Annotated in this window: 54 protein-coding genes and 1 tRNA gene (1 of these 55 cut by a window edge); 23 read left to right on the top strand and 32 right to left on the bottom strand. The window is 66.1% G+C overall.

The annotated features are described in order from the left end of the window. Positions 1-106 precede the first annotated feature (106 nt). The 3 genes from MFF26_RS21105 to MFF26_RS21095 form a co-directional block, all read right to left on the bottom strand. Positions 107-1,780, bottom strand: coding sequence for a formate--tetrahydrofolate ligase (locus MFF26_RS21105; protein ID WP_238308496.1), 1,674 nt, complete (start codon positions 1,778-1,780; stop codon positions 107-109). A 172-nt stretch (positions 1,781-1,952) separates the two neighbouring features. Next, the gene (gene aptA / locus MFF26_RS21100) at positions 1,953-3,275 is read right to left on the bottom strand and encodes an omega-aminotransferase AptA (RefSeq protein WP_505744341.1); all 1,323 of its coding nucleotides are present in this window, start codon (positions 3,273-3,275) and stop codon (positions 1,953-1,955) included. A gap of 4 nt (positions 3,276-3,279) precedes the next feature. Further along, on the bottom strand, positions 3,280-3,501 hold the full coding sequence (locus MFF26_RS21095) for a heavy-metal-associated domain-containing protein (RefSeq protein WP_238308495.1): 222 nt from the start codon (positions 3,499-3,501) through the stop codon (positions 3,280-3,282). Positions 3,502-3,727: 226 nt separating this feature from the next. On the opposite strand from MFF26_RS21095, the gene MFF26_RS21090 reads away from it, so the two are divergent. Then, positions 3,728-5,200, top strand: a complete 1,473-nt coding sequence (locus MFF26_RS21090; RefSeq protein WP_238308494.1) for an EAL domain-containing protein — start codon at positions 3,728-3,730, stop codon at positions 5,198-5,200. Positions 5,201-5,202: 2 nt separating this feature from the next. Here the strand turns inward: MFF26_RS21090 and MFF26_RS21085 are convergent, their stop codons facing one another. The 3 genes from MFF26_RS21085 to MFF26_RS21075 form a co-directional block, all read right to left on the bottom strand. Next, positions 5,203-5,466, bottom strand: a complete 264-nt coding sequence (locus tag MFF26_RS21085) for a hypothetical protein (protein WP_137828108.1) — start codon at positions 5,464-5,466, stop codon at positions 5,203-5,205. A gap of 215 nt (positions 5,467-5,681) precedes the next feature. After that, entirely contained in the window at positions 5,682-6,209 is a 528-nt protein-coding gene (locus MFF26_RS21080; protein ID WP_238308493.1) for a chemotaxis protein, read from the bottom strand. Between the two features lie 118 nt (positions 6,210-6,327). Then, positions 6,328-6,711 (bottom strand): response regulator, encoded by a 384-nt coding sequence (locus tag MFF26_RS21075; RefSeq protein ID WP_137828109.1) that lies wholly within the window; start codon positions 6,709-6,711, stop codon positions 6,328-6,330. 294 nt (positions 6,712-7,005) lie between these two features. Here MFF26_RS21075 and MFF26_RS21070 point away from each other — a divergent pair, with 294 nt between their 5' ends. Further along, entirely contained in the window at positions 7,006-8,007 is a 1,002-nt protein-coding gene (locus MFF26_RS21070; RefSeq protein ID WP_137828110.1) for a bifunctional riboflavin kinase/FAD synthetase, read from the top strand. A gap of 177 nt (positions 8,008-8,184) precedes the next feature. Here the strand turns inward: MFF26_RS21070 and MFF26_RS21065 are convergent, their stop codons facing one another. After that, positions 8,185-9,189, bottom strand: a complete 1,005-nt coding sequence (locus MFF26_RS21065) for a 2-hydroxyacid dehydrogenase (RefSeq protein ID WP_137828111.1) — start codon at positions 9,187-9,189, stop codon at positions 8,185-8,187. A 225-nt stretch (positions 9,190-9,414) separates the two neighbouring features. Here MFF26_RS21065 and MFF26_RS21060 point away from each other — a divergent pair, with 225 nt between their 5' ends. Continuing rightward, positions 9,415-10,017, top strand: coding sequence for an SH3 domain-containing protein (locus MFF26_RS21060; protein WP_137828112.1), 603 nt, complete (start codon positions 9,415-9,417; stop codon positions 10,015-10,017). 57 nt (positions 10,018-10,074) lie between these two features. Here MFF26_RS21060 and irr read toward each other — a convergent pair whose 3' ends face one another. Beyond that, positions 10,075-10,578, bottom strand: a complete 504-nt coding sequence (irr, locus tag MFF26_RS21055; RefSeq protein ID WP_137828113.1) for a Fur family transcriptional regulator Irr — start codon at positions 10,576-10,578, stop codon at positions 10,075-10,077. A 377-nt stretch (positions 10,579-10,955) separates the two neighbouring features. On the opposite strand from irr, the gene fabA reads away from it, so the two are divergent. The 5 genes from fabA to MFF26_RS21030 all read left to right on the top strand — a co-directional run bounded on the left by fabA (position 10,956) and on the right by MFF26_RS21030 (position 15,431). Next, on the top strand, positions 10,956-11,495 hold the full coding sequence (gene fabA, locus MFF26_RS21050; RefSeq protein ID WP_137828114.1) for a 3-hydroxyacyl-[acyl-carrier-protein] dehydratase FabA: 540 nt from the start codon (positions 10,956-10,958) through the stop codon (positions 11,493-11,495). Positions 11,496-11,668: 173 nt separating this feature from the next. Next, positions 11,669-12,895, top strand: a complete 1,227-nt coding sequence (gene fabB / locus MFF26_RS21045) for a beta-ketoacyl-ACP synthase I (protein WP_137828115.1) — start codon at positions 11,669-11,671, stop codon at positions 12,893-12,895. A gap of 408 nt (positions 12,896-13,303) precedes the next feature. Continuing rightward, on the top strand, positions 13,304-14,140 hold the full coding sequence (gene fabI / locus MFF26_RS21040; protein ID WP_137828116.1) for an enoyl-ACP reductase FabI: 837 nt from the start codon (positions 13,304-13,306) through the stop codon (positions 14,138-14,140). A gap of 119 nt (positions 14,141-14,259) precedes the next feature. After that, entirely contained in the window at positions 14,260-15,000 is a 741-nt protein-coding gene (gene fliP / locus MFF26_RS21035; protein WP_137828117.1) for a flagellar type III secretion system pore protein FliP, read from the top strand. A gap of 29 nt (positions 15,001-15,029) precedes the next feature. After that, positions 15,030-15,431, top strand: a complete 402-nt coding sequence (locus MFF26_RS21030; protein WP_137828118.1) for a DoxX family protein — start codon at positions 15,030-15,032, stop codon at positions 15,429-15,431. An 87-nt stretch (positions 15,432-15,518) separates the two neighbouring features. Here MFF26_RS21030 and MFF26_RS21025 read toward each other — a convergent pair whose 3' ends face one another. Together MFF26_RS21025 and MFF26_RS21020 are read right to left on the bottom strand one after the other, a co-directional pair. Further along, entirely contained in the window at positions 15,519-17,150 is a 1,632-nt protein-coding gene (locus tag MFF26_RS21025; protein WP_137828119.1) for an alpha-D-glucose phosphate-specific phosphoglucomutase, read from the bottom strand. A 109-nt stretch (positions 17,151-17,259) separates the two neighbouring features. Then, a complete protein-coding gene (locus tag MFF26_RS21020) occupies positions 17,260-17,940 on the bottom strand; it encodes an MgtC/SapB family protein (RefSeq protein ID WP_137828120.1) in 681 nt (226 codons plus the stop codon). A gap of 136 nt (positions 17,941-18,076) precedes the next feature. On the opposite strand from MFF26_RS21020, the gene lgt reads away from it, so the two are divergent. From lgt to MFF26_RS20995, 5 genes are all read left to right on the top strand, one after another. After that, positions 18,077-18,967 carry a prolipoprotein diacylglyceryl transferase gene (lgt, locus tag MFF26_RS21015; RefSeq protein ID WP_137828121.1) on the top strand — a complete coding sequence of 297 codons (891 nt, stop codon included), beginning with the start codon at positions 18,077-18,079 and terminating at the stop codon, positions 18,965-18,967. 35 nt (positions 18,968-19,002) lie between these two features. Then, entirely contained in the window at positions 19,003-20,040 is a 1,038-nt protein-coding gene (locus MFF26_RS21010; RefSeq protein ID WP_373324510.1) for a class I SAM-dependent methyltransferase, read from the top strand. Between the two features lie 14 nt (positions 20,041-20,054). Beyond that, complete coding sequence (gene pgeF / locus MFF26_RS21005) at positions 20,055-20,816, top strand: peptidoglycan editing factor PgeF (protein ID WP_137828123.1); 762 nt, start codon at positions 20,055-20,057, stop codon at positions 20,814-20,816. 357 nt (positions 20,817-21,173) lie between these two features. Beyond that, positions 21,174-22,067 carry an outer membrane protein gene (locus tag MFF26_RS21000; protein ID WP_137828124.1) on the top strand — a complete coding sequence of 298 codons (894 nt, stop codon included), beginning with the start codon at positions 21,174-21,176 and terminating at the stop codon, positions 22,065-22,067. A gap of 295 nt (positions 22,068-22,362) precedes the next feature. Next, positions 22,363-23,130 carry a DUF2076 domain-containing protein gene (locus MFF26_RS20995; protein ID WP_137828125.1) on the top strand — a complete coding sequence of 256 codons (768 nt, stop codon included), beginning with the start codon at positions 22,363-22,365 and terminating at the stop codon, positions 23,128-23,130. A gap of 128 nt (positions 23,131-23,258) precedes the next feature. Here the strand turns inward: MFF26_RS20995 and MFF26_RS20990 are convergent, their stop codons facing one another. Beyond that, positions 23,259-23,996 (bottom strand): L,D-transpeptidase, encoded by a 738-nt coding sequence (locus tag MFF26_RS20990; RefSeq protein WP_137828126.1) that lies wholly within the window; start codon positions 23,994-23,996, stop codon positions 23,259-23,261. A gap of 216 nt (positions 23,997-24,212) precedes the next feature. Between MFF26_RS20990 and MFF26_RS20985 the strand changes: the two genes are divergently transcribed. The 4 genes from MFF26_RS20985 (at position 24,213) to moaD (ending at position 28,098) form a co-directional block, all read left to right on the top strand. Further along, positions 24,213-24,932 carry a protein phosphatase CheZ gene (locus MFF26_RS20985; protein WP_137828127.1) on the top strand — a complete coding sequence of 240 codons (720 nt, stop codon included), beginning with the start codon at positions 24,213-24,215 and terminating at the stop codon, positions 24,930-24,932. An 81-nt stretch (positions 24,933-25,013) separates the two neighbouring features. After that, on the top strand, positions 25,014-27,095 hold the full coding sequence (gene uvrC, locus MFF26_RS20980; protein ID WP_137828128.1) for an excinuclease ABC subunit UvrC: 2,082 nt from the start codon (positions 25,014-25,016) through the stop codon (positions 27,093-27,095). Positions 27,096-27,189: 94 nt separating this feature from the next. Then, positions 27,190-27,789: a CDP-diacylglycerol--glycerol-3-phosphate 3-phosphatidyltransferase gene (gene pgsA / locus MFF26_RS20975; RefSeq protein WP_238308500.1), complete on the top strand. Its 600-nt coding sequence runs from the start codon at positions 27,190-27,192 to the stop codon at positions 27,787-27,789. Positions 27,790-27,846: 57 nt separating this feature from the next. Further along, positions 27,847-28,098 carry a molybdopterin converting factor subunit 1 gene (gene moaD, locus MFF26_RS20970; RefSeq protein WP_137828130.1) on the top strand — a complete coding sequence of 84 codons (252 nt, stop codon included), beginning with the start codon at positions 27,847-27,849 and terminating at the stop codon, positions 28,096-28,098. 7 nt (positions 28,099-28,105) lie between these two features. Here moaD and MFF26_RS20965 read toward each other — a convergent pair whose 3' ends face one another. From MFF26_RS20965 to MFF26_RS20955, 3 genes are all read right to left on the bottom strand, one after another. Next, entirely contained in the window at positions 28,106-28,867 is a 762-nt protein-coding gene (locus tag MFF26_RS20965; protein ID WP_137828131.1) for an ABC transporter permease, read from the bottom strand. A gap of 11 nt (positions 28,868-28,878) precedes the next feature. Next, positions 28,879-29,805 (bottom strand): ABC transporter ATP-binding protein, encoded by a 927-nt coding sequence (locus MFF26_RS20960; RefSeq protein ID WP_137828132.1) that lies wholly within the window; start codon positions 29,803-29,805, stop codon positions 28,879-28,881. Between the two features lie 215 nt (positions 29,806-30,020). After that, complete coding sequence (locus MFF26_RS20955; RefSeq protein WP_137828133.1) at positions 30,021-31,793, bottom strand: glucan ABC transporter ATP-binding protein/ permease; 1,773 nt, start codon at positions 31,791-31,793, stop codon at positions 30,021-30,023. A 257-nt stretch (positions 31,794-32,050) separates the two neighbouring features. Between MFF26_RS20955 and MFF26_RS20950 the strand changes: the two genes are divergently transcribed. Together MFF26_RS20950 and MFF26_RS20945 are read left to right on the top strand one after the other, a co-directional pair. Next, on the top strand, positions 32,051-32,824 hold the full coding sequence (locus MFF26_RS20950) for a motility protein A (RefSeq protein ID WP_137828134.1): 774 nt from the start codon (positions 32,051-32,053) through the stop codon (positions 32,822-32,824). 56 nt (positions 32,825-32,880) lie between these two features. After that, the gene (locus tag MFF26_RS20945) at positions 32,881-33,714 is read left to right on the top strand and encodes an OmpA/MotB family protein (RefSeq protein ID WP_137828135.1); all 834 of its coding nucleotides are present in this window, start codon (positions 32,881-32,883) and stop codon (positions 33,712-33,714) included. A gap of 16 nt (positions 33,715-33,730) precedes the next feature. Here the strand turns inward: MFF26_RS20945 and MFF26_RS20940 are convergent, their stop codons facing one another. The 3 genes from MFF26_RS20940 to MFF26_RS20930 all read right to left on the bottom strand — a co-directional run bounded on the left by MFF26_RS20940 (position 33,731) and on the right by MFF26_RS20930 (position 37,504). Beyond that, a complete protein-coding gene (locus MFF26_RS20940; protein WP_238308492.1) occupies positions 33,731-34,234 on the bottom strand; it encodes a CAP domain-containing protein in 504 nt (167 codons plus the stop codon). Positions 34,235-34,286: 52 nt separating this feature from the next. Further along, a complete protein-coding gene (locus tag MFF26_RS20935) occupies positions 34,287-37,013 on the bottom strand; it encodes a DUF3772 domain-containing protein (RefSeq protein WP_308447764.1) in 2,727 nt (908 codons plus the stop codon). 320 nt (positions 37,014-37,333) lie between these two features. After that, positions 37,334-37,504, bottom strand: coding sequence for a hypothetical protein (locus tag MFF26_RS20930; RefSeq protein ID WP_171015409.1), 171 nt, complete (start codon positions 37,502-37,504; stop codon positions 37,334-37,336). A 71-nt stretch (positions 37,505-37,575) separates the two neighbouring features. Here MFF26_RS20930 and MFF26_RS20925 point away from each other — a divergent pair, with 71 nt between their 5' ends. Next, entirely contained in the window at positions 37,576-38,124 is a 549-nt protein-coding gene (locus MFF26_RS20925) for an HNH endonuclease (protein WP_137828138.1), read from the top strand. Positions 38,125-38,182: 58 nt separating this feature from the next. Here MFF26_RS20925 and MFF26_RS20920 read toward each other — a convergent pair whose 3' ends face one another. The 10 genes from MFF26_RS20920 to MFF26_RS20875 all read right to left on the bottom strand — a co-directional run bounded on the left by MFF26_RS20920 (position 38,183) and on the right by MFF26_RS20875 (position 48,814). Beyond that, entirely contained in the window at positions 38,183-38,470 is a 288-nt protein-coding gene (locus tag MFF26_RS20920; RefSeq protein ID WP_137828139.1) for a hypothetical protein, read from the bottom strand. A gap of 26 nt (positions 38,471-38,496) precedes the next feature. Beyond that, a complete protein-coding gene (locus MFF26_RS20915) occupies positions 38,497-39,486 on the bottom strand; it encodes an outer membrane protein (RefSeq protein WP_308447763.1) in 990 nt (329 codons plus the stop codon). A gap of 308 nt (positions 39,487-39,794) precedes the next feature. Beyond that, positions 39,795-40,628, bottom strand: a complete 834-nt coding sequence (locus MFF26_RS20910) for an outer membrane protein (protein WP_137828140.1) — start codon at positions 40,626-40,628, stop codon at positions 39,795-39,797. A gap of 169 nt (positions 40,629-40,797) precedes the next feature. After that, a complete protein-coding gene (locus MFF26_RS20905; protein WP_137828141.1) occupies positions 40,798-41,661 on the bottom strand; it encodes an outer membrane protein in 864 nt (287 codons plus the stop codon). A 339-nt stretch (positions 41,662-42,000) separates the two neighbouring features. Further along, positions 42,001-43,341: a phosphoglucosamine mutase gene (gene glmM, locus MFF26_RS20900; protein ID WP_137828142.1), complete on the bottom strand. Its 1,341-nt coding sequence runs from the start codon at positions 43,339-43,341 to the stop codon at positions 42,001-42,003. Positions 43,342-43,518: 177 nt separating this feature from the next. After that, positions 43,519-45,447 (bottom strand): ATP-dependent zinc metalloprotease FtsH, encoded by a 1,929-nt coding sequence (gene ftsH, locus MFF26_RS20895; RefSeq protein WP_137828143.1) that lies wholly within the window; start codon positions 45,445-45,447, stop codon positions 43,519-43,521. Between the two features lie 150 nt (positions 45,448-45,597). Continuing rightward, positions 45,598-46,629, bottom strand: a complete 1,032-nt coding sequence (gene tilS, locus MFF26_RS20890; protein ID WP_505744340.1) for a tRNA lysidine(34) synthetase TilS — start codon at positions 46,627-46,629, stop codon at positions 45,598-45,600. Next, positions 46,626-47,633, bottom strand: a complete 1,008-nt coding sequence (gene ybgF, locus MFF26_RS20885) for a tol-pal system protein YbgF (protein ID WP_137828145.1) — start codon at positions 47,631-47,633, stop codon at positions 46,626-46,628. Before ybgF ends, tilS begins: the two co-directional genes overlap by 4 nt. 96 nt (positions 47,634-47,729) lie before the next feature. Further along, entirely contained in the window at positions 47,730-48,257 is a 528-nt protein-coding gene (gene pal / locus MFF26_RS20880) for a peptidoglycan-associated lipoprotein Pal (RefSeq protein ID WP_137828146.1), read from the bottom strand. A gap of 230 nt (positions 48,258-48,487) precedes the next feature. Beyond that, on the bottom strand, positions 48,488-48,814 hold the full coding sequence (locus MFF26_RS20875) for an Hpt domain-containing protein (RefSeq protein WP_137828147.1): 327 nt from the start codon (positions 48,812-48,814) through the stop codon (positions 48,488-48,490). 103 nt (positions 48,815-48,917) lie between these two features. Between MFF26_RS20875 and MFF26_RS20870 the strand changes: the two genes are divergently transcribed. Beyond that, a complete protein-coding gene (locus MFF26_RS20870) occupies positions 48,918-49,316 on the top strand; it encodes a response regulator (protein ID WP_137828250.1) in 399 nt (132 codons plus the stop codon). Positions 49,317-49,568: 252 nt separating this feature from the next. Here the strand turns inward: MFF26_RS20870 and hemC are convergent, their stop codons facing one another. Next, positions 49,569-50,495 (bottom strand): hydroxymethylbilane synthase, encoded by a 927-nt coding sequence (hemC, locus tag MFF26_RS20865; protein WP_137828148.1) that lies wholly within the window; start codon positions 50,493-50,495, stop codon positions 49,569-49,571. A gap of 185 nt (positions 50,496-50,680) precedes the next feature. Between hemC and MFF26_RS20860 the strand changes: the two genes are divergently transcribed. Then, positions 50,681-50,756: transfer RNA gene (locus MFF26_RS20860), tRNA-Lys, on the top strand. A 321-nt stretch (positions 50,757-51,077) separates the two neighbouring features. Here the strand turns inward: MFF26_RS20860 and MFF26_RS20855 are convergent. Both MFF26_RS20855 and MFF26_RS20850 read right to left on the bottom strand, forming a co-directional pair. Further along, positions 51,078-51,320, bottom strand: coding sequence for a hypothetical protein (locus MFF26_RS20855; protein ID WP_137828149.1), 243 nt, complete (start codon positions 51,318-51,320; stop codon positions 51,078-51,080). A 471-nt stretch (positions 51,321-51,791) separates the two neighbouring features. Next, positions 51,792-52,055: a hypothetical protein gene (locus MFF26_RS20850; RefSeq protein WP_137828150.1), complete on the bottom strand. Its 264-nt coding sequence runs from the start codon at positions 52,053-52,055 to the stop codon at positions 51,792-51,794. A 203-nt stretch (positions 52,056-52,258) separates the two neighbouring features. Between MFF26_RS20850 and MFF26_RS20845 the strand changes: the two genes are divergently transcribed. After that, the gene (locus MFF26_RS20845) at positions 52,259-52,450 is read left to right on the top strand and encodes a hypothetical protein (protein WP_137828151.1); all 192 of its coding nucleotides are present in this window, start codon (positions 52,259-52,261) and stop codon (positions 52,448-52,450) included. A gap of 228 nt (positions 52,451-52,678) precedes the next feature. Here the strand turns inward: MFF26_RS20845 and MFF26_RS20840 are convergent, their stop codons facing one another. Continuing rightward, the gene (locus MFF26_RS20840) at positions 52,679-53,536 is read right to left on the bottom strand and encodes a prephenate dehydratase (RefSeq protein WP_137828152.1); all 858 of its coding nucleotides are present in this window, start codon (positions 53,534-53,536) and stop codon (positions 52,679-52,681) included. A gap of 13 nt (positions 53,537-53,549) precedes the next feature. Beyond that, positions 53,550-53,983, bottom strand: the 3' portion of a protein-coding gene (locus tag MFF26_RS20835) for a 3-deoxy-manno-octulosonate cytidylyltransferase (protein ID WP_137828153.1). It continues 310 nt past the right edge of the window; the window shows 434 of its 744 coding nt (coding positions 311-744); its start codon lies off the right edge, out of view; its stop codon occupies positions 53,550-53,552.

Raw genomic sequence — 53,983 nt, 5'->3', positions numbered from 1 at the left:
GCGACCAACGCCCATTCGTCGTCGGACACATCAGACGGGTAGGCTTTCCGGGACTGGCTCATGACCCATCATCTGAGCCGTCCAGCCGATAGATCCATAACAGCCTCTAGAACAGCCCGTCGATCTGCCCATTGGCGTCGAGGCGAATGCTGTCCGCCGCCGGAACCTTGGGGAGACCCGGCATGGTCATGATCTCACCGCAGATCACGACGACGAAGCCGGCACCGGCCGAGAGACGGACGTCGCGCACCGAGACCAAGTGTCCCGACGGCGCTCCCATCAGGGTTGGATCCGTCGAGAACGAGTACTGGGTCTTGGCCATGCAGATCGGCAGGTGACCGTAGCCATCCTTCTCGAAACCGGCGAGTTTGGTCGCCGCCTTCGATTCGATCTGGATATCGGCCGCGCCGTAGAGTTTCGTCGCGATCGCCTTGATCTTATCGGTGAGCTTGGTGTCGGTCTCGTAGGCGAAGGTGAGCGGCTTCTGCTCGCCCTCGGCCAGCTTCACGACCGCCTGCGCGAGATCCTCGGCACCGGCGCCGCCATCCGCCCAGTGCTTGCAGGTGATGGCCTCGACCTGCAGGCGTTCGCGGCACAGCTCCTTCAGCTTGGTGTGCTCGGCATCGGTGTCCTGGAAGAAGTGATTCACGCCCACGACCACCGGCAGGCCGAAGCTCCGCACGTTCGTCACGTGGCGCTCCAGATTGGCGAAGCCCTTCTCCAGCGCCTCGAGGTTCTCGCCGGCGAGATCCTTCTTGTTGACGCCGCCATGCATCTTGAGCGCGCGGATGGTGGCGACGATGACCACCGCCGAAGGCTTCAAGCCGGTCTGCCGGCATTTGATGTCCAGGAACTTCTCCGCTCCAAGATCGGCGCCGAAGCCGGCTTCGGTCACGACATAATCGGCGAGGCGCAGACCGGTCTGCGTCGCGATCACCGAGTTGCAGCCATGGGCGATGTTGGCGAAGGGGCCGCCATGGATGAGGGCCGGATTGCCTTCGAGCGTCTGCACGAGGTTCGGCTGCAGGGCATCCTTGAGCAGAACCGTCATGGCGCCGGTGGCCTTCACCTGTGCCAGCGTCACCGGTTTGCGGTCGCGGGTCTCGGCGATGACGATACGGCCGAGACGCTCCTCCAGATCGGCGAGATCCTTGGCGAGGCAGAACACCGCCATCACCTCAGAGGCCACGGTGATGTCGAACCCGTCCTCGCGCGGGAAGCCGTTGGCGACGCCACCGAGCGACTGGGTGATGGCGCGCAGGGCCCGGTCATTCATGTCGACCACGCGGCGCCAATGGATCCGGCGCACGTCGATGTTGAGCTCGTTCGCCCAGTAGATGTGATTGTCGATGAGCGCCGCGGCGAGGGAGTGCGCCGAGGTGATGGCATGGAAGTCGCCGGTGAAGTGCAGGTTGATCTGCTCCATCGGCACGACCTGCGCCTTACCGCCGCCGGCCGCACCGCCCTTCATGCCGAAGCAGGGGCCGAGGGACGGCTCGCGCAGGCAGGCGACGGTGCGCTTGCCGATGCGGTTGAGCCCGTCGGACAGACCGACGGTCGTGGTGGTCTTGCCCTCGCCCGCGGGCGTGGGCGAGATCGCGGTGACGAGGACGAGCTTGCCCTCGGACTTGCCGTCCAGCGACTTGATGAAGTCGTGGTCGATCTTGGCGATGTGCTTACCGTAATTGTGCAGCGCCTCGTCCGGGATGCCGATCTTGCGGGCGACCTCGGCGATAGGCTTCAAAGTCGCCGCGCGGGCGATCTCGATATCAGAGGGCATTTCTCTCACCGTCGTTTCTTAGGGTGTGGCGCATGCCGAAGCACGGTCCGAGCGGGCGAACCTTGCAGCCACGATAAACCGATCATCGCATTTTGGGCGAAGCCGAAGGGAAATGCCTCTCGGATTTTTTTGAGAAACCCCAGCAACTTTCTTCAGAGGATGAGGAGCGGCCTCACGCGGCGGCCTGGATCGCGCGATCGAGCCGCTCCACGAGCGTTGAGATATCGTCCGCCCCAATGGTGAGCGGTGGCGAGAGGGCCAGAGTATCGCCGGAGACGCGCACGACGAGGTCGTGATCGTGAAAGGCCCGCTCCATCACGGCGAAGCCACGGGCACCCTGCCCAGCGGGGTCAGGCGCGAGGTCGATGCCCGCAGCGAGCCCGACCGTGCGGATGTCCAGCACGTTCGGCGCGCCGCGCAGCCGCATCACGGCCTCGGCGAAGACCGGCTCCATGGCCCGGGCGCGCTCGAACAATCCCTCGTCGCGATACAGATCGAGGGCCGCCAGACCGGCTGCGCAGGCCAGCGGATGTCCGGAATAGGTGTAGCCGTGGAACAGCTCGATGGCCTGTTCCGGGCCCCGCATCAGCTGCTCGTGAATGGATGAAGCGACGATCACGCCGCCGAGTGGCACCGCCCCGGAGGTGACCCCCTTGGCGAAGCAGATCATGTCCGGGGTGACGCCGTACCGTTCGGCCGCGAAGGCGTATCCGAGGCGCCCGAAACCGGTGATGACCTCGTCGAAGATCAACAGCAGACCATGTCGATCGCAGATGTCGCGCAGGCGTCTGAGGTAGCCCCGTGGCGGCGGCAGCACGCCGGTGGAGCCCGCCATCGGTTCGACGATGACGGCTGCAATCGTCGCGGCATCGTGGAGCGCGACGATCCGCTCAAGCTCGTCGGCGAGATGCGCCCCCCATTCGGGCTCGCCGATCGTGAAGGCCTGGCGCGCCCGGTCGTAGGTGTGGGGCAGGTGGTCGATGCCGGACAGGCCATGGCCGAACACACTGCGATTGTTCGGCAGGCCGCCAACCGAGATGCCGCCGAAGCCCACGCCGTGATATCCGCGCTCGCGGCCGATGAAACGGGTCCGTCCGCCCTCGCCACGGGCATGGCGGTAGGCCAAGGCGATCTTGAGCGCGGTGTCGACCGCCTCGGATCCCGAATTGCAGAGAAAGACGTGGTCGAGGCCGGGCGGCGCGAGCGCCGCGACCCGGGCGGCCAGGGCGAAGGCCGGCCCGTGACCGAACTGGAACGGCGGCGCGTAATCCAGTCGTCCCGCCTGCTCACGGATCGCCGCAACGATCGGCGCGCGATTGTGACCGGCATTGCAGCACCAGAGGCCGGCGATGCCATCGAGCACGATCCGCCCCACATCGTCCCGGTAATGGAGGCCCTCGGCGCTCGCGATCAGCCGCGGCGCCCGCTTGAACGCTCGATTGGCCGTGAACGGCATCCACCAAGCGTCGAGATCATTGCGCGGAGAGCCGTCCACGGCCTCAGCCCGTCATGGCCGTCGCCGTATAACCGGCTTTGGTCAGCGCCTGCGCCACATCGAGACTCTGCGCCCGGGTGGTGGTCGTGACGCGCCCTTGGGCGACGTCCACGGCGACTTCGGCCTCGGGATCGAGCCGCTGAATCGTCCGGCGCACGGCATTGGCGCAGCCCTCGCAGGTCATGCCTTCGACCCGCATCATCAGTTCGATCGGCGTATCGTCCATTGCGGTCTCCTTCGAGACCGTTCATGTCGCCCCCCATCACGCCGATGGCAAGCGCGGCGACCTTTGCACAGGCATGAGCCGGCCCGGCAGCCTGCCGCCTTGCGGCGACGAGCCGGCTCGGCAACAGTAGGTTTACAGATCGTATGCGGAGCGGCCCGAGGGGGCGGCTCCGTTCCGGGGAGGCAAGCGGCCTGCAGCCGCTCGAGAAGAAGCGCGTCGACCGACGGTGATGACACCGAAAGCCCCGACGATCGGCCCGCGCCGCACCCCCTGGATCCTCGGCCTCATCGTCGTCCTGATCCTCGTGCCGCTGGCGATCTATGCCCCGCTCGTGGCGGCAGCCGGCGTGTCCGGGCTCGCGGTCGTGAGCGGGTTTTTCCTGCGCCGTCGCCTCATCGCGATGGCCACGGCGCAAGAGGTTGTCTCGCGGGAAATCGGCGTCCTGTCCCAGCGTCTCGTCAAGCTGGAGGCGGTGGCCGCCGCCCTCGTCCAATCCCGCCACAAGGCGCATCCGGCGCCCATTCCGCAGAACGCCCCTGACAACGCGGAGGCGGTGGCGGAACTGGAAACGCGACTGGCCTCCGGTATCGAGGAGGTGACGGCGGAAATCGGTTTGCTCAGCGGGATCGTGCGCGAACTCGCCGCCGTGGTGTCCAACCAGGATGGCGACATTGCCCGGCTCAAGGCCGATCGGGAGCGCGCGGTCGCGTCCCCCCAGATTCCGACCCCTGCGGCGCCCAGGGTCGTCCCGGAGCCTGCCGCGTCCGCCGGTGAGCCGGCGCCGCCCTCCGCCCGCCTCGTGCCGCGGGCGAACTTGCCGCCGCCGTCGCGCGTCGAGCCCCCGCCCCGCGATCCGGCGGCGGAGGCGGCGCTCGTCGAAGCCTTCGATGGCGAAGGATTGGAGGTCTATCTCCAGCCCATCGTGACTCTCCCGCAGCGCAAGGTCGTCTCTTACGAGGCGCTGCCCCGTCTGAGAGTCGGTTCGGAGATTCTGGATCCGGAGACGTTTTTGCCGGTGCTGGAGCGGCACGGGCGGACGACGGCGCTCGACCGACGCATGCTGCAGCGCGTCGCCACCATCGCCCGCCACCTGCAGGGCCGGGGCAGTTCGGCGGCGGTCGGCTACGGGCTGACGCCGCACTCGCTGTTCGAACCGGGGTTCCTGCGATCGCTCGGGCGCCTCGTTTCGGACGGTCCCGATCTGGCCGGTCGCGTCGTGCTGGCTCTCCCGCAGACGAGCTGGCGCAATCTCGATGCGGAGCAGGCAGCCTTGCTGGCCGGGCTGAAAGGCCGGATCGGCTTCGTCATGGACCGGCCGATCGATCTCCGCTTCGACGCGGTCGCGCTGGCCGAGCGCGGCATCGGTCAGGTCAAGGTGCAGGCCGTGCAGCTGCTCCGCCCCCTTCCCCGCAAGGCGACCCCCGAAATCGCGCTGGAGGATCTGGTCGCCTCCCTGGCCCGAGCCGGTATCCGGCTCGTGGCGACGGGCGTCGAAAGCGAGAGCGAGGTTCCGGATCTGATCGATCTCGATGTGCCGTTGGCGCAGGGCCCGGTCTTCGCCGCGCCGCGGGCGGTGCGGGCGGAGGTCTTGAGCGAGGCGAGCGCACCGGCGCCGACGCCACCCCCCTCCCCCGATCCACCGCCGAGCCCGCCGCCGCAGCGGCGCCCGTTCCGGGATTTCCTGAGACGGGCGAGCTGAGTTCAGCCGGCCGCGGTCTCGCGCTCCAACCGGCGACTCAGGCGCGTGGCACCGTACACTTCAGCCAAACGCTGCCGGGCGGCAAGCACCGGTGCGGCATCCCGCTCGACGCGGGCAGCGGCGATCACCAGCAGCGTGGTGGCGATGGACTGGTCGAGGCGACCCTGCGCATGGGCGCGATCGAGGAGGTGCGTATCAGCCGGGTTCGAAACGCGGCCGGTGTCGCGGTTGGACCGGCGGTCCGGCCGCAGATCGATGCTCGCCATGGTCAGCCCCTTCGGTTCCGCTTCGAGCGAATTCCGAGGTCAGTCTCCGGGATGACCTTGACAGTTTTTCGCACACCCGGTGTCGCGATCAAGGCAGCTTGACCGTGAGCCGTGTTCCGATCCGAGCGTCTGCACTCGATTGGTAAGGGCGGCGTACAGGCCGTCGCTCTCATCGGCCGCGTCGGAGGTGCGCTGGAACGCCTGATCCGGTGCGCTCAGTCGAACAGGGCGTCGATGGCATCCTGTGGCGTGGCCGGTCCGCCCTTCTGCGGTCCGTTGAGCAGCAGCGTTTCGTTTCTCTGGCGCCGATCGGCCTCGCTCTCGTCGATTCCGCCCGCGTCGCGAGCCTTCACGGCGACGCTGAAGCGCGCGAGGCGTCCTTCGAGCAGGCTCATCGCCTCGGCCACCTTCGCGATGCGCTGACCGGTGATGTCCTGAAACGCGCAGGCCTCGAAGATGTGGAAGATCTGCGCCTCGACGGCGGCTCGATAATCCGGACCATCGGGCAGAGCGAGCATGGTCTCGGCGCTCCCCATGATCGTGTTGGTCGCGCTTGCCGTGGCGGCAACGACCTCGCCGAGTTCCTCGTGAACCATCGGCAGTCGGTCGCGGGTCAATTCGTTCGCCCGCAGCAATGCGATGGCGTCACGAAGCTTGGCGATGTAGTCCGCGATGTCGAGGAGTTCCTGGATCATCGCCGACGGCGTGCCGGATGACGGACGCGCGTCTGACGGGAATGCCATCGATCCCATGGATGCGCTTTCGAGCCTCCCTGCGCCGGTGCTGTCCCGGGCAGGATCGGGTACCAGGGAGATCCCCGCTCCGCCGCGGCTCTCCGCGGCGGGCGAGGGTCGAGGTCGGTCACGCACCGCAGACCGCCTCGATCTTCGATTTGAGCGTCGCGGCGTTGAACGGCTTGACGATGTAGTTGTTCACGCCGGCCTTCTTGGCGGCGATGACGTTCTCGGTCTTCGACTCGGCCGTGACCATGATGAACGGCGTGGTGCGCAGACCCTCGTCGGCGCGCACATGGCGCAGCAGCTCGTAGCCCGTCATCGGCTCCATATTCCAGTCGGAGATGACGAGGCCGTACTTGCGGCCCTTGAGGCGGGCGAGCGCGGCGGTGCCGTCGGAGGCCTCATCCACGTCCTCGAAGCCGAGCTGCTTCAGAAGGTTGCGGATGATGCGCACCATGGTCTGGTAGTCGTCGACCACCAGGATCGGCATGCTGAGGTCGAGGGCCATATGAATCGTACTCCGTTGTCCCTGTGTCGAGGCGGAAGGCTCACCTGGACGCGCTGTCTCGCGAGCGCAGGTGCCGGGAGCCTCCGGTCTCGGCAACATTAGACATCCGCGAATTGCGAAAGGTTTAATCGCCGCGTTTGCGTGCCGACCGGCCTCACGCGAACGATCCCTGTGCGCTTGGCGCCTGTCCGTGTCGCTTGACCGGGCATGCGGTTTTCGCCAAGCCGCATCTCGCGGCCAGGGCGTCGTCCGACGTCGCCCGCTCCGGTCCGCCGTGATGCCCCGCAGGAGCCGATGCCGTCAGGCGATCCGATCACCGAGCCCGGCCCGAACGCGTCGGACCGTCCGTTCACGGTCTGTGGAGCGGACGACCCGGTTCCGCCCGCCCTGCAGGGGGCGGTGGCGGCGCTCGGCAATTTCGACGGCGTGCATCGCGGCCACCGCGCGCTGATCGATGCCGTTCGTCAGGAAGCCGGATCGCGGCCGGCGGCCGTGCTGACCTTCGAGCCGCATCCGCGCGCCTATTTCGCTCCCGATCAACCGATGTTCCGCCTCACCGGGCCGCGCGCCAAGGAGATCGTCTTCGCGCGGCTCGGTCTCGACGGGTTGTTCGTGCGGCGCTTCGACGGAACCCTCGCGGCGACGAGCCCTCGCGGATTCGTCGAGGGCTGGTTGCGCGACGATCTCGGCCTCTCGGGCGTCGTGATCGGCCACGATTTCCATTTCGGGCAGGGGCGCGCCGGCACGCCTGCCATCCTGGCCGCGCTCTGCGCCGATGCCGGTATGGCCTGCCGGGTCGTGCCGGCCGTGGGGGCGGGACCGGGCGACGAGCCGATCTCGTCGAGCGCGATCCGCGCCGCGCTCGCCGCGGGAGATACGGCCCGGGCCAACGCGCTGCTGGGCTATCGCTGGTTCGTGCTGGCCGAGGTGCGCCACGGGGACAAGCGCGGGCGCACGCTCGGCTACCCCACCGCCAATCTCGCCCTCGATTCCTGCGGCCTCGCCCACGGCATCTACGCGGTACGGGTCCGCCTCGCCGATGGACGGCTCATCGACGGCGTCGCGAGCTACGGTCGCCGTCCGACCTTCGACGACGGTGCGCCGCTGCTGGAAGCGCATCTGTTCGATTTCGCGGGCGACCTCTACGGCCAGGAGGTCGCGGTGGAGCTCGTCGCCTATCTGCGGGGCGAGGAGAAGTTTGCGAGCGCCGAGGCGCTGATCGCGCAGATGGACGTGGATTCGGCACGGGCGAAAGCGGCCATTCGAGGCGATGCCGTGCCGTCGATGTTGGAGTGATCCCCCCCGGGGCCGGTAACGGCGCGCCGGGGATCGACGATTGATCGGACGTCTCCGCCTCCCGCCGGAACCCGAGGACACCGCACGCAGCCGTGTCCCACTCTTGAACGCAGCGGGATGGCTCCGCAGCTTCCCGCCATCGGGCAGCCTTGGTCGATGGCCCCCGTTCGACTGCGTTCAGAGCATGGTGGGAAGGATGCGGTCCGGCGGCCGATGACCGTCCATGAAGGTCTTGATGTTGATGATGACCTTCTCGCCCATCTCGGTGCGGCTCTCGTGAGTGGCCGAGCCCATATGCGGCAGCAGCACGACCTTACCGGTGCGGGCGAGGCGAACGAGGCGCGGGCTCACCGCAGGCTCCTGCTCGAACACGTCGAGGCCTGCCGCCGAGATCTCGCCCGCCTCGATCAGGCGCGCCAGGGCGTTCTCGTCGATGACCTCGCCGCGGGCGGTATTGACGACGATGGCCTCGGGCTTGAGCAGCTTCAGCCGGCGAGCCGAGAGCAGGTGATAGGTCGCGGGTGTGTGCGGGCAATTGACCGACACGATGTCGACGCGGGCCAGCATCTGATCCAGCGATTCCCAGTAGGTGGCGTCGAGCGCCTCCTCGATCGCGGTCGGCGCCCGGCGGCGGTTGTGGTAATGGATCGACAGGCCGAAGGCCTTGGCCCGACGGGCGAGCGCCTGACCGATACGGCCCATGCCGACGATCCCAAGGCGCTTGCCGGTGATGCGGCGGCCGAGCATCCAAGTCGGCGACCAGCCGGTGGTCCAGTCGTCGTCGGGGATGATGCGCGCGCCTTCGGCGATCCGCCGGGCGACCGCTAGGATCAGCGCCATGGTCATGTCGGCGGTATCCTCCGTCAGCACGCCGGGCGTGTTGGTGACGGTGATGCCCCGTTCCAGGGCGGCCCCCACGTCGATGTGATCGACGCCGTTGCCGAAATTGGCGATGAGCCGCAGATTCGGTCCGGCCTGGGCGAGCAGGCCGGCATTGATCTCGTCGGTCACGGTCGGAACCAGCACGTCCGCCTCGCGGATCGCGGTGGCGAGAGCCTCCGGCGAGAGCGGCGCGTCGTCGTGGTTCAGGCGCGTATCGAACAATTCACGCATGCGCGTCTCGACCGCGTCCGGCAGACGCCGGGTGACGACCACGAGCGGCTTGCGCTTCATTGACGACATGATCCCTCCCGGCGGCGCCGGCCCGGACAAGGTCCGGCTTACGCTCCTTTAACCACGTCGCGGCCAGATGGGCCGGCGGCAAACCGGCCGATCCCCGGCCGCGCCGCAGGACGTCCGGCCTCTCTACCAGAGAGGTTGGGGAACACAATGCGGACCGGTTCGCCCCCCAGGCGGATCGAATTCGCGTTCGTTTGTTCGAGGAACCAAGGTTCGGAGACGAGGACCATGCGCCCGCCTGCCCTTCCCCTGGTCAACCCCGCCCGCCTCGCGATCCTGGCGGCGGTGCTGGCCCTGATCGCACCGCTGACGTCACGCGCGGCGCCGGCTCCACCCCCGGCCGCCTCCGAGGTCGGCAAGGGACCGGTCACCAAGCTGCCCTTGCCGCGTTATGCCAGCCTCAAGACCGATCGCGTGAATCTGCGCGAGGGTCCGTCCAAGGATCATCGCACCCTTTGGGTGTTTCAGCGTGCTGGTTTACCGATTGAGATCGTCGCCGAGTTCGAGACCTGGCGGCGCATCCGCGATTCGGAGGGCACCGAAGGGTGGGTGCTGCACTCGCTCCTGTCCGGACGCCGCACAGCCGTCGTCATCCCGCCTTCGGGCGAGAAGGCCGACGCCGCGAAATCCACGGTGCCGCTCAAGGCGCGGGCCGATGAAACCTCCGGCGAGGAGGCACGGCTGCAGCCGGGCGTCATCGGCAGCGTCAAGACCTGCACCGGCCGTTGGTGCCGCCTCGTCGTGGCGCTGCCGCAGAAGCAGGGCGATGTCGACGGCTACATCCGGCAGGACCGCCTTTGGGGTGTCTATCCGGATGAGAAGATCGACTGAGACAAATAAAAAGGGCCCGGAGAACCGGGCCCTTTTCATAGTCAGGATTTGAGCGGCTCAGCCGCGACCGGAAACCTGGCGGCGGCGCAGGCGAACGATGACTTCGACGCCCGCGATCTCCATGCCTTCCGGGGCCTCGGGCAGCGAATCGACCGAGATTCCGCATTCCGGCATGTCGAGCACCTTGCCTTCCTCCTCCAGGAAGAAGTGGTGATGCTCGCTCGGATTGGTGTCGAAATAGGCCTTCGACCCGTCGAGCGCGAGCTGACGCAGCAGCCCGGCCTCCGTGAATTGGTGCAGCGTGTTGTAGACGGTCGCGAGCGACACCGGCACTTTGGCGCGCATGGCCTCGTCGTAGAGCATTTCCGCAGTCAGGTGGCGGTCACCGCGCCCGAACAGGAGCCAGCCCAACGACAGGCGCTGGCGGGTCGGCCGCAATCCGGCACGACGCAGGCGATCACGCAGATCGGACAGCGGGCAGCCGCGACGCGGGCCGGAAGCGTCGATCGGCAGGGAGCTTCGCGCGTTCAGCACGGCCTGGAGGGGCAACAGATCGGACATCGCGGGGAGTGATTCCCAACCTTTAGGCAGACAATGATCTGGCAAGTATACGGTCCGCACCCGCCTGCGGCAACCCGAAGCATGGCCACGCAGGTGCGTTCCCCCAGTGAGTGCATAGCTCGGGGTTCGGTGCCCCCGAGAAACATAGATGATCGGGGGGACCGAAACGCCGTGGTTCGAATGGTTGGGGAAAAGATGACCGAACCTCGCGTTCCGTTCGAATGCGGGACGCCGGATGCATCGCGCTCGCAATCTCTATGATTGGAGAGCGAGGACGCTTTGAGCGCCGGCGGAGCTTGTGCTAACGAGGCGCCGACCCCGTCATTCCCCGTCCGGCACCGATCGGACTCGTCCGTTAGCGAGGACGCACCCTCTCCATGGCCTCTACCGACCCGCAAAACGACACCGCGACGCCGCAGCGGGCTTCGAGCTACTCATATGAGGAGCTACTGGCCTGCGGTCGCGGGGAGCTGTTCGGCGCCGGCAATGCTCAGCTGCCGCTGCCCCCCATGCTGATGTTCGACCGCATCACCTCGATCGGTACCGAAGGCGGCGCCCATGGCAAGGGGCACGTCCTGGCCGAGTTCGATATCCGGCCGGATCTCTGGTTCTTTCCGTGCCACTTCAAGGGCGACCCGGTGATGCCCGGTTGCCTCGGCCTCGACGCGCTCTGGCAGCTCGTCGGCTTTCATCTGGGCTGGCTCGGGGCCCCCGGCCGTGGCCGCGCGCTCGGCGTGGGCGAGGTGAAATTCTCGGATCAGGTGCTGCCGACCGTAAAGCAGGTGGTCTACGGCATCGACATCAAGCGCGTCCGCACGGGCAAGCTCGTCCTCGGCATCGCCGACGGATGGCTGGAGGCGGACGGCCGGCGCATCTACGAGGCGAGCGACCTGCGTGTGGCTCTATTCCGCGCCTGATTTCGAGCCGATCGGCCTGCCGACGGCGATAGGCGTTGCCGACGTCGTTTGAGGCGGGGCCGTCGGGTTTCGGTCCGGGCCACCAATCAACCAGTTGAGATTGCCGGCGCGGCATCCTAGTTGACCGTTAACGAAGTGCCGCACCGCCTGTGGCACAACAAGCCTGAGCCACCATGCGGCGTGTCGTCATCACCGGGATGGGCATCGTTTCGTCCATCGGCAACAACACCCAGGAGGTGCTCGCCTCCCTGCGCGAGGCCCGTTCCGGGATTGCGCGGTCGGAGTCGCAGGCCGAGCACGGTTTCCGCAGCCAAGTCGCCGGAGCACCGTCCCTCGTCGCCGAGGAAGCGGTGGATCGGCGCGCCATGCGCTTCCACGGTGGGGGTACCGCCTGGAATCACGTGGCAATGGATCAGGCCATCCGGGATGCCGGCCTCGAGGCGAACGAAATCTCCAACGAGCGCACCGGCATCATCATGGGCTCGGGCGGTCCTTCGACCCGCACCATCGTCGAATCGGCAGCAATCGCGCGGGACAAGGGCCCGAAGCGCGTCGGCCCGTTCGCAGTCCCGAAGGCGATGTCCTCGACCGCCTCAGCGACCCTCGCGACCTGGTTCAAGATCCGTGGCGTGAACTACTCGATCTCCTCGGCTTGCGCGACGTCGAACCATTGCATCGGCAATGCCGCCGAAATCATCCGCGGCGGCCGACAGGACGTGATCTTCGCGGGCGGGTGCGAGGATCTCGACTGGACGCTCTCGGTCCTGTTCGATGCCATGGGCGCGATGTCCTCCCGCTACAACGACACCCCGGCCCGGGCGTCGCGCGCCTACGATGCGAATCGTGACGGCTTCGTCATCGCGGGCGGTGCCGGTGTGCTGGTGCTGGAAGAACTCGAACACGCCAAGGCCCGCGGCGCGCGCATCTACGGCGAGATCGCCGGCTACGGCGCAACATCGGACGGTCACGACATGGTCGCTCCGTCGGGCGAGGGCGCGATGCGCTGCATGCGTCAGGCCATGGAAGACCTGAAGGGCGTGAAGATCGACTATATCAACCCGCACGCCACCTCGACGCCGGTCGGCGACGACAAGGAAATCGAGGCCATTCGCGAAGTGTTCGGCGCGGGTGAGGCGTGCCCGCCGATTTCGGCCACCAAGTCGCTCACCGGCCATTCCCTTGGTGCTACGGGCGTCCAAGAGGCGATCTACTCGCTTCTCATGATGAACAACGGCTTCATCTGTGAAAGCGCGCATATCGACGAGCTCGACCCTGCCTTCGCCGACATGCCGATCCTGCGCGAACGGCGCGACGGCGCCAAGCTCAGCCATGTCATGTCGAACTCGTTCGGCTTCGGGGGAACGAATGCGACCCTCGTTCTGAAACATCCGGACGCATAAGACATTTGCGGCGCTGCACAGTGTTCCTTCGCAGTCGCGAGCAATAAGGCTAGGCTTGCGGCTAGAGCTAGACTGGCAGCCATTCGGAACCGCGCATCCAGAACTGCGTTCCCCTCAGACCTTTACGGGATCGCTTCATGGTCGCCTCGCTCGTCGTTATTGGTCTGCTCAGCGTCGCCGTTGCGGGCAGTGTCGCTTGGCGCGCCAAGCAGACGCTCATCGACGACGCCCAGTCGGGCACTCGCGGCTACTTCTGATCCCCTTTCCGGCAGCTCCGAGGCCCCGTCCCGCACGAGCGGGCGGGGCCTTCGCTTGATTGCTCCCGCGTGGACAGGCGCGCATCCGGCGCGCTAAGCGTCGGGGCGGTGCTGCGGCGCCCCACCTGAAACGCGTACGGGTTTAAAGCGAATGACAGGGTTGATGGCGGGCAAGCGCGGCCTGATCATGGGTGTCGCCAACGATCATTCGATCGCCTGGGGTATCGCCAAGACGCTGCACCAGCACGGAGCCGAACTCGCCTTCACCTACCAGGGGGATGCCCTCGGCAAGCGGGTCACGCCGCTCGCCGCCTCGGTCGGCTCGGACATCGTGTTGCCCTGCGACGTCGAGGATATTGCCTCCGTCGACGCCGTCTTCAGCGCCCTCGACGAGCGCTTCCCCGACGGGATCGATTTCATCGTCCACGCCATCGGCTTTTCCGACAAATCGCAGCTCAAGGGCCGCTACGTCGATGTGACGACCCGGGCGAATTTTTCGCGGACCATGACGATCTCGTGCTTCTCCTTCACCGAGATTGCCCAGCGTGCCGCCACCCGCATGCCCCGTGGCGGTGCTCTGCTGACGCTGACCTATGCCGGCTCGACCCGCGTCATGCCGAACTACAACGTGATGGGCGTCGCCAAGGCCGCACTGGAAGCATCGGTCCGTTATCTCGCGACCGATCTCGGACCCGACGGCGTCAGGGTGAATGCCCTCTCGGCCGGTCCGATGCGGACTCTGGCCGGTGCCGGCATCGCCGATGCGCGGCTGATGTACAATCACCAGAAGGCGCATGCCCCGCTGCGCCGGACGGTTACCCTCGACGATGTCGGCAATTCGGCCCTGTATCTTTTATCCGACCTGTCGGGAGGTGTGACGGGCGAGGTCCATTTCGTGGATTCCGGCTACAACATCATCTCGATGCCCCGCCCCGCGGTGCTCCAGGCCCAGGACGAAGCCGGTGTCGTCGGCGACGGCGAGATCTGAAGCATCGTCGAACCGGTACGGTGCCGCGCACCATGAGCTGGTCGTGGTCTTTCCCCAGAGGCGGCTGCCCGATCCGCCAGCCCGGTCACCCCACCAGCCATTTCCGGCTGCGGCCTGCGATGACTCTGTCGAAGCGATTGCGAACCCTCACGCTCGCCGCTCTGCTCACGGCGGGTAGCAGCGGCGCCGCTCTCGCCCAGAGCGTCACACTCGACCTCGGCGCGGGGGGCACGACCGAGCGCGCGCTGCAACTCGTCGCCCTCGTCACCGTCCTGGCGCTGGCCCCGTCGGTCCTGGTGATGGCGACGGCCTTCACCCGCATCGTCGTCGTTCTGTCGATCCTGCGCTCGGCGCTCGGAACGCAGACCGCGCCGCCCAACGCGGTGGTCACCAGCCTCGCTCTGTTCCTGACGGCCTTCGTGATGGCTCCGACCGCCCGCGAGGCCTACAAGGCCGGGATCGAGCCTCTCCTGGCCAATCAGATCAGCCAGTCCCAGGCCTTCGAACGGGCATCCGGCCCGTTCAAGACCTTCATGCTGCGCAACACCCGCGAGAAGGATCTGAAGCTGTTCCTCGACATGGCACGCCAGCCCGTGCCGGCCGGGCCCGAGGCGATCGGGCTGGAGGTTGTCACGCCCGCATTCATGATCTCGGAGCTGCGCCGGGCCTTCGAGATCGGCTTCCTGCTGTTCATCCCGTTTTTGATCATCGATCTGGTCGTCGCCTCGGTGCTGATGGCGATGGGCATGATGATGCTGCCGCCAGCGACCGTGGCCTTGCCGTTCAAGCTGATCTTCTTCGTGCTGGTCGATGGCTGGACGCTGGTGGCCGGCTCGCTCGTTCAGAGCTACGGAAGCTGATCGGACGAACCGAGCGGAGAGACCGAGGCATGGACCTATCCACCACCACCGCACCCTGGGCCCCGCGGATGCTGAGCGTCCTGCGGATCGTCTCCGCCCTGATCTTCATGGCGCACGGCACGCAGAAGATTTTGGGCTTCCCGGCAAGCACCATGGACCCGGCGATGTTCAGCCTGCCGTGGATCGCGGGCGTGCTGGAACTCGTCGGCGGCGCCCTGCTCCTGATCGGTCTGTTCAGCCGGCCCGTGGCGTTCCTGCTCTCCGGTGAAATGGCCGTCGCCTATTTCCTCGCACATGCGCCCAAGAGCGTGTTTCCAGCCCTGAACGGGGGCGATGCGGCGATCCTGTACTGCTTCGTCTTCCTCTACATCTTCTTCGCCGGCCCCGGCCCCTGGAGCGTCGATGCGCGGATAGGCCGAGGGCGTTACTAGTCTCTCACGGCAGCATCGTGCGAGCGCGCCGCGCGGTGAGGTCCGGAGCGCGATCGGCGCGCGGACCTCACCGGTGCAGCCGAGCGCCTACGTCACCACGCTCGGCTCGGCCCGGCCGGTGATCGCCGCGATGTCGGCGAGTTCACGGGCGACCGCGACGACCGGCGCGAGCATCTCCGCCACCGGTTGCTCCAGGCGCGTCGGATCGCTCTCGTAGCGCTCGATATACACACGAAGCGTCGCCCCGGCGGTGCCGGTGCCGGAGAGCCGGTAGACGATCCGGGCGTCCTCCGCGAAGGTGATGCGCACGCCCTGGGCTTCGGTGACCGATCCGTCGACCGGATCGACATAACGGAAATCGTCCGCCGTCTTGACCGTGAGCCCGCCGATCGTCTGGCCCGGGAGAGAGGCGATCTTGGCCCGAAGTCCGTCCATCAGCCGCTTCGCGGCATCGGAATCGATCTCCTCGTAATCGTGGCGGGTGTAGTAGTCCCGGCCGAACTCGGCCCAGTGCGCCCGCACCAGATCCTGCGCCGGCTTGCCCGTCGCCGCCAGAATGTTGAGCCAGAGAAGAACGGCCCAGAGACCGTCCTTCTCCCGCACATGGTTCGAGCCGGTGCCCGCGCTCTCCTCGCCGCAGAGTGTGATGCGGCCGGCATCCAGCAGGTTGCCGAAGAACTTCCAACCGGTCGGCGTCTCGAACGCCTCGATGCCGAGTTTGGCCGCCACACGGTCGGCGGCGCGGCTCGTCGGCATGGAGCGGGCCACGCCGGCGAGCCCCGTCGCGTAGCCGGGCGCGCGATGGGCATGGGCCGCGAGGATGGCGAGGCTGTCGCTCGGCGTCACAAACAGGCCGGGCGCCACGATCATGTTGCGGTCACCGTCGCCGTCCGAAGCAGCACCGAAATCGGGTGCATCGGGGCCGTGCATCAGGTCGAACAACTCGTGGGCATGGACCGGGTTCGGATCGGGATGGTGACCGCCGAAATCGGGTTTGGGTTCGCCGTTGACGACGGTGCCGGCCTCCGCCCCCAGCGTGTCCTCCAAGATTGCCTTGGCATAGGGTCCGGTGATCGCCGAGAGCGCGTCGAAGCGCATGCGGAAGCCGGAGGCGAACAGTTTGGTGAGCGCCTCGAAGTCGAACAGCGAGTGCATCAACTCGGCGTAATCGGCGACCGGATCGATGATCTCGACGGACATGCCGTCGATCTCGCTCGTGCCGGTGACCCCGAGATCGAGATCGGGCGCATCGGAGATGCGATAGGCGGTGATCGTCTTGGTTTGCTCGAAGATCGCGCTGGTGACGCTCTCGGGTGCCGGGCCGCCATTGGCGCCATTGAACTTGATGCCGAAATCGCCGTCCGGTCCGCCGGGATTATGGCTGGCGGAGAGCACAATGCCGCCGATGGCGCCATGTTTGCGGATCACGCACGAGGCCGCCGGCGTCGAGAGCAGGCCGTCGCGTCCCACCAGCACCCGACCCAGGCCGTTGGCTGCCGCCATCTTGATGGCGATCTGGACGACCTCGCGATTGAAGAAGCGGCCGTCACCGCCGATCACCAGGGTCGCGCCGTCGCGTTCCGGGATGCAGTCGAGGATCGCCTGAACGAAGTTCTCGACATAATTCGGCTGCCGGAACACCGGAACCTTCTTGCGCAGTCCCGAAGTGCCCGGCTTCTGGTCCGCAAAAGGGCTGGTGCTGACGTGTCTCAGTGCCATGCGGCTCGGTTCCCGTTGTAAGATCCGCTTGTCCTAGCGCAGTTTGGCCGTGCGCGAAGGTGATCGTCTCTGATTTCCCCGGTTGATGACGTAGCGAATCTCGGACCCGCTAGAGATCTGGACCGGATCGAACCCGGATCACCGTAGGATTTTCGCGCAACCGGCGTGCGACGGCCTCGACATGAGCCCGCGGCAGACGGGCGAAAGTGATGGTGACGTCCTCCAAGCCCGGCTCATCGCCCGGTCGCACCACGAATTGCCGGATGCGCGAGGCACGCTCGCCGGTGAGATCCGGCACCGCGTCGATCGCGAGACTGCCGGCCTTCACCGTGAGATGGATCTCGCAGGACTGCATCCGATCACGCCAGCGTTCCTCGATCGGCTTCACCCCGGCGAGGATGCCGACCACCAGCACGGTTGCGGCCACGGCCGGGACGTAGAGGCCGCCGCCGACCGCGAGCCCGATCGCCGCCACCGCCCAGAGGCTCGCGGCGGTGGTGAGCCCCTTCACGACTTCACCGCGCAGGAGAATTGTGCCCGCACCCAGAAAGCCGATGCCGGAGACCACCTGAGCGGCCACCCGGGAGGGATCGAGCACGACGTCCTTGCGGCCGAGAACGTCGCCGAAGCCGAAGGCCGAGACCAGCATGAACAGGCAAGCGCCGACGCAGACCAGCATGTGGGTCCGCAGGCCGGCCGCCCAGAGCAGTCGTTCGCGCTCGAATCCGACCACGCTGCCCATGGCGCCCGCGAGCAGCAGACGCGCCACCATTTCCGTGTTGCCGAGCATCTGTCCTCCTGAATCGAGGGATCACCGTGAGCCTGCGCCCAGGGCCGCTCGGCGCGCAACCCGCCCGCCTTGACGCCCGGAGGCATGCGGGTCCAATGCGGCGCGCCTTCTCGACAACGTCGCCCAAGGGCCGCCGATGCCGCCGATCCTCGCCTTGCCCTTTCCGGCCATCGACCCGGTCGCGGTCTCGCTCGGGCCGATCGAGATCAAGTGGTACGCCCTTTCCTACATCGTGGGGCTGATCGGCGGATGGTTCTACGCCCGACGGCTGGTCCAGGCGGATTCGCTCTGGGGCGTCACCACGCGGCCCAGTCTGCCTGATATCGACGACCTCGTGGTCTGGGTGGCTCTAGGCGTCGTGCTCGGCGGGCGCATCGGCTACGTGCTGTTCTACAATCTTCCGCTCTATCTCGATCAGCCGCTGGAGATCCTGGCGATCCGCAACGGTGGCATGTCGTTCCACGGCGGTTTCCTCGGTGCGATCCTGGCGCTCCTGCTCTTCGCCCGTGCGCGTGGCCTCAACGGCCTGACGATGCTCGACATCGCCGCCGTGGTCGTACCGATCGGCCTGTTCTTCGGCCGCATCGCCAATTTCGTGAACGGCGAGCTCTGGGGTCGGCCCGCGCCGGATTTTACCTATGCGGTGATCTTCCCGACCGGGGGCGACGTGCCGCGCTATCCGAGCCAATTGTTCGAGGCCGCGACGGAGGGGCTGCTCCTGTTCATCGTCATGGCGCTCGCGGTCTGGCGCTACGGCTTCCGCAAACCCGGCTTGCTCGGCGGCATCTTCGTTCTCGGCTACGCGGTCACGCGCACCTTCTGCGAGTTCTTCCGCGAGCCGGACCGTCAGCTGGGTTTCCTGTTCGGCCGCGACGTCGATGCCCTCGGCGGTGGCATCACCATGGGCATGCTGCTCTGCCTGCCCATGGCCATCGTCGGCCTTGCCGCCATTGTTCTGGCCGCCCGCGGCGTCACGCGGCCCCGGCGTGAAGGCCCCGAGATTCAGGCCGAGGCCGGGCAGATCTGAGCGTGTCCACGCCGCTTTTCCCGGTGCTCGCACGGATGATCCGCACCGACGGGCCGATCGGCCTCGACCGCTACATGGCCCTGTGCCTGAGCCATCCGGACCACGGCTACTACGCCACCCGCGATCCCCTCGGTGTGGCCGGTGATTTCGTCACCGCGCCGGAGATCAGCCAGATGTTCGGGGAGCTGATCGGCGCCTGGGCCGCCACGCTACTCGCCGGATTCTTCGGACCGCGCCCCTGCCTCGTCGAACTCGGACCGGGGCGCGGCACGTTGATGAGCGATGCCCTTCGTTCCCTGCGGGCCGCGGGCGCAGCGTTCGACCTGCATCTCGTCGAAACGAGCCCGGTTCTGCGGGCGCTTCAGGCGGAGCGCTTGGCCGGGGCCAGCCCTGTCTTCCACGACAGCGTGACGAGCCTGCCCGAAGCACCGCTTCTCGTCATCGCCAACGAATTCTTCGACGCGTTGCCTGTCCGCCAATTCGTGCGCACCCCGCGCGGCTGGTGCGAGCGCCGGATCGGCCTGAATGCCGACCAGACCGATCTGATCTTCGGACTCGATCCGGAGCCCGATCCGCAGATCACCGCCGAGGCCGCGGACGGCGCCGTGCTGACGGTGCCGAGCGCGAGCCTTGGCGCGATGCGCGATCTCGCTCGCCGCCTCGTGCGCGACGGCGGCGTGCTCCTCGCCATCGATTACGGGCATGAGCGGGCCGGCTTCGGCGACACGCTCCAAGCCCTTGAGGATCACCGCTTCGCGGATCCACTCGCGCGACCGGGAGAGGCGGATCTCACGACTCATGTCGACTTCTCCGCCCTCGCTCGCGCCGCCATCGCCGAGGGAGCGGTCGTTCACGGCCCCGTCTCGCAGCGCGATTTCCTTCTCGCACTCGGCCTCGAAGATCGCGCAGCCCGGCTCAAGGCGCGGGCGCGGCCTGAACAGGTGTCGGAGATCGACGCGGCCGTCGCCCGCCTGACCGACCCGAACCCGCGCGGAATGGGCGCCCTCTTCAAGGTCCTCGGCATCAGCCACCCGGCCGTTGCGCGGCTACCTGCCCTTCCCTCCACCGCCTGAGCCCGGGAGATCCCATGTTCATCGAAGCGCCCGAACTCAGCGCCCACGCCTCCCTGCGGCATGCCTTCTTCACGCGGCAGGGCGGGGTGTCCGATGGTCTCTACGCCTCGCTCAACGGCGGCCTCGGCTCGAACGACGCGCCCGGCGCCGTCGCCGAGAATCGGTCGCGGATGTGCGAGCATCTCGGCTTGCCGCCCGAAAACCTTGTCAGCCTCTATCAGGTACATTCCGCCGACGTGGTCACCGTCGAAGCGCCCTTTGCGGAACGGCCCAAGGCGGACGCGATGGTGACCCGGGTGCCCGGTCTCGCGCTGGGAATCGCCACGGCCGATTGTGGGCCGATCCTGTTCGCCGATCCCGAAAATGGCGTCGTTGGCGCGGCCCATGCCGGGTGGAAGGGCGCCCTGGGCGGGGTGGTCGAGGCGACGGTGGCCGCGATGGAGCGTCTGGGCGCCGCCCGTCCATCGATCGTTGCCGTGCTCGGGCCGACGATCTCTCAGGCGAATTACGAGGTCGGCGCCGATTTCGTGGCCCGTTTTCAGGCCGAGGTGCCGGGCTCCGCGCCGTATTTCGCCCGAGGTCGCGAGGATCGTGCGCAGTTCGATCTGCCCGCCTTCATTCTGGATCGTCTTCGGCAAGCCGGCATCGGCGAGGCGACCGTGCTCGGGCACTGCACCTATGCCGATGCGGAGCGCTTCTACAGCTTCCGCCGAACGACCCATCGCGGCGAACGCGATTACGGCCGTCTGATCTCGGCGATCGCCCTGATACCATAAAGCCACACCTCGTCCGGGGGCGTCCGTTGCGGCCGAGCTTTTGTGCGGTGCCGCACATGCTCATCCCGCAGCGCCGTCGTAAGCCGTTCGGGCAGCGGATCGCCGCGGCTAAGGGCTGCGACAATCTGTCAACGAATGTCACCAAGAAAAGCTCGGCCATAAATGAACCTTGGCCGTTTGGTGACGTTTGATGTTCGAACTGACGGACGAAAACGATCTTCGCCACAAAGGGGCCGCCTTCGGGACGGTCGGCGTGATCGGGCCGCAACAGCATCTTGCGAGATGCTGGAATAGATACGGGGCACCGTGCCGCCGCGCTTCACGAAAGCGCCGGCACAGTCAAAAGGGACCAGAGTAATGAAAGCTATTCTTCGGGCCGGTACGGCTCTCGCCGGTATCGTCGTCGCGGGTTCCGCCCTCGCCGCCGATCTGCCGCGCCGCGCCGCCCCGCCGCCGGTGTTCACCCCGGTCCCCGTGTTCACCTGGACCGGCTTCTACGCCGGTTTCAACGCGGGCTACGGCTTCGGCACCAACGACAACCGCAACGGCGCGACCGTCCTCGGTCTCAACGACGCCTCGGGCCTCGTGCCGGCCGGCACCACCGCCGTCGTCGCCTTCAACAACAACCGCACCAACGAGGGCTTCGTCGGCGGCGGTCAGATCGGCTACAACTATCAGTTCACGCCGGGCTCCGGCTTCGTCGTCGGTATCGAGGCCGACGCCCAGTACGCTGATTTCGGCCGTGAGCGGAACCGCTTCCAGGTCGTGAACAGCGCCGCCGGCGTCAACGGCCTCGCCGCTCAGCAGGTGTTCAACCCGGCGGGCATCTCCGGCCTCGACTACTTCGGCACCGTGCGCGGCCGCCTCGGCTACGCCTTCGACCGCACCCTCGTCTACGGCACCGGCGGCTTCGCCTACGGCGGCGGCGGCGGCCGTGACTTCGGCACCGGCGTGTCGAGCAACGACTTCCAGACCGGCTGGGCCGCCGGCGGTGGTGTCGAGTACGCCCTGCCGACCGACAGCTTCCTGAACTTCTTCCGCTCCTCGGCCGTCACGCTGAAGGTCGAAGGCCTGTACGTGAACCTCGACCAGGGTTCGGCCCGCAACGGCGCCTTCGCCGTCGACAACGCCGGCCGCACCGTCACCGTGAACAGCCCCGGCGTCCTGCTCGTCAGCGGCGGCCGTCAGGTTCGCGAGAGCGAGTTCGCCGTCGTCCGCGCTGGCATCAACTACAAGTTCGGCTCGTACTAAGCCGAACGCGGCGGTGGCCCTTTGAAGGGCCACTTCCTTATTTTTCGAAGAAGCCCGGCGCTTCCGCGCCGGGCTTTTTTCGTGGCCACGCAAGTTTGACTGCGTCGAAAATCCGATCTCGTTCGTTCAAGCCATGAGGCAGGATTCCGGTGCCCGCCCTCCCCTCACGGGCGGCGGTGCCGAAGGCACCGTCTCTCGTCCGGCTCTTACATTAGCTCGGCCGATCACCCATCTCAGCGGCACCGCACGGTGGATCACCACGCCAGCGACGCCGGCGCTTCAGGAGGACGGCTCCATGAACAGCGAAGAACGCGACATCATCAACGGCATCTTCCAGCGGCTCGAACAGGCATCCGGCCAGCCCCGCGACGCCGATGCCGAGCGCTTCATCGCCGACAAGCTGCGCAGCCAGCCCTACGCGCCCTACGCCATGGCGCAGCTGATCTACGTGCAGGAAGAAGCGATCAAGAGCCTCAATCAGCAGCTGGAGCAGGCCCGCCAGCAGCAGGCTCAACCCCAGTCGTCCGGCGGCGGCGGCTTCCTGTCGAGCATCTTCGGTGGCGGCAGTCGCCCCGAGCCGCAGCGCCAGGCCGGACAGGCCTGGGGCCAGCAGCCGCCCGGCTACGGGAATCAGCAACCCGGTTATGGCCAGCAGCCCGGCTATGGGCAGCAGGGTGGCTATGGCGGTCCCCAGCAGGGCGGTCCGTGGGGTGGCCAGCCCGGTTACGCGCAGCAGCAACCGGCCCGCGGTGGCGGCTTCCTTGCGACCGCCCTTCCCATGGCGGCGGGCGCGGCCGGCGGCATGCTGCTCGGCAGCGCCCTGTCCAACGCGTTCGCCGGCGGGCATTCGAGCCTGGGTAGCGCGTCGGCAGCCGGTCTGACCGGCGGCGGCGATACCATCGTCGAGAACAATTACTTCGGCGGCTCGGGCGGCGACCAGGATCTCGGTTCTGCCCTCGGTGGCGGTGACGGCGGCTTCCAGAGCGCAGGCTTCGGAGGCGGCGACAGCGGCGGCGATTTCGGGGGCGACCTGAGCGATGGCGGTGACGACGATTGGGCCTGATCCGGCCCTGACGTAGCGCGGAAAAGCCCGGCACCTCGCGGTGTCGGGCTTTTTTTCGGGCTCGTTACAATGCGTGGAAAGGCGTCCGACCCTCGAAGAAGCCGGTGGCGACACCCTCGCCGATCAGGTCAGATCACTTCGACGCGGGTGCCGACGGGCGTCCGTTCGTAGAGATCGATCACGTCCTCGTTCATCATGCGGATGCAGCCCGAGGAGACGTTCTGGCCGATCGTGTGCGGCTCGTTGGTGCCGTGGATGCGGTAGAGCGAAGTACCGAGATAGAGCGCGCGCGCGCCGAGCGGATTGCCGGGTCCGCCCTCCATGTGTCGCGGCAGATCGGGACGGCGTGCCAGCATCTCGGCGGGCGGCGTCCAATCCGGCCATTCGCGCTTGTTCGTGACCGACTTCGTCCCCGTCCACACGAAGCCTGGCCGACCGACGCCGATGCCGTAGCGGATCGCTTGGGCACCCGGCTGAATCAGGTAGAGGTATTTGGCTTGGGTATCGATGACGATGCTGCCGGGCCGCCCCGGGCCGTCATACGAAACCACCTGACGGGCAAAGCGCGGATCGGCCGAGCGGGCGATGGCCCCCTCCTCCGCCATCGGCTGCGACGGCAGCGCCGCCAACCGGGTGCGAGACTCGGGCCGCATCATGGCTCGGGGTTCGGAGGGACGCGCGGAGACCGCACCGTAGCCGTCGAAGGCGGATGAAGAGGGCTGACCCTGGGCGCTGCCCGTCATCAGGTATTCGATGAAGCCGCCGCCATATTGACCGGGCTGGATCGGCGCGCGCGCCTGGGCCAGGGCCGGCCCCGATCCCACCATGGCGAGGCAGAACACCACCCCGCGCCATCCGAACCGCATCGTTCCCTCCCGCCGATTGCTCAGGATGGCGCAAGGGTCCGGCAAGGCCGCTCGCGGCCGATGAATGAAGATGGTGAATCGCGGAAGGGCCCCCGCAAATCGATCGATGTCGTCAATGTCCGATTAACGGCGACGGGGATGGGCCATCTTCAGCAAATGGAAACCACTGCGCGGGATTGTATCGCGACGACGCGATTCCGAAGGCCGACACGACCGATGATGACCAAGCGCTACCGCATCGAGGACAGCCTCGGCTTGGCCACCCCGGTTGCGCCCGTGCAGCCGGTCGAGGCCGCGCCGAGCCCGCGTATCGAGGAGATCCTCGCCGCCATCAACGACCTTCGCCGCATCACCCAGATGAGCGCGAGCGAGACCGTGGAAGCCTGCCGACGCGAACTCGGTGAAGCCTTCGCCATGCGTCACGAACTCGAACTGATGAAGGAAGCGATCACCCGCACCAAGACCGAGATCGCCAGCCTCCACCGCTCCGAGCATTCCGGCAAAGGCATGCGCCGCGTCGCCGGTGAGCTCGATGCCGTCGTCGAGTCGACCGAGCAGGCCACCTCGACGATCCTCGGCGCGATCGAGCGGATCGAGACCAACGCCAACATGATGCGCGGCGTGCGCCTGCCGAAGGCGGCCCAGGAGAATGTCGACGCGATTCTCGACAGCGTGATCGGCGCCTACGAGGCCTGCAACTTTCAGGATCTCACCGGGCAGCGCATCAGCAAGATTGTCGGTGTCCTGAAATTCGTCGAGGAGCATCTCGACCGGGTGATCGATGCCTGGAGCGGGCTCGACAGCTTCCGGGATCTCCTGGCGGTCGATGCGATCGGACCGTCTGAGGACGACGAGAGCTCGCTGCTCAACGGGCCCAAGCTCCACGACGATCCCGGCCATGTCGATCAGTCGGATATCGACGCGCTGTTCGACTGAACCAACGCCGACGTGGAATGAGCCGGACATGGATCCGGCGCTGCCCTTCCAACCGGAATCGCGTCGGCCTACATCAGCGGCATGAACCGCGCGACCCGATCCAGCTTCGAGGACGTCCCGCCCGAGAATTTCGACGAGGACGAGGGCGAGACCCAGGGGGCCGACGAGATCGCGGCCCTCGACGAGGCGCCCGAGATCGATTTCGATATCGATCACGGCGCGGTCAAAGTCGGCACCGAGATCATCCGTCGATTCTGGTCGACCCTGCCGTCCTCGCCCGGCGTCTACCGGATGTTCGACCATAAGGGCGATGTCCTCTACGTCGGCAAGGCCAAGAATCTGAAAGCGCGAGTCGGCTCCTATGCACGGGGTCAGGCCCACTCGAACCGCATCGCGCGCATGATCGCGCAGACGGCGGCGATGGAGTTCGTCACCACCGCCACCGAAACGGAAGCGCTTCTGCTGGAAGCCAACCTCATCAAGCAGTTGAAGCCGCGCTTCAACGTGCTGATGCGGGACGATAAATCGTTCCCCTACATCCTGCTCACCAGCGACGGTCCGGCCCCCCAGATCGTCAAGCATCGCGGTGCGCGGCGCCGGAAGGGCAATTATTACGGCCCCTTCGCGAATGTCTGGGCGGTCAACCGCACCGTCAACGCGCTGCAGCGGGCCTTCCTGCTGCGCACCTGCTCCGACAGCTATTACGAGAATCGGACCCGGCCTTGTCTGCTGTTCCAGATCAAGCGCTGTTCCGGTCCCTGTACCGGTGAGATCGCCTCCGAGGATTACATCGCCCTCGCGGACAATGCCCGTGCCTTCCTGTCCGGCAAATCCAACGCCGTGAAGGACCGGATGCGGGAGGAAATGCAGAGCGCCGCCGAGGCGCTCGAATTCGAGCGCGCCGCGCGCTTCCGGGATCGTATCGCGGCGCTCTCCGCCATTCAGGGGACGCAGGGGGTCAACACGCAAGGCGTCGAGGAAGCCGATGTCTTCGCCCTCGACGAGCAGGCGGGTCAGTTCTGCATCGAGGTGTTCTTCTTCCGGAACTTCCAGAACTGGGGCAACCGCGCCTATTTCCCGAAAGCGGATCGATCCATGAGCGCCGAGGAGGTGCTCGCGTCGTTCATCTCGCAGTTCTACGACGACAAGCCGGCGCCGCGTGTGGTGCTCGTCAGCCATGCCGTCGAGGATGCGGAGCTGGTGGCCGCGGCCTTGTCCAGCCGGGTGGAACACCGGGTGGAGATCCACCTGCCGCAGCGGGGTGAGCGCCGGAACCTCGTCGATTACGCCAAGCGCAACGCCAAGGAGGCCCTCGGCCGACGCCTCGCCGACACCGCCTCGCAGGGCAAATTGCTGACGGCGCTGGGCCAGACGCTTGGGCTCGACAAGCCGCCGCGCCGGATCGAGGTCTACGACAACTCCCACATCTCGGGCACGAACGCGGTGGGTGGGATGATCGTCGCGGGCCCGACCGGCTTCATGAAGACGCATTACCGCACCTTCAACATCAAGTCGGAGGAACTGACCCCCGGCGACGATTTCGGCATGATGCGGGAGGTGCTGACCCGCCGCTTCAAGCGCTTGGCCAAGGAGGCCCCCCGGACGCCCCGGGAGGCGGAGGTGGGCGAGCCGCACGCGGCGGTGGAGGGGCAGGCAGTACCCGCCGCGACCGAAGCGGAGACGGTTCCGGAAGATATCGACACCTTCCCGGCTTGGCCCGACCTCGTGCTGATCGATGGCGGCGCCGGCCAATTGGAGGCCGTGCGGACGGTGCTCGCAGAGATTGGCGTGACCGATGTCCCGCTGGTCGGAATCGCAAAGGGACGAGATCGGGACGCCGGCCGAGAAACTTTCTTTCTGCCTGGTCGACCGCCCTTCAAGCTGCCGCCACGGGATCCGGTGCTCTATTTCGTTCAGCGCCTGCGTGACGAGGCACACCGTTTCGCCATCGGCACCCACCGCGCCCGTCGCAAACGCGAGATGACGAGGAACCCCCTGGACGAGATTGCCGGCATCGGGCCGACGCGCAAGCGCGCGCTCCTGCACCATTTCGGAACCGTCAAAGCGATTCAGCGGGCGGCTCTGGACGATCTCGCCAAGGCTCCGGGCGTCAATGCCGCCACCGCCCGAGCGGTCTACGACTTCTTCCACACCAATGCCTGAACCCGTCCCCGGCCCCGCTTTCGTTCCGGTTCGCGAGGATGCGCCGCAGACACCGCGGTTGACGCCCTCCCCGGCCCATGATTTCTCGGCGCCGATGAACGCCGTCCTCCCTCGACGCCGGTCGCCGGCCTGGACGCTTGCGAACTGCCTCACCTATGGCCGCCTCGTCGCGGTCCCGGTCGTGGTCGTCCTGCTGTTCTGGCCGGAAGAGCTGACGGCACGCTGGGCCGCGTTCGGGGTCTTCGTCGTCGCGGCCATCACCGATTACCTCGATGGCTACGTGGCGCGCGCCTACGCGCAGAGTTCGGCCCTCGGTCGCATGCTCGATCCCATCGCCGACAAACTGCTTGTGGCCGCCTGCCTGTTCATGCTGGCGGCCGACGGCACCATCGAGGGGCTGTCGATCGGAGCCGCGATCGTGATCCTGTGCCGTGAGGTGCTGGTGTCGGGGTTGCGCGAGTATCTGGCCGAGCTGAAGGTCGGACTGCCGGTCAGCCGCATCGCCAAGTGGAAGACGACCGTGCAACTCCTCGCCCTCGGCGTTCTCGTCGCCGGTCCGGCGGCGGAGGAACTGTTCCCGGGGAGCATGACGCTAGGCATCGTTCTGCTGTGGCTCGCCGCCGCCCTCACGCTCTATACCGGCTGGGACTACATGAGAGCCGGTGTCCGGCACGCGATCGACGATCCGCGCTGAATTCGTTCGAGCCTTGAGGACCATCCGCATGACTGGTGCGGGTGCGGGAGCACGCGCATGAAACTCGTCTATTTCGCCTGGGTGCGCGAGCGCGTCGGAAAGCCCGAGGAGACCGTGAACCCGCCGGCCGAGGTCGCGACCGTGGCCGACCTGATCGGCTGGCTGAAGACCCGCGGCGAGGAATATGCCTATGCCTTCGAGGCGGAAGACGTCGTGCGCACGGCCATCGATCGCGTCCATGCCAAGCCTGCCAGCCCGATCGCCGGCGCGCAGGAGATCGCCTTCTTCCCGCCGATGACGGGAGGCTGATCCCGCTTCAGCTCTTCAGGCGGTACCCGGTGCGGAAGATCCACGTCACCAGCCCGAGGCACAGCGCCAGGAATAGGAACGTCACGCCGACGCTAATCCCGACCGAAACGTCGCCCTTGCCGAAGAAGGCCCAGCGGAAGCCGCTGACGAGGTAGACCACCGGGTTGAGGAGGCTCACGCCGTGCCAGAATGGCGGCAGCATCTCGATCGAGTAGAAGCTTCCGCCGAGAAAGGTCAGCGGCGTCACGACGAGCAGCGGGACGAGCTGGAGCTTCTCGAAGCCGTCCGCCCACAGACCGATGACGAAGCCGAACAGGCTGAAGGTCAGGGCGGTCAGGAGGAGAAACGCCACCATCCAGACCGGATGCTCGATATGCAGCGGCACGAACATCGCTGCCGTCGCCAGAATGACGAGGCCGATGAAGATCGACTTGGTCGCCGCCGCGCCGACATAGCCGAGCACGACCTCGAATGGGGAGATCGGCGCGGACAAGAGCTCGTAGATCGTGCCGGCGAAGCGCGGGAAATAAATGCCGAAGGCGGCATTGGACACGCTCTGGGTCAGGAGCGACAGCATGATCAGACCGGGGACGATGAAGGCGCCGTAGGCGATGCCATCGACCGTCTGCACCCGCGAACCGATGGCCGCTCCGAAGACCACGAAATAGAGCGAGGTCGCGATCACGGGCGCCACGATGCTCTGGAGCGCGGTGCGCCAGAAGCGCGCCATCTCGAAGCGATAGATCGCCAGGACTGCCGGCAGGTTCATGACGGAAGTCCTCAAGCCCGCTCGCGGACGAGATCGACGAAGATCTCTTCGAGCGAGCTCTGGCTGGTGTCGAGATCGGTGAAGCCGATGCCGGCGGCGGCGAGGTCGGTCAGCAATCCGGTGATGCCGGTACGCTCCCGCTTGGTATCGTAGGTGTAAATCAGCGTGCGGCCGCCGGAGGCGAGCTGGAGGCCGAAATCGGCCAAGCTGTCGGGCAGAGCGGTGATCGGCTCGTTGAGATGCAGGGTCAGCTGCTTCTTGCCGAGCTTGCGCATCAGCTCGACCTTGTCCTCGACGAGGATGATGCGGCCCTTCCGGATCACGCCGACCCGGTCGGCCATTTCCTCGGCCTCCTCGATGTAATGCGTGGTCAGGATCACGGTGACGCCCTGATCGCGCAGGCGACGCACCAGACGCCACATGTCCTGGCGCAACTCGACATCCACGCCGGCGGTGGGCTCGTCGAGGAATAGAACCTGCGGTTCGTGGGCGAGGGCCTTCGCGATCAGCACCCGCCGCTTCATGCCGCCGGAGAGCTGCATGATGCGGTTATCCCGCTTCTCGTAGAGACTGAGATCCTTGAGGATCCGCTCGATATGGCCGGGATCCTTGCGCAGCCCGAACAGCCCGCGGCTGAAGCTGACGGTGTCCCACACCTTCTCGAAGGCGTCGGTGGTGAGTTCCTGCGGCACCAACCCGATCATGCGGCGCGCGGCGCGGTAATCGGTGAGGTGGTCGTGCCCAGCCACGCGAATGCGTCCCGAGCTCGGCGTCACGATTCCGCAGACGGTGTTGATGAGGGTCGACTTGCCGGCGCCGTTCGGACCGAGCAGGGCGAAGATCTCACCCTTGCTGATGGTCAGGTTCACGTCCTGAAGGGCGTGGAGGCCGGAGGCGTAGACCTTCGACAGGTTCTCGATCGAGACGATCGGCGACATCGCGGTCCGGGAGCGGGGGCGGGGCGCGCCCTATACCACGCCTCGCGCCCTCGTGAAGGTGTGGCCGATCCGTGACGCTGCGGAGTTTCGACGCGTCGAGGCGGATTGCCGGGGAACCGTTGTCCCGTCTCACGCTTTCAACCAGCACTCTCCTGCGAAACCTCCCCTGACCCGGCCTGCCCTCTTCCGAGAGCGGGCCGTTTTTCTGTGGGACGTCACGCCGCCATGGGCAGATCGTCCTCCGTCTGCGCCGCCATGAACTGCGCCTTGGCGAGGTCGGCAAAGCGATGGCCCTGGGCGACCAGCTCGTCGAACGTTCCCGCCTCCACGATCCGGCCCTGCTCGAACACCAGGATCCGATCGGCGTTGCGGATCGTCGCGAGGCGGTGGGCGATCACGAAGGTCGTGCGGCCTTCCATCACCGTTTCCAGCGCCTGCTGCAGCTTCCGCTCCGTGGCGGCGTCGAGGGCACTCGTCGCCTCGTCGAGGATCAGAACCGGTGGGTTCTTCAGCAAGGCGCGAGCGATCGAGAGGCGTTGACGCTCGCCGCCGGAGAGCGAGCGGCCCCGCTCGCCGATCACGGTGTCGAGGCCGTCGGACTGGCGCGCCATGAACTCGCCGGCCTGGGCGCGCTCCAGCGCATCGAGCATCTCGGCGTCGGTCGCATCGGGGCGGCCGACCTGGAGATTCTCGCGGATCGAGCGATTGAACAGCATCGGCTCCTGGAACACGACACCGATGTTGTGGCGCAGGCTCGACAGACCGATGTCGCGGATATCGGTGCCGTCGATGCGGATCGCGCCATGCTCCGGGTCGAAGGTCCGGTGAAGCAGGCCGAGTGTGGTCGACTTGCCCGAGCCGGTGGTGCCGACGAGGGCCACCGTCTCTCCGGGCTTCGCGCTGAACGAGACGTTGTCGAGCGCACGGCGGCGGCCGTCATAGGAGAAGCTGACATTCTCGAACTCGACCGCGCCCTCGGGCCGGGCCAGGGGCTTCGCCTGGGGCCGGTCGCGCACGGTCGGCACCGTGTCGAGCACCTCGAAGAACTCGCGCATCTTCGGGGCCTGCATGAAGACACCGTTCACGAAGGTCACGACATGGTCGAGCTTCGTTACCAGCATCGTGGCGAGGCTCATGAAGGCCACGATCTCGCCGACCGTCGCGGCGCCCTTCTGGTGCAGGGCGATGCCGGTGATGAAGATCGCGGTCATGGTCAGCGTGCCCGACGCGCGGGTCGCGACATTGGCGAGCGCCCACCACGACAGGACCGGGATCTGCACGCGCAGCAGATCGTGGATGATGTTGCGCATCGCCTCCTTCTCGGCCCGGGCGCGGGTGAAGGATTGGATGACCGCGACGTTGCCGAGCGCGTCGGACGCATGGGCGGCGAGACCCGACTGGTACTCTTCGACCTCGCCCTGAAGCGTTTCCGTGCGGCGCAGGACGTAGCTCGCCAGGGCCGTGAAGATCAGGACCAGCACGACGAGGATCGCACCGAGGCGCCAGTTCACGAACAGGGTCAGCGGCAGCAGCACGCCCACCGAGAGCAGGGCGGCGAAATGCTCGCGAAAGAAATTGAGCCAGATCCAGGCCATGCCGTTCGTGCCCTCGAGCATGGCTTTGAGCACGCGGCCGGAATGGTTGGACGAGTGGAAGGCGATGGGCAGTTCGAGAACGTGCTCGAAGTAATTCGCCATGGTGGCGAGGCGATTGCGATGCGCCAGCCGGTCGGAATGCAGGGCGATGGCCACGCCGGCTCCGATGGTGAACAGGCCGAACACCACCCAGGCGACGATCCAGGGAGCCAGAGTGCTCGCGGGAGATTCCTTCGACAGATGGGTCAAGCCATCGATGATCCGGCCCATGATGAGCGGCTCGGCAAATGCGGCGACCGCCAGGGCGACGTTGGCCAGGATCAAGCCGACGGCCAGCCGCTTCTCCGCCCCGAGCAGGCCCAGAACCCGCGCGTAGAGTCGAAACATCGACATCAGGTATTCGCTCCCCGTCCCGTCCTGCCGTCGTGCGGCACCGGGTTGTGAGACTCGCCGGGAAACGTCCCGGCCCCGACGATCACGACCCGCTCTAGCGGTTTTCCGACCATCGGTGCGGGACTTATGCCCTGCCTCCCCTGAACGGCACATGACGCGGAGAGCAGCGATCCGGCAACGCCTTTACGCTTCCTTCAGCCTGTTTTTTTAGACCTGTGACGAGTGCCCGCAGGCGGGCTGGATCGGGCGTCGCGTCAATGGATCTCGCAACCGGTATCGGGCTCGTCGGTGGCGTCGGCGTGGTCTTCACGCTGATCATGATCGATGGCGGCAACTTCGCCGCCTATTTCGACAAGCACGCCGTCATCGTCATCTTCGGCGGCGCGATCGCCGCCACGATGATCCGTTTCCCCTTCTCGACCATGCTGCACGGCCTGCCGATGGGCCTGCGCTACGCGTTCACCATGCGATCCATCAAGCCGCACGAACTGATCGAGGAGATCACGAAGATCGCGGACGTGGTGCGCAAGTCCGGTCCGATCGCGCTGGAGAACATGGAGATCTCCGACCCGTTCCTAGCCCAGGGCGCTCGCTACATCGCCGATGGCTACGACCGTGACTTCATCCGCGACACGATGGAGCGCGACCGCGACAACTTCCTGATGCATCTCGACGAGGGCTCGAAGATCTACCGCGCCTTCGGCGATTGCGCCCCCGCCTGGGGCATGATCGGCACCATTCTCGGCATGGTGACCATGTTCGCCAATATGTCGGACCCATCGAAGCTCGGCCCCGCCATGGCGACCGCCCTGCTCGCGACCCTCTACGGCGCGCTGATCGCCAACATGGTCACCCTGCCGATCGCCGACAAACTCCACGTCAAGCTGGAGGAGGAGGACGTGTCGCGATCCCTCATCATCGACGGCATCCTGCTGATCCGCGACCAGAAGAGCCCCTCGCTCGTGCGCGAGATGTTGATCGCCTACCTGCCGGCCAACCACCGCGCCGACCTCGTCGCCGAAGCGGCTTGACCCACGAGGGCGCCGCTCCCCGTGGAGCGACGCGTCCGGTTTGAGGAGACAGGAGCGTGGCCAAGAAGAAGCGCGGTGGCGCGCATGGCGGTCACGGCTGGTTCGTGACCTTCGCCGATCTGATGGCGCTTCTGATGAGCTTCTTCGTCATGATCGCCGCCTACTCGACCCAGGACCAGAAGAAGCTGCAGGTCGTGGCGGGATCGATGCGCGACGCCTTCGGCACCAACAAGGAATCGAAGTTCGCCGGCATCATCGAGCAGGAGGGCCTGCCGACCGCCGACAAGCTGCGGAATCTGCGCGACGTCTCGCCGGATCGGGCGAGCGACCGCACCACGCCGCCGCAGGTCGAGAGCGGTCTCGACGACGGGATCCCCGATCGCGGCTATCCGGACGCCTTCGGCCAAGCCGCCGCCTCCCTCTATCAGGCCATGCAGGACATGCCGGAGGTGGCGGAGATGTCGAAGAACATCATCATTGCGCCGACCAAGCGCGGTCTCGACGTCGCCATCGTCGATCAGGACGGGCGCTCGATGTTTCCGGAGGGATCGAGCCGTCCCTACGACCGCACCCGGCGCCTGCTGGAACGCCTCGTACCCACCCTGGTACGGCTGCCTAACCGCATCGTCGTGACGGGATTCACGGCGACCCCACGGCCGGGCTCCCGCGACACAGCTCCTCCCTGGGAGCTTTCGGCCAACCGTGCTCTGAGTGTCCGCGAGATCTTAGCCAGTGCCGGCATGCCGGAAGATCGCTTCGCCTCCGTGAGCGGCAAGGCGGACACGGAGCCGATGTTTCCGGACAACCCCTATCTTGCGGCCAACCGCCGGGTGACGGTCACCTTGCTCTCGGAACCGCCGGCGACGCCCAACGGCAAGGGAATGCCGTGAGGGCTGCGTCGACGGCCTATTTGGCGACGAGCAGCGCCCAGTAGACCTTGTACTTCGAATTCGGCGCGTAGGCCGTGGCGATGCCCATTCGGGACGTCTCCGGTGCCAGCATCACCGAACGATGCGGTGGGCTGTCACGCCAACCTGAGAACGCCTCCGCGAGCGTGTGATAGCCCGCGGAGAGATTGGCATCGGCCCCCTCGTAGCCCAGCCGTCCGACCGCGCTGCGGACCGTGCGGCTGCTGCTCGGCCGATCGGCCGCCGCCATCGCCGCTGCCTCCGCTTCCGCCAGCCTCTGCAAGTCCGGATCGAGCCGGAGCGGCGGAAGGCCGTTGTTGCCGCGATAGGCCGAGATCATGTCGCGCGCCTCACCCGTATTCAGGGAGGTCGAAGCGGTCGTCAGTGGCAGGTAGAGAGTCGGAAGCGCAGCCTCGGGCGTCGTGCGGCTCGCGCAACCCTGCAGAAGGGCAGCGAGAGCAAGAGCCGCAGCGATGGCGGCGAGAGGCGGACGTCCCGACACGAATCCAAGTCCCGAAAGAGATGGCGTTAGGTGGGAACGGCTCGGCTTCAGCTCAAGAGGGCTGACCGAGTTTGCGCCGCCCGCCGTCCCACTGACCATCGGCCCGGCGTGATTCGTCGCGTGAGCCGGAAACCGGGCTGCTGCCCCCCTCCCCGGCAGGCGCCTCGGCCGGAGCCGCGACTGCGACGGTCTGAGTGTTGCCGACCGCGTGCGCGATCTGGCCAAGCGCGTCGCGCACCGGCTCCAGACCTTGAACCGTGATGAAACTCGACGCCGGGCCCATAGGCGGAATGAATTCCGCGTCCGACAGTGTCTTGAACACCGAAAAATTGAGATCGCTCTGGACCTTCTGCGAAAGGTTCACGTCGACGATCATCGCGACCAGCTCGAATTCCAGGAAGGGATCGCCGATCTTCTTGAACACGACCCGCGGCGGCGGCTGCTTGAGCACGTCCGGATGGGCGCTGGCGCAGGCCACCATCATCTCCGCGGCCCGCACCGGATCCTGATTGCGCAGGACGCTGACCGCGATGATGACGCGGCCGGTCCGGTCGCCGCGCACCCGATTCTTGACGATGCCGGAGATGAGATTGGAGTTCGGCACGATCACGGCCGAGCGGTCGAAGGTCTGAATCTCGGTGGAGCGCACCGAGATGCGCTTCACGATGCCCTCGGAATCGCCGATCAGCACTTGATCGCCGACGCGGATCGGACGCTCCCACAGCAGGAGCAGACCTGAGACGAAGTTGTTGACGATCGACTGAAGGCCGAAACCGATACCGACCGAGAGCGCGCCAGCGACGATGGTGAGCTTCTCGAGGCTCAGGCCGAGATACGAAAACGCCAGCGCCAGGGTCAGCAGGAAGCCGACATAACCCGCAACGGTCGAGATCGAGTTGCGCAGCCCGGCATCGAGGTCGGTCGCCGGCAGATAGGTGTTCTCGAGCCAGCGCTGGATGCCCCGGGTGATGAAGACGCCGACACCCAGGATGGTGATCCCGAGCGCGATGGCCGAGAGCGAGATGGTGACGTCGCCGATCTTGAAACCGAAGAAGGCGGTACGGATCGAGGAAAAGACGTCGGTGGAATCGAGACCCCAGGGCGCCAGGATCAACAGGGCAGCGATGGCGATCAGCAGCACCCGGGCGGCGCCGGTGGCGAGGACGGCGATCTGATTGAGCGACCGGCGGCGCAGGCCGGTATTGGCCTGAAGGGTCGTGGCAAGGCGCGTCTCGCCGCTCAAGCTCCCGCCGATCAGGGTATCGGCGCTGGCCATCAGCAGCCAGAGCAGGACGATGAGCCCGGCGGCCCAGATGAGCTGGTCGACCAGGAAGGACGAGAGGGCAACGTAGCCGACGAGCGGCGCCACCGCGATCACCGCCGCCGCCGCCCAACCGAGCAGGCGCAGCGGGCCGCCGATGCCGCTGGAGGCATCGGCGGCGACGTAGGGGCCGAAGCATTCCTCCTCCTTCTCCGCCGTGTCGGCGAAGCGGTGGAGACCGATGGCGAGCAGAGCGGCGGCCGCGACGGCGCCGAGGCCGCGCGTGGCGATGGAGATCGGCAGGGCCGCGTAAATGGCCGAGTTCAAGGCTTCGAGCGACTTCGAGACGGTGATGACGACGGCGATGGAAACGGCCAGGGCCGAGATCCGCCACGCTGCCGCGTCCGAGACCGGAGCCGGGCGCCAAGCCGGTTTGCCGACGGCGAGCAGGGCATCGGCGCTTGCCTGAACGAAGGCCACGAAGGCAAAGCCGCCGACGATCGCACTCGCCACCGGCAGAAACCGTACCGGTAGGAGTTCGGTGGCGTCGAGGGCGTAGTAGATCGCGTAACTGCCTGCCACCGCCGGGAGCGTGCCCAACAGCAGGACCCGCCACGCCGCCAGCAACTTGCGCCGCCGCGATGGATCGGTGACCGCCGTATCGCGACGCCCGAGCCGGGGTGCGATGTTGCGGCGTCCAAAATAGAGCGCGAAGGACAGGCCGAAGGCGAGCCCGAGCACCAGAAGGTTCCAGAGGGTGCCGTTGCGGCGGAAGAGCGTGAGCGTATCGTCCAGGCCCGACTTGAGCGAAGTGATGTCGCGCGGAATGTCGGCGGCGACCCGCATCCATAGATCCGGGCTCAGCAGCGACGAGGAGCGCTCCAGCAGACCGCGGGTGAAGGCGGCGCGGCGGCGGTTCGCAATCTGATCGACGATCTGGTCGCTTTGAACCAGAAGCGATTTCGCCAGCCGTTGCGTCCCGTCGACATCGTTGACCGCCTGCTCGCGCTCGGCCCGCTCGCGCGCGACGTCCTCGCCCTCCTCGCCCTCCTTGGGCTTCGGGCCGATCTGCTCCAGGCGTTCGCGGGCAGCATCAAGGCGCGGGGCCAGGGCGTCGATGATCGTCCGCAGGCGATCCGCGACGGCGTCGAGCCCGTCGCGGGCGCGGGTCAGGTCTCCGGGGCCAGCATTGGGCCCGGTGATCGACTTTTCCCGGGCTTCGAGGTCGGTCTTGATGCCTTCCAGCCGGTCACGGACCGTCTGCAGCGCCTCCGAGACCGGCGTCTTGGGCTGGGCCGGCTTGGCGGCGAGAGCCGGTGCGGCCGCCTGTCCCTGCGCCGGCGTTGCGGCGGGCTGTGCGGGCGCGGGCTTCGGCGGTGAGGCCGGCTGCTGAGCCGCGGGCGGCGCGGCCTGTCCCTGACCGATCGCTGCATTCGGAAGCAGGGCGCTGACACCGAGACCGGCGATCAGACCGGCGCTTCGGGCGAGGCGGCGGAGGCCGGGGAGTGATGAGAGCATCGTCATCCTTTGCCGGAGGATTCGGGGTCCTGACGGTTCACGGGCATGCCCGTGCAGCCCGGCCTCGATCGCCTGGGTCGCAGTCGTGCCTGCCGCGGAGGCCGGTGTGGCGCGGTTGCGCGGCAATTCCGCCACGCTCGCCCCCCACCGGCCCCGTTCCTCTGCCCGCGCAATGGGGCGAAACCGTGCGGCTCGGCCAATTCCGTACGGACGACATCGGCGGGGGATATCACCCGCCGCGACGACACGGCAGGACGCCTCGCCTTCACAAGCTTGTCACGCTGATATTAGACTAAGCGCCGATGGACTTGGCCATATCCTCACGCAGCGAGGAGGCGGCGCTGATCGTCCGCCCCGCCACGCTTGGGACCGAGCCGGCACGTTCCGCCGGACGGGAGAAGCGTCGCCGTCAGGATACCCCTCACCAGGATGCCGTTCGCCCGGATCCGGCCCTGCCGGATGCCGGGCTTCCGCCGTGGCGGGTGCGGCATGGGCCTTCCGGACTTCCTCCGGCCGAGGCTGCGGCGCCACCGGGCGCCGCCGCGAGCAGCGAGTGGCGTCGATGATCGATCTGCAAACCCTGGTCCTCAACGCGGATTACCGGCCGCTCTCCTACAATCCGCTGTCCTTATGGTCTTGGAAGGACGCATTCACGGCCCTTTTCCTCGACCGCGTCACGCTCGTCGCCAATTACGACGTCGAGGCGCATAGCCCGAGCCGGTCCCTCAAAGTACCGAGCGTCGTCGCCCTGAAGAGCTACGTGGCCCTCGCCCGAAGCCCGGCTTTCACCCGCTACAACATCTACCTGCGGGATACCTTCAGCTGCCAATATTGCGGCCTGCGCCTTCCCTCCGGCGGCCTCACCTTCGACCACGTGGTGCCGCGCTCCCGCGGCGGCCTTTCGACCTGGGAAAACGTGGTCGCGGCCTGCTCACCGTGCAATCTTCGAAAGGCCAACCGCACACCGGCCGAGGCCGAGATGCCGCTCCTCAACGAGCCCCACCGACCCACCCGCTACGAACTGCACCGCCGCCAGCCGGAATTCGACCACCGGCAATACCACCACACCTGGCTCGACTACCTTTATTGGGACAGCGAGCTCGACAGCTGAGCGGTTTGCTTGCCCAACCCTCTCACAGCGGATGAGGGCGACCGTTCGGGGGATCCCCTCAGCGAAGCGGCTGTGGCGGTTCGTTGTAGATCGGTTGATTGGTCGCGCGGGGCTGATAGCCCTGTACCGTGTAGCGGATCACGGGAGGGGGCGCACGAAACCCGGGCCCGGGCGGCGGCAGCCGGAATCGTGGCCGGGGATCGCGATACGGCACCTCCGGCGGCAGCATCTCGGCCACCGGACGATGCGCGGTACGCCGCCCGATTTCCTGCGCGGCGGCCGAGCAGCAGGCGAAGCCGCAGGCGGACGCAGCGAGAGCGGCGACGATGGAGAGAATGGGTCGCACGGGGCTGCCTCGCAAATTCGAGTGCGTCAGAACTTGACGGCGGCACCGCCGCGGACGGTGTTCACATTGACCTTATGACCATCAAAATCGTTGAAGAGGATGTACTGATACTCGCCGCGCAGAACGATGTTCGATGTCAGGGCAAATTCAAGACCGGCACCGAGGGCTACGCCGGCCATAGCCTTGCTTTTCTCCTTCACCGGGATTTTAACGAAGCCCGATGGGGTGGAGAGATTAGGATTATTGGGATCGAACCGAGTGTACCCGTGATTGTAGGGTATTCCCGCCTTTGTATCGGCTTGATACGCTGCAACGGCCGTCGCATCGTAGCCGTAGTTCTGAACTCCAGGCTGGTCAGAGATTGTCGCCCGCCCGATAGCAATACCGGCCGTCACGAAGGGCAAAAAGCCCCCGAAGGCGTATCCAGCCCGACCACGAATTGTCCCATAATCCTCAAGTTCAGTTTTCGAGAATCCGCGCAAGTTAACGGTTTCAACCATGTTGCCCTTAGTGGTCATAATACGACTTATGGCATTATAGGACTCACCTGATTTGCCAAAGTAGGTGTAATCCGCCTCTACGCCGACGACAACATCGTCAAACTGCAGGTTATAACCAGCATATCCGCCATAAGTTGCCCCGTGGACGCGACGGGGCGGCAGCGCAAGGAACGACGAGACGTTGTATTCAGCTTCGATGTCTCTGTTCCGGAAATAAGCGCTATAGATCTTACCAAGGGAGCTAGAAAAACTCATGGACGATGAAGAGTATCCCCCATGTCCGCCAACATAGAAGCCACTCCAATCGATATCGGGAGCGGGGGCATAATCGTCATCCGCGCCGCGCAAATAGCCGTAATCGAGATCGGCCGCGGCGGCGCCGGACGCCGACACGAGAGCAGCGAGAAGACCAAGGGTCGCGATACGCATCGTCATCGTCCTCCAGCCACCGGAGCGGAACGATGCGCCGGGCTGATCATACCGTGGTACTTCGGTAACCTTAATTTTCTGTTCCAAGACAGTCTCGGGTTGTGTCTCATTCGGACAGTCATGATCTTCCGAAGACCACGCTAAGAATGGCAAGCAGTCTGATCCGGCCGTCATGGTTATGATGAAGGGGCGCACCGGCCCGGCGCGGTGTTCACCGCCGGGTGCCAGCGCCAGAAGCGCGGCACCCTGAAGCCCTCAAGGCTTAGGCAATCCGCGCGAAGCGTCGTCGATATCTTCCGGTTGCCGATACGGCATCGAGCGCGAGTTCAAGGCCCGAAGTGCCTGATGAATAGGGTGACCGACCCCGACCTACGGTCGCGATCGGCGCCCCGGCATCAATTGCCGTAGGGGTTGTTCAGCCCGGGCGTGAACAGGTTCGAGAAGCTGTAGCGCAGGCCGATGCGAAACTCGTTGGAGGCCAAGTCCTTTACGCGGGTGCCGAAGCCGTAGGCGTCGAGGCCGCTCTTGGAACGCCCGAGATCGACGTAGCGATAGGCAGCGTCCACGGTAAAGCCCGCGCCGATGTCGTAGGACAGACCGGCGGTGAGCGCCCAGGCGAAGCTCGCAACGGAATGATTGGGCCGGGGCACCGCATCGCGCGGACCAGGCAGCGAGCCGGTGACGCCGTCGCATTCCGCGATCAGGCAGGTGGTTTGGGTGTAATTGCGACGCATGTTTTTGTCGGCAAAGCCGATGCCGGCGCCGATATAGGGCGTGAAGCCGTACCATGTCCCGAGATCGGCGTAGACGTTCACGAGACCGGTCAGAACATCGATCTTGCCGGCCTCGACGTTGTAGCCGGTTGCGAAGTTCGAGCGAGACGAGAAGGCTCGGAAATCCGAGCTGGACCGCTGATCAAACGTCGCATCGACGCGAAGCCACGGATTGATGCGGTAGCCGACACCGCCGCCATAGCCGCCCTCGCGGCTCATGCGCACTCCGACGAGGGGGGGCAGGCCGGGATCGTTGGGGTCGGGCAAGGCCGCATCCTTGGGATGGCGGAACCAGCTTTCCGTGTAGTCGCCCCGCAGATACCAGCTGCCGCCGATCTCGACGGGAGCGGCCACCGGCAGCGGCGGCGGAGGGGGGAGATCCGCCGCTGCGGCAAGGCCAGGCGCAGCGCAGACGATGATGGCCGCCGCAAGGGCGAAACTCTGCAGACCGATCATGGACTCTCTCGGGTCATCGGCGGCCGGAGCCGCTCTGCGATTGTCCAGAGGTTGCCGCAAGAAGGTTATGATCCACTTAACCTTAACGGCTCACGTCCGAACAAAGAAAGACGGCGCGGGATGTCCCGCGCCGTCTCCTCCGTCAGGCAACTCGATTGGATGGCTACACTCAGTACTTGCGCACCAGCGGGCCGGGCGCCGGATAATCCATCGGCGGCAGGGGCGCAGGCGCACCGAGCAGGTAGCGCAGACCGACCTTCACATCGTGGGTATCGATTTCCTTGACGCGGTAGACCGTGCTCAGACACGTCGCGCCGCAGGTCACGATACCCGTCTGGGCGTCACCCATGTTGAGGTAGCGATACGCTAATTCGAGCTTGACGTTGTGGGACAGGGCATAGGCGATACCCGCATGGGCAGCCCAGGCGAAGTTCGTCTTATCCTTGGCCGGACCGGTGCCGTAGCCGCCGGCATAGGCGCCGAAGCCGTAATCGTTCGCGGTGCCGAACATGTGGTGGGCCACGCCGACGCCCGCGCCGAAGAACGGTGTCACGCCAAAGAAGGTACCGAGTTCGACGTAGCCGTTGACGAGGCCAACGACCGAATCGAACTTACCCTTGGTCAGGTTGTAACCGTTGGTGTTCGGAAACGTCGTATCCTCGGCATAGAGGTGCCACTTCGCATGAAAGCGGTACTCGCCGGTGGCATCGAAGCGCAGCCACGGGTTGACCTGATAGCCGACACCGCCTCCGGCAAACCACTGGCTACCGACCTTGTCCTGGATGGCCTTGTAACTGTACGGGGTCGGCGGCTTGGAGACGTCGATCGCCTCCGTGCGACGCAGTTCGAGGTCACCCCAGCCAGCATCACCGCGGAGGTACCAGCCACCGGCAAAATCGACGGTCTCGACAAGCGGCGGGGGCGGAGGCGGCGGAGGCAGAAGATCGGCGGCTTGGGCCAGGCAGGGCACCCCGACGCCCGCGAGGAGCGTAAGAGAGCGCGCCCAGGCGAGCTGCGTTGTGCGGCGGCGCATGCGGATATCCTTCACTCGTTGGGCGCGCCGAAAAACAGGGAGGCCAGCCCGTGGTGCGAGTGGAAGAATGATCCCCGGCGGTTAAGCCGCGCTTAACGCTAAAAATTAGCCTTGCCGATTTCCATGATTTCTCGTCGGAACTTCAAAACTGCCACAGGTGGGCGAATTGCAGCGAATTCCGGAGGCCGTCCGCAAGTTCATTCGATCAGCCGACAGCTATCGCAACTGTTGGGAAGCCCTCGATGATCGCAGGGTGATTTTGTTTTCAGCAGATGCGGAGGAGATGACCCGCTAGCCCCGGCCTCATTGCGGAAGCCGGGGGCTTGCCCATCAGCGCCGTTAGGCGGCGGCGCGGGTCACCGCGTCGACCACCTCATCCACCACCTCGTTGACGAGCGCGCGGTCATCGCCTTCAGCCATGACGCGGATCACCGGCTCGGTCCCCGACGGACGAATGACGAGACGACCCGAGGCGCCGAGCCGGTCCTTGGCCTGAGCGATGGCCGAGACGACGGAATCGGCGCGCAGCGGCTCACCGGAGCGGAAGCGGACGTTCTTCAGGATCTGCGGCAACGGCTCGAAGCAATGACAGACCTCGCTCACCGGCCGTTCCTGACGCTTGACCACGCTCAGGAGCTGAAGGGCCGCGACAAGCCCGTCGCCGGTCGTGGCATAATCCGACATGATGATGTGGCCGGACTGTTCGCCCCCGAGATTGTAGCCGTGCTCCCGCATGTATTCGAGAACGTAGCGATCCCCGACCGCCGTTCGAGCGAGCGACAGCCCGAGGCCGTTGACGTAGCGTTCCAGGCCCAGATTCGACATGATGGTCGCGACCAAGCCAGGCTGGGTGAGACGCTCGTCCTCCTTCCAGGAGCGAGCGACCACCGCCATCAGTTGATCCCCGTCAACCTTCTGCCCCTTCTCATCGACGATCAGCACCCGATCGGCGTCGCCGTCGAGGGCGATGCCGACATCGGCGCGAAGCTCACGGACCTTGCTGATGAGCGCGTCCGGGGCGGTCGAGCCGACATCGTGGTTGATGTTGAAGCCGTCGGGTTCGACACCGATGGAGATGACCTCGGCGCCGAGCTCCCACAACGTTTCAGGGGCGACGCGGTAGGCGGCGCCGTTGGCGCAATCGACGACGACGCGCAGGCCTTCGAGCGTGACGTGACGCGGAAGCGTGCGCTTAGCGAACTCGATGTAGCGCGCATGCACGCTCTCGATGCGCTTAGCGCGTCCGAGATCACGTGAACCGGCCAGCTTCTTGCGGAGATCGCCGTCGAGAAGCCCCTCGATCTCGAGCTCAAGCTCGTCATTGAGCTTGAACCCGTCGGGACCGAACAACTTGATGCCGTTATCCTCGAACGGGTTGTGCGAGGCCGAAATCATGACGCCGAGATCGGCGCGCATGGAACGGGTGAGCATCGCGACCGCCGGTGTCGGCATCGGGCCGAGCAGCAGCACATCCATGCCGACGGACGTGAACCCGGCGACCAGGGCCGTCTCGATCATGTAGCCCGAAAGACGGGTGTCCTTACCAATCACCACGCGATGACGGTGATCGCCCCGCTGAAACACGACGCCGGCCGCTTGCCCCACCTTCAGGGCGAGCTCCGGGGTGATCACGCCGTTGGCGCGTCCGCGGACGCCGTCGGTTCCAAAGTACTTGCGCAAGTCCGTCGCTCCCGGTTGCCCGGGTCCCTATACGATAAAGCGGTACACGGCTGGTGACGAAGCGTGGCGAATCGATGGTGAACCGCCGCGCCGCATCTGACACGGCACCCGTTACTGTTGCACAAAAAAGGGCCCGCCGGAGCGGGCCCTGATTAGAAGTTGCCGTGGGAGACCGCGTCAGCCCTGAGGCTGGGGGGACGGCTCCAATCCGCCATCACTGCCCCGAGGCCGCCCGCGACCCGTCGACGGCACCGGCGAACCGCGGGCGGGCGTCGGCGGCACGTCGCCGGAATCGCGCACGGGCGGCTCACCCTGGAGCAGCTTGCGGATCTCATCGCCGGACAGAGTCTCGTATTCGAGCAGTCCCTGGGCCAGCGCTTCGAGGTCGTCGGCGCGATCGGCGAGGATGCGACGAGCCTCCTCGAGTCCGGCCTCGACCAGTCGGCGCACCTCGGCATCGATCTTCTGAGCCGTCGCTTCGGACACCGTCTGCTGACGGCCCATCGACATCCCCAGGAACACCTCGTCGTTGTTGTCGCCGTAGGCCACTGTTCCGAGTTCAGGCGAGAAGCCCCAGCGGGTGACCATCATCTTGGCAAGGCGGGTCGCCTGCTCGATGTCCGACTGAGCGCCGGAGGTCACCTTGTCCTTCCCGAAGGTCATTTCCTCGGCGATGCGACCGCCCATCATGATCGCGAGTCGGGAGGTCATCTGCTCGAACGACATCGACAGCTTGTCGCGCTCGGGCAACTGCATGACCATTCCCAGGGCACGACCACGGGGAATGATCGTGGCCTTGTGCACCGGATCGGTCGCCGGAACATTGAGGGCGACGATGGCGTGGCCGCTCTCATGATAGGCGGTCAGCCGCTTCTCGTCCTCGGTCATGACCAGGGTGCGCCGCTCAGCACCCATCATCACCTTATCCTTGGCGTCCTCGAATTCGTGCATCGTGACGATACGCTTGCCACGACGCGCCGCGAGCAGGGCCGATTCGTTGACGAGGTTCATCAGGTCCGCGCCGGAGAAACCGGGGGTGCCGCGGGCGATGGTCTTGAGATCGACGTCGGGAGCCAGCGGAACCTTCCGGACATGGACGCGCAGGATGCGCTCGCGGCCGGTGACGTCCGGGTTCGGCACCATGATCTGACGATCGAAGCGGCCGGGACGCAGCAGGGCCGGATCGAGAACGTCGGGCCGGTTGGTCGCGGCGATGATGATGACGCCCTCATTGGCCTCGAAGCCGTCCATCTCGACGAGCAGCTGGTTGAGCGTCTGCTCCCGCTCGTCGTTGCCGCCGCCGAGGCCCGCGCCGCGATGACGACCGACCGCGTCGATTTCGTCGATGAAGATGATGCAGGGCGCGTTCTTCTTGGCCTGCTCAAACATGTCACGGACACGGCTTGCGCCGACGCCGACGAACATCTCGACGAAGTCCGAACCGGAGATCGTGAAGAACGGAACGTTGGCTTCACCCGCGACCGCACGAGCGATCAGCGTCTTACCGGTGCCGGGCGGGCCGACCAGCAGAACGCCGCGGGGAATGCGTCCGCCGAGACGCTGGAATTTCTGGGGATCGCGCAGGAACTCGACGATCTCCTGCAGATCCTCCTTGGCCTCCTCGACGCCAGCGACGTCCTCGAAGGATACCCGTCCGTGAGCCTCGTTGAGGAGCTTCGCCTTCGACTTGCCGAAGCCCATGGCGCGGCCCGCTCCGGACTGCATCTGCCGGCTCAGGAAGATCCAGGCGCCGATGAAGACCAGGATCGGCAGCCAGCTCACCAGCAACTGGATGAACCACGGGGTGTTGTCGGACGGCGGGCGGGCGGTGATCGACACGCCCTTGCTCTGGAGCTTCGAGACGAGGCTCGGATCGTTCGGGATGTAGCTCGTGAAATTGCCGCCGCCCACATAGGTGCCGCTGACATCCTGACCGGCGATCACGACGGACTGGATCTTGCCGGAATCGGCATCATTCAGGAGTTGGCTGTAGGCGATCTCGCTGCCGCCGCCGCGATGACCCGGGTTCTGGAACAGGGTCACAAGGGCAAGCACCAGCAGGAAGATGACGACCCACAGGGCGAAATTGCGGAAATTCGGGTTCATCTCTCGGTCCTGAGAGGCGTGCGGGCGACTTCCCGCGGCTGCCGGGGCATGCTCCACGCGCTCGGAGCCAATGTAGGCGGCGCTCCTCCCCTTGCCAAGTAAATCGAAGCGCCCTGCGGCGAGGTCGCCCCACAGGATTATTGCCGCGGTTCACCGCATCCGGCGCGGCGCGGCGGGCGTGAGGCGGATGCGTCCCGAGGAACCGACGCTGACAATCACGCCCCTCAGGGTCCGTCGGATCGTGTCGCCTCGGGCCAACGCGGGCAGAATCGCGTCGAGGACGAGGCTCTCAAGCCGCTCCAGCCGTCTCGGTACCCGCTCCCCCTCGAGCTGGGAGGCAACAGCATCGAGAGCGGTATCGATGACACGGAGGACGAGCGCATCCGCTTCGCCGGCCAGGCGGCGGCCATCGACAACGACCCCCTCCCCCTCACTCTCGCGGGTCACTTCTTTGAACAGACCAGCGGCGGTCGCCGCGAGAGCCGCATCGTCGCGCGCGAGGCGATGCGCAAGCCGCGCCAGCCTCGATGCCGTGAGCCCCTCCCCCTCCAGAGCCGGCATCAGCCGCCGTAGCCGGGCACGGGCGAAGCGCTCATCCCCATTGGATGGATCGCTGACGAAGCTCAGCGAATGGGCCTTACAGTAAGAGACGAGGTCGGCCTTCTCGATCGAGAGAAACGGGCGAAGAAGCCGCAAGTTTGGCGTGAGCCGACGTTCCGCGCGCATCCCCGCGAGGCCTGCGGGCCCACTGCCGGCGATGAGACGCATCAGGACGGTCTCGGCTTGATCGTCGAGTGTATGGGCCGTGAGGAGGATCTCGGCGCCGACCCGCTCGGCATGCGCCGACAACAGGCGATAGCGTGCGGCCCGCGCTTCGGCCTGGATCTGCCCGTCGCGCCGGGGCTTTTCCCAGGTCAGCACGGCATGCCGCAACCCGAGCGCGGCGGCCCGTTCGCCGACCGATCTGGCTTCCGCCGTCGAGCCCGCGCGCAATCCATGATCGACGGTGGCGACGGACAGGCTTGCCGGCGATCCGTACCTGGCAGCCGCGTGCATGAGGGCCGTCGAATCTGGACCACCAGATACGGCCAGCAGTAGGGGGGCCGTGGCTGCGTCGAGGATCATTGCGAGCGCGCGGGCGATACGCTCGTCGATGGAGGAGCCTGTTACCGTTCGGCTCAAGCCGCGCAGCGGGCGCGCTTCAGCTCCCGCTCGACGCCCTGGCGCACCGTGGCGCCCGCGCTCGGAAATTTCCGCTCGACTTCCGCGAGGGTCGCGCAGGCCTGCGCCTTAGCACCGAGGGCATGGAGCGAGGCTCCGAGCTTCATCATTGCCTCAGGAGCGACCGGGGAGTTGGCGTAGTCGGTCGAGACTTTCAGAAACTGCTCGGCGGCCTCGCGGGAGCGATTGCGCTGCAGGTAGCTCTCACCGAGCCAGTAGGTCGCCTTCGGCACCAAGCTATTGCGCGGATGCGACTGGATGAACTGGCGCAGGCTCATTTCGGCCTGCTCATATTGCCGTTCGCGGATGAGCGCGTAGGCAGTCTCGAAATCCGCCTGGGCGTCGCCACTGCCCGTGGCAGCGATACTGGCCGATCCCTGCGGCTCGGCCGTCGCGACCACAGCGCGGGGTTGGGGCGGCGCGATATCGACCGGACCTCCGAGGCCGGGGGGCGGCAGATCGGTGTCGCCGGGCTCGCCGGCATCGCCCTCGTCCACACCCGCGCGGCGCATCGGTGCCTCCGCCTCGGCGATGGCACCAGTGGGCAGCGGCAGCGAGGGCTGCGTGGTCCCGAATTGTTTCGGCGCACCGGGTGCATTCGGATTCTGCGCCGGGTCGAATGCATCGCCCCGCTTGGCCGGCTTACCCTCGCCCGGATTAACGCCGTAGGGTGCGCCCGAGGGGGCCGGCGAGGCCGCGGGAGGCGGCGCGGGCGCCCGACGCGGTGCGGCGGGGGCGCTTCCCTTCCCGTCCTGGAAGCGGAACTCGACATCCTCCTGGAACTTGCGCAGCTGCTCTTTCAGCTGACGATTTTCGTATTGCAACGTCTCGATCTGGCCCGACATCTGGCGGGAGACATTCTCCAGCCGATTCAGGCGGACGATCAGCTCGGACGCATCCTGCGCGCCCGCAGGTGCGCAGCAGGCGAGAGCGATCCCGACGGTAAGGAGAAGGCGGCGGAGCATAGCGGCTGGCACCGATCGTCCATTCGTTCGCGGCCGTTCCTCGCGTTAGCAGAAGGCCCGGCCGGCCGCAAAACCGGGATCTTCCGCGAGCGGGCCTCAGGAACCGGCGCCACCGTCGAGGACGGTCACGGCGCGACGGTTCTGCGACCAGCATGAGATGTCGTTGCACACCGCGACCGGGCGTTCCTTGCCGTAGGACACCATTCGCATCCGGTTCGCGGCGATGCCGCGGGAGGCGAGGTAATCCTGGACCGCCTGCCCGCGTCGGGCACCGAGGGAGAAGTTGTACTCGCGGGTGCCGCGCTCGTCGGCATGGCCCTCGATCAGGAAGGAGTAGCGCGGGTAGCGCTGCAACCAAGCAGCTTGCTTGTCCAGGGTCGCGGTGGCCGTCGGTGTCAGATCGGTCGAGTCGGACTCGAAGAACACCCGGTCGCCGATATTGACCACGAAATCCTGCGCGCTTCCGGGTCGTCCCGCACCGCCGCCCATACCACCAGCCGCACCGCCCGCGCCGAAACCCGATGCGTCGGCGAGATTCTGGTCTTTGGAGCAGGCGCCGAGGCTGAGGGCAGCGCAGATTGCAAAGGTGAGGGAAAGCCCACGGATACGCGCGGGTGTCGGCATCGTCGTTCTCCTCGGCACGTCGATGGCGCGCCGGTTATGTCCACTGGCGACCGATTTAGCCGCTGATGGTTAAGCGTCCTTGACGCTGAGGGCGTCCTAGCCCTTGCCTTGGCACGATCCGGTGCGGCGGCACACGCTGGCTATCGTCCAACTTTGCGGCGCGCCTGGGACGGGATCATGAGCAAACCTTCTTCATGGACAGGTGTTGCTCTGTCGCAACGCTCGACGACTCAGCCGGTCCGTAAGGCAGCAATCGCCGATCGCGCTCGCGCCGCATCATTCAGCGCATCGCTCAGGGCCGCATCAACCTCCACCTGCCGCAAGCATGCTTGTTCCAGGCGTGCACAGGAGTGAGACAGGGTCGAGAACGCCAGGGCGCCACTCGATGAGACCAGAATATGGGCGTCGCGCGCGAGCTGCTCACGATCATCGGACGGGGGCACAAGTCGGTTGACGATCTCCTGATCCAAGGCGCACAGCAGTTCGAGCAGCCGCGGACGCCCAAACAGGTCCTCCAGATCGGCCATGGCATCGGCGTCGAACTCGGGGGCGGGCATTACGCTCTCCTGCCTAGCGTATCTGCGGCGTGACGGGGTCTCCTCAAGGGAACCTTAACCGAAAGCCGATGTGATGGTGGACGTGCGCCACCGGGACAAGGCCATGGTTTCACGTCCGACGGTCCTCATTGTCGAGGACAATTACCTTCTGCTCGAAATGCTCACGCAGTTGTGCGAGCAGGAAGGCATCGCCGTGCTCGCGGCGTCGAGCGGCGAGGCGGCACTGACGATGCTGCGCGATGGCCGGACCGCGATCGATTGGTTGTTCACGGATATCAACCTGCCCGGTCTCATCGACGGCTGGACGGTGGCCGCAGCCTATCGCGAGCGACACCCTCAGCGACCGGTCATCTATGCTTCCACGTCACCGCCGTCGGAACGCCGCTCCGTGACGGGCAGCATCTATGTCCGGAAACCGTTCCAGATCCGCGAGATCCTCGGACTGGCTCGCATGATGGCGGGCACGGATCCCCAACACCAAACATTGCGCGCGGTGGGCTGAAGCGAGGCGCCCGAATTGCCATCGAGCGCTACCTAGCAAGCAGGCACCGAGCATCTGCCGCATTGGGCCGACAGACACATTGGCAACCGTCGGTGATCGTATCGCCGCCGCCGAAGAAGATCCGCAAAGCCTAGTGAGTTTTACTCAATACGCATGCCGTAGGCATGTGCGTAGCAGAATGGTCGCGATTGACTCAATCAACGTGCTTCAGACCGTCGGCCGTGCCAACGCAAAACGTCCTACGCATGTCGCTCACTTGAGGTGAGCGAAGTACACGTCACCGGCAGCCCGCTTCAGTTCGGCGCCCGCATCCCGTCCGATGGCCTCGGCATCGGTGACGGTGCCCTCCCGGTGAACGGCCCAGTGCTGCGAGCCGTCCGGCAGAAACAGCAGTCCGTCGAGTCTGATCCGGTCACCGTCGAGTTGAGCGAGTGCCGCGATGGGGGTCCGGCAAGACCCGTCGAGTTCGGCAAGCAATCCGCGCTCGGCCTTGAGCGCCGTCGTGGTGGCGGCACAAGCGATCGGGGCCAGCAGAGCACGGATATCGTCGTCCCCCGCTCGGCACTCGATACCCAGGGCGCCCTGGGCCACTGCGGGCAGCATTTCCTCGACGGACAGGACGCAGCGGGCGACATTCTCCATGCCGAGGCGCTGCAGGCCGGCCAGCGCCAGTAACGTCGCATCGCACTCGCCGGCCTCCAGCTTGCGCATGCGCGTATTGGCGTTGCCGCGAAGTGGCACGATCCGCAGGTCCGGCCGGTGCATCAGAACCTGCGCGCCCCGTCGCAGCGACGAGGTGCCGACCCGAGAACCCGCAGGCAGGTCGGCGAAGCCAGTCGCCGTGCCCGCGGTGAGAAAAGCGTCGCGGGGATCGTCACGCTCGAGGATGCAGGTGATGGCCAACCCGTCGGGCAGCCAGGTCTCGACATCCTTCATGGAATGGACCGCGACATCGATCGCGTCGGCGAACAGCGCCTGCTCCAGTTCCTTCGTGAACAGTCCCTTCCCGCCGATCTCCGAGAGGGGCCGATCCAGGATACGGTCGGCCACGGTCGAGACGACGACGATCTCGGTCTCAAGCCCGGGATTGGCCGCGACGATCCGGTCACGGACCATGCCGGTTTGCGCCAGCGCCATGGGGCTGCCGCGGGTTCCGATTCGCAAAGGGCGCGCGCTCATGCCTCGCGCTGTAGCCGAGACTGCGCCCCCCGTCACGCGGCGCGCCCGGTCCAGCGGCTGGCCCGTTTCGATCGTCCCGGCAAAATTTTCGACGATGGGGTGGACAGCCCGCCCGAGCGTTGCTAATTGCCCGTCACCGCAGGGGATTGGTGGCTCCGCGGCACGGCCTCGAAGACGAGACCGAAGGGCGCATAGCTCAGTTGGTAGAGCAGCTGACTCTTAATCAGCGGGTCCTAGGTTCGAACCCTAGTGCGCCCACCAAATACATCGCAGATCATCTCCTACATCCTCATCGAGAGTGCCGACCGAGATCAGTCGGAATGCTCCACCGCTTTGTACGAAGCAGCGGCGTTGAGCGATGTAACGGAATGAGATTGACGGTCCAACTCTAACGCCGCCGACTTATGCCGTAGCGTTGAAGGCCGAATGCGGTTGCGGCGCAACCGTTAATCTGCACGCTAAAAAAATTATGCGGCCGTTCGAGATCGCCGGCAGAAAGCACCCAGGTGGACCAACGCCCCCCTGCTCAAATCTATTACTTGAAATAATCCGATATATTTTCATCAATCCAAAATAATTCGCTTAATATCGTTGTTTTTCTTTGATCGAAGATGCGTCGATGGCTTGGTGCAAGATAGCATAGGCTCGCTCGCGCGCGTCGAAAGCTGTGCGGAGCAGCGTACCAGAGTCTCCGCGGACTTTCAGCGAGGCGATGGATTTGAAATCGCTCGCATTGGGTCCGAGGGATTTTTGAGCTTCGCACCGCCATGTTGCATCGGCGGCGGCAAACAGCAGTTTGGCACTGTGAAGGCATTGTCCGTACATTGAAATACCCTCGTTCAGAGTTTCATAAATAGTGCATGCGTCCGTGTTTGACGAGCGGCCGATCGAGCTACTAGTCAATCAGACAATGCTTAGATGGTGCGCAATATATTTGTACAAAATGCAAATGACCACATCGTTCTTGGGCGTGGGCGATCACACATCGGTGTTCGGGGCAGTCCATAGCCGACTGCTATTCCATCACAGGTAGAATATTCGACAGGTCTTTCGCGCGAAGGCTTCAAACGTTGAGCGTTGTCTTGCCCCAGCGGATGCACGACGCACTTTGGTACAGCCAGCCCCGACGCCGCCATGTCGGCGGTCGCTGAATTGGAAGCCCTTCAGCGGCTTGGAGGACTATTCAAAAGACAACCGGAGAAGAAGGATCCAGGTTTTGGCCAAGCAATTCAATGGCCTGGACCGTATTTCAACTGTTTCAGGTCCTGGCGCCAACCGATCCCCTTCGCGTCATCGTTAGGGCGCGTCGCATCCGATGCAGATGTCCCGAACGACGCGCTCGCGCTTCGGTCCGGTTGCCTGGTTCGGCAGTTGCCCGGTGGCTTTCGGGGCCGCCTCGTAAGCCGTTAGGGCCCAGGACCGTTTCGGCGCAACATCTATCGATTGGGTTTGAGGGGCGGATGCGCGCGGTTGCGTCAGCATCATTCCCTGCGCCGCCGCATCGCTGGCGGTTGCGATGCCACCGAGCAATGCGCTCAGCATCACGTGTCGCAGCATCATGGATGTCTCCCCCGGAACAACCCTCGCCCTGAGACAACTTCCGGCCAAGCGAAACGGGTCCGGGAAGAGCCTGCTCGTTTTCTCCCTCGACCGTGGAGGGCTGAATGGCTGCGACGCGTCGTCCCGATCGGGCGTGGAACACGGACGCCCCTCGCCGCTTCCCACCCCGCCGATTGGCGTAGGACAGCTTTAAGAGGATCTTCATGGCCAAGGACGTGACCACTTACGCGCTCAAGCAGGCGCTCGCGGCGCAGGTGGACGATCACATCGAAATCGCCGTCGAGGCGCAGGATGGGACGAAGTTCAAGATCCGCGCAACGTCCGACCAGCTCGATGCGCTGATGGGTGATCTGGAAACGATCCTGGATGGCGATTCCGCCGACGACGCTGTTTGATCCGGCTGATACCGGCGGCTGAGTACGATTTGACCTTTTAGGAATTTTGGCCGCATCCCGAGGCGCTGACGCGTACCCGGGATGCCCAATTTGTGGCTTCGTGGCGACGTAGGTTGTTGGGCAAGATGAGTGCGCCCGCGATCGCAAAATAAGCTATCGGCGTAGTGATGGAACGTGGGGCCAACCAGTCCCGGACCCTGACCGATCAGAGATCCCTCATCGTCTCCGTTATTCCGCCGCCTGCCGGGTCGTTTCCCGGAAGGGATGAGCCGGATACGTGCCGACGATCCGGACTTCGCGGGAAAAGTAGCGCAATTCCTCGAGCGCGCGGCGCAGGCCGTCATCCTCGGGATGGCCGTCGACCTCCGCGTAGAATTGGGTCGCGGTGAACTGGCCCTCGACCATATAGCTCTCGAGCTTCGACATGTTGACGCCGTTGGTCGCGAACCCCCCGAGCGCCTTGTAGAGGGCAGCCGGAATGTTGCGCACCCGGAAGATGAAGCTCGTCACTGTGGGATCGCCGCCGGGCTCCGGCAACACGGGCTCCGGAGCGAACACCACGAAACGCGTCGTGTTGTGCGCTTCGTCCTCGACGTCGCGCTCCACAATATCGAGACCATAGACCTCCGCCGCCAGAGCGGGGGCCAGCGCCGCGCGGCTCGGATCGCGGGCTTCCGCCACCTCACGGGCCGCCCCCGCAGTGTCGCCCGCCACCACCGCCTTCAGACCGAGGCGACGGATGATGCGGCGGCACTGGCCGAGGGCGTGGATGTGGCTGTGCACGCTCTTGAGGCCGTCGCTGGACGCTCCCGGCAGGACCATCAGCTGAAAATGGATCGGCAGAAAATGTTCGGCCACGATGTGCAGCCGCGAAGTCGGGATCAGGTGGTGAATGTCGGCCACGCGCCCCGCGATCGAATTCTCGATCGGAATCATCGCCAACGCGGCATTCCCCTCGTTCACCGCCGCGAAGGCGTCTTCGAAGGTCGGGCAGGCGAGGTAGCGCCAACCTGGATAAGCCTGGGCGCAGATGATGTGCGAGTTGGCCCCGGGTTCGCCCTGATAGGCGATGGTGCGATCGGTCATGGCGGTCCGAGCTTCAGTTCAGGCGTCGAGCGGACAGCAGCGCCCGGGCGCGTTCGAGATCGGCGGGGGTGTCGACACCCAGGGGCAGGTCGGTGACGACCATGGCGTCGATGCGCATCCCTGCCTCGAGGGCGCGCAGCTGCTCCAGCTTCTCCCGTTGCTCGAGTTCGCCCTGCGGCAGGCTCACGAACCGTTGCAGCGCCTTCCGCCGATAGGCGTAGAGGCCGATATGGTGGAAGAGCGGGCCGTTTCCCCACGGGGCGCGGGCACGGGTGAAGGCGAGCGCCCTCAAGCGGTTCGGGGCGACATGGTGGCCGATGATCTTCACCACGTTGGGATCGTCCGCCTCCCCATCCCGCTCGATCAGGGCCGCGAGGGTCGCGATGTCGACCTGCGGATCGGCGAGCGGGGTCACCGCGGCGGCAATGATACCGGGATCGATCGTCG

Origin of the sequence: Methylorubrum suomiense, assembly GCF_022179765.1 — a bacterium.
Lineage (GTDB): Bacteria > Pseudomonadota > Alphaproteobacteria > Rhizobiales > Beijerinckiaceae > Methylobacterium > Methylobacterium suomiense.
Note: the sequence above shows the minus strand (reverse complement) of the source record. Positions and strands in the feature narration are given on the sequence as shown.

Coding starts and splice junctions, on each gene's coding strand:
- MFF26_RS21020 (WP_137828120.1), bottom strand. CDS start 17,940: ATGCTCGGCAACACGGAAATGGTGGCGCGTCTGCTGCTCGCGGGCGCC.
- MFF26_RS21060 (WP_137828112.1), top strand. CDS start 9,415: ATGCGCCCGCCTGCCCTTCCCCTGGTCAACCCCGCCCGCCTCGCGATC.
- MFF26_RS20965 (WP_137828131.1), bottom strand. CDS start 28,867: ATGAACCTGCCGGCAGTCCTGGCGATCTATCGCTTCGAGATGGCGCGC.
- MFF26_RS21010 (WP_373324510.1), top strand. CDS start 19,003: ATGATCCGCACCGACGGGCCGATCGGCCTCGACCGCTACATGGCCCTG.
- MFF26_RS20995 (WP_137828125.1), top strand. CDS start 22,363: ATGAACAGCGAAGAACGCGACATCATCAACGGCATCTTCCAGCGGCTC.
- MFF26_RS21075 (WP_137828109.1), bottom strand. CDS start 6,711: ATGGCCCTCGACCTCAGCATGCCGATCCTGGTGGTCGACGACTACCAG.
- hemC (WP_137828148.1), bottom strand. CDS start 50,495: ATGAGCGCGCGCCCTTTGCGAATCGGAACCCGCGGCAGCCCCATGGCG.
- MFF26_RS20985 (WP_137828127.1), top strand. CDS start 24,213: ATGATGACCAAGCGCTACCGCATCGAGGACAGCCTCGGCTTGGCCACC.
- MFF26_RS21030 (WP_137828118.1), top strand. CDS start 15,030: ATGGACCTATCCACCACCACCGCACCCTGGGCCCCGCGGATGCTGAGC.
- MFF26_RS20840 (WP_137828152.1), bottom strand. CDS start 53,536: ATGACCGATCGCACCATCGCCTATCAGGGCGAACCCGGGGCCAACTCG.
- fabI (WP_137828116.1), top strand. CDS start 13,304: ATGACAGGGTTGATGGCGGGCAAGCGCGGCCTGATCATGGGTGTCGCC.
- MFF26_RS20935 (WP_308447764.1), bottom strand. CDS start 37,013: ATGCTCTCATCACTCCCCGGCCTCCGCCGCCTCGCCCGAAGCGCCGGT.
- MFF26_RS21025 (WP_137828119.1), bottom strand. CDS start 17,150: ATGGCACTGAGACACGTCAGCACCAGCCCTTTTGCGGACCAGAAGCCG.
- ybgF (WP_137828145.1), bottom strand. CDS start 47,633: ATGCTCCGCCGCCTTCTCCTTACCGTCGGGATCGCTCTCGCCTGCTGC.
- MFF26_RS20990 (WP_137828126.1), bottom strand. CDS start 23,996: ATGCGGTTCGGATGGCGCGGGGTGGTGTTCTGCCTCGCCATGGTGGGA.
- pgeF (WP_137828123.1), top strand. CDS start 20,055: ATGTTCATCGAAGCGCCCGAACTCAGCGCCCACGCCTCCCTGCGGCAT.
- MFF26_RS20875 (WP_137828147.1), bottom strand. CDS start 48,814: ATGCCCGCCCCCGAGTTCGACGCCGATGCCATGGCCGATCTGGAGGAC.
- fliP (WP_137828117.1), top strand. CDS start 14,260: ATGACTCTGTCGAAGCGATTGCGAACCCTCACGCTCGCCGCTCTGCTC.
- MFF26_RS21000 (WP_137828124.1), top strand. CDS start 21,174: ATGAAAGCTATTCTTCGGGCCGGTACGGCTCTCGCCGGTATCGTCGTC.
- lgt (WP_137828121.1), top strand. CDS start 18,077: ATGCCGCCGATCCTCGCCTTGCCCTTTCCGGCCATCGACCCGGTCGCG.
- MFF26_RS21105 (WP_238308496.1), bottom strand. CDS start 1,780: ATGCCCTCTGATATCGAGATCGCCCGCGCGGCGACTTTGAAGCCTATC.
- moaD (WP_137828130.1), top strand. CDS start 27,847: ATGAAACTCGTCTATTTCGCCTGGGTGCGCGAGCGCGTCGGAAAGCCC.
- pgsA (WP_238308500.1), top strand. CDS start 27,190: ATGAACGCCGTCCTCCCTCGACGCCGGTCGCCGGCCTGGACGCTTGCG.
- fabB (WP_137828115.1), top strand. CDS start 11,669: ATGCGGCGTGTCGTCATCACCGGGATGGGCATCGTTTCGTCCATCGGC.
- irr (WP_137828113.1), bottom strand. CDS start 10,578: ATGTCCGATCTGTTGCCCCTCCAGGCCGTGCTGAACGCGCGAAGCTCC.
- MFF26_RS20870 (WP_137828250.1), top strand. CDS start 48,918: ATGGTTTCACGTCCGACGGTCCTCATTGTCGAGGACAATTACCTTCTG.
- ftsH (WP_137828143.1), bottom strand. CDS start 45,447: ATGAACCCGAATTTCCGCAATTTCGCCCTGTGGGTCGTCATCTTCCTG.
- pal (WP_137828146.1), bottom strand. CDS start 48,257: ATGCCGACACCCGCGCGTATCCGTGGGCTTTCCCTCACCTTTGCAATC.
- MFF26_RS20950 (WP_137828134.1), top strand. CDS start 32,051: ATGGATCTCGCAACCGGTATCGGGCTCGTCGGTGGCGTCGGCGTGGTC.
- uvrC (WP_137828128.1), top strand. CDS start 25,014: ATGAACCGCGCGACCCGATCCAGCTTCGAGGACGTCCCGCCCGAGAAT.
- MFF26_RS20850 (WP_137828150.1), bottom strand. CDS start 52,055: ATGATGCTGCGACACGTGATGCTGAGCGCATTGCTCGGTGGCATCGCA.
- MFF26_RS20910 (WP_137828140.1), bottom strand. CDS start 40,628: ATGATCGGTCTGCAGAGTTTCGCCCTTGCGGCGGCCATCATCGTCTGC.
- MFF26_RS20955 (WP_137828133.1), bottom strand. CDS start 31,793: ATGTCGATGTTTCGACTCTACGCGCGGGTTCTGGGCCTGCTCGGGGCG.
- MFF26_RS20930 (WP_171015409.1), bottom strand. CDS start 37,504: ATGCCGCACCCGCCACGGCGGAAGCCCGGCATCCGGCAGGGCCGGATC.
- MFF26_RS20925 (WP_137828138.1), top strand. CDS start 37,576: ATGATCGATCTGCAAACCCTGGTCCTCAACGCGGATTACCGGCCGCTC.
- MFF26_RS21080 (WP_238308493.1), bottom strand. CDS start 6,209: ATGGCATTCCCGTCAGACGCGCGTCCGTCATCCGGCACGCCGTCGGCG.
- MFF26_RS20845 (WP_137828151.1), top strand. CDS start 52,259: ATGGCCAAGGACGTGACCACTTACGCGCTCAAGCAGGCGCTCGCGGCG.
- MFF26_RS21095 (WP_238308495.1), bottom strand. CDS start 3,501: ATGGACGATACGCCGATCGAACTGATGATGCGGGTCGAAGGCATGACC.
- MFF26_RS20855 (WP_137828149.1), bottom strand. CDS start 51,320: ATGTACGGACAATGCCTTCACAGTGCCAAACTGCTGTTTGCCGCCGCC.
- MFF26_RS20905 (WP_137828141.1), bottom strand. CDS start 41,661: ATGCGCCGCCGCACAACGCAGCTCGCCTGGGCGCGCTCTCTTACGCTC.
- MFF26_RS20960 (WP_137828132.1), bottom strand. CDS start 29,805: ATGTCGCCGATCGTCTCGATCGAGAACCTGTCGAAGGTCTACGCCTCC.
- MFF26_RS21085 (WP_137828108.1), bottom strand. CDS start 5,466: ATGGCGAGCATCGATCTGCGGCCGGACCGCCGGTCCAACCGCGACACC.
- fabA (WP_137828114.1), top strand. CDS start 10,956: ATGGCCTCTACCGACCCGCAAAACGACACCGCGACGCCGCAGCGGGCT.
- MFF26_RS21065 (WP_137828111.1), bottom strand. CDS start 9,189: ATGTCGTCAATGAAGCGCAAGCCGCTCGTGGTCGTCACCCGGCGTCTG.
- MFF26_RS21070 (WP_137828110.1), top strand. CDS start 7,006: ATGCCGTCAGGCGATCCGATCACCGAGCCCGGCCCGAACGCGTCGGAC.